This window comes from Burkholderia cepacia GG4, from assembly GCF_000292915.1.
Classification (GTDB): Bacteria; Pseudomonadota; Gammaproteobacteria; order Burkholderiales; family Burkholderiaceae; genus Burkholderia; species Burkholderia cepacia_D.
In genome coordinates this window covers 1,199,289-1,255,969 of the sequence record NC_018513.1, presented here as the reverse complement: position 1 = coordinate 1,255,969, position 56,681 = coordinate 1,199,289, and the positions used below count along the sequence as shown (strand labels likewise).

Annotated in this window: 56 protein-coding genes and 1 tRNA gene (1 of these 57 only partly in view); 29 read left to right on the top strand and 28 right to left on the bottom strand. The window is 68.2% G+C overall.

The window, feature by feature from the left end; all coding sequences use genetic code 11:
* Positions 1 to 162: 162 nt before the first annotated feature.
* The 5 genes from pssA to GEM_RS05685 all read right to left on the bottom strand — a co-directional run bounded on the left by pssA (position 163) and on the right by GEM_RS05685 (position 5,300).
* On the bottom strand, positions 163 to 1,035 hold the full coding sequence (gene pssA / locus GEM_RS05705) for a CDP-diacylglycerol--serine O-phosphatidyltransferase (RefSeq protein WP_014896492.1): 873 nt from the start codon (positions 1,033 to 1,035) through the stop codon (positions 163 to 165).
* Between the two features lie 15 nt (positions 1,036 to 1,050).
* Positions 1,051 to 1,695, bottom strand: coding sequence for a phosphatidylserine decarboxylase (locus tag GEM_RS05700; protein WP_014896491.1), 645 nt, complete (start codon positions 1,693 to 1,695; stop codon positions 1,051 to 1,053).
* A gap of 127 nt (positions 1,696 to 1,822) precedes the next feature.
* Complete coding sequence (gene ilvC, locus GEM_RS05695) at positions 1,823 to 2,839, bottom strand: ketol-acid reductoisomerase (RefSeq protein ID WP_014896490.1); 1,017 nt, start codon at positions 2,837 to 2,839, stop codon at positions 1,823 to 1,825.
* Between the two features lie 94 nt (positions 2,840 to 2,933).
* A complete protein-coding gene (gene ilvN / locus GEM_RS05690) occupies positions 2,934 to 3,425 on the bottom strand; it encodes an acetolactate synthase small subunit (RefSeq protein ID WP_006750445.1) in 492 nt (163 codons plus the stop codon).
* A gap of 111 nt (positions 3,426 to 3,536) precedes the next feature.
* Entirely contained in the window at positions 3,537 to 5,300 is a 1,764-nt protein-coding gene (locus GEM_RS05685) for an acetolactate synthase 3 catalytic subunit (protein ID WP_014896489.1), read from the bottom strand.
* A 354-nt stretch (positions 5,301 to 5,654) separates the two neighbouring features.
* Between GEM_RS05685 and GEM_RS05680 the strand changes: the two genes are divergently transcribed.
* The 11 genes from GEM_RS05680 (at position 5,655) to GEM_RS05630 (ending at position 15,170) form a co-directional block, all read left to right on the top strand.
* Positions 5,655 to 6,218 (top strand): RNA polymerase sigma factor, encoded by a 564-nt coding sequence (locus GEM_RS05680; RefSeq protein ID WP_014896488.1) that lies wholly within the window; start codon positions 5,655 to 5,657, stop codon positions 6,216 to 6,218.
* Entirely contained in the window at positions 6,215 to 6,640 is a 426-nt protein-coding gene (locus GEM_RS05675) for a DUF3619 family protein (protein ID WP_014896487.1), read from the top strand. The genes GEM_RS05680 and GEM_RS05675 overlap by 4 nt, the downstream gene beginning before the upstream one ends.
* 26 nt (positions 6,641 to 6,666) lie before the next feature.
* Positions 6,667 to 7,419 carry a DUF3106 domain-containing protein gene (locus GEM_RS05670; RefSeq protein ID WP_014896486.1) on the top strand — a complete coding sequence of 251 codons (753 nt, stop codon included), beginning with the start codon at positions 6,667 to 6,669 and terminating at the stop codon, positions 7,417 to 7,419.
* A gap of 6 nt (positions 7,420 to 7,425) precedes the next feature.
* Positions 7,426 to 7,935 (top strand): RDD family protein, encoded by a 510-nt coding sequence (locus tag GEM_RS05665; RefSeq protein WP_014896485.1) that lies wholly within the window; start codon positions 7,426 to 7,428, stop codon positions 7,933 to 7,935.
* A 256-nt stretch (positions 7,936 to 8,191) separates the two neighbouring features.
* Positions 8,192 to 9,130, top strand: a complete 939-nt coding sequence (locus GEM_RS05660; RefSeq protein ID WP_014896484.1) for a UDP-2,3-diacylglucosamine diphosphatase — start codon at positions 8,192 to 8,194, stop codon at positions 9,128 to 9,130.
* Between the two features lie 30 nt (positions 9,131 to 9,160).
* Entirely contained in the window at positions 9,161 to 10,195 is a 1,035-nt protein-coding gene (locus tag GEM_RS05655) for a glycosyltransferase family 4 protein (RefSeq protein ID WP_014896483.1), read from the top strand.
* Positions 10,192 to 10,728 (top strand): diacylglycerol kinase, encoded by a 537-nt coding sequence (locus tag GEM_RS05650; RefSeq protein ID WP_014896482.1) that lies wholly within the window; start codon positions 10,192 to 10,194, stop codon positions 10,726 to 10,728. The genes GEM_RS05655 and GEM_RS05650 overlap by 4 nt, the downstream gene beginning before the upstream one ends.
* Before the next feature lie 192 nt (positions 10,729 to 10,920).
* Positions 10,921 to 11,676, top strand: coding sequence for a TetR/AcrR family transcriptional regulator (locus tag GEM_RS05645; RefSeq protein ID WP_014896481.1), 756 nt, complete (start codon positions 10,921 to 10,923; stop codon positions 11,674 to 11,676).
* On the top strand, positions 11,673 to 12,254 hold the full coding sequence (locus GEM_RS05640; protein WP_014896480.1) for a TIGR00730 family Rossman fold protein: 582 nt from the start codon (positions 11,673 to 11,675) through the stop codon (positions 12,252 to 12,254). The genes GEM_RS05645 and GEM_RS05640 overlap by 4 nt, the downstream gene beginning before the upstream one ends.
* Positions 12,255 to 12,286: 32 nt before the next feature.
* Entirely contained in the window at positions 12,287 to 13,048 is a 762-nt protein-coding gene (locus GEM_RS05635; protein WP_014896479.1) for an SDR family oxidoreductase, read from the top strand.
* A gap of 226 nt (positions 13,049 to 13,274) precedes the next feature.
* Entirely contained in the window at positions 13,275 to 15,170 is a 1,896-nt protein-coding gene (locus GEM_RS05630) for an ArnT family glycosyltransferase (RefSeq protein ID WP_041490619.1), read from the top strand.
* 112 nt (positions 15,171 to 15,282) lie between these two features.
* On the opposite strand, the gene GEM_RS05625 is transcribed toward GEM_RS05630, so the two are convergent.
* The 16 genes from GEM_RS05625 to GEM_RS05545 form a co-directional block, all read right to left on the bottom strand.
* Entirely contained in the window at positions 15,283 to 15,900 is a 618-nt protein-coding gene (locus tag GEM_RS05625) for a DUF924 family protein (RefSeq protein WP_014896477.1), read from the bottom strand.
* Positions 15,897 to 16,628, bottom strand: coding sequence for an alanyl-tRNA editing protein (locus tag GEM_RS05620; RefSeq protein WP_014896476.1), 732 nt, complete (start codon positions 16,626 to 16,628; stop codon positions 15,897 to 15,899). Before GEM_RS05620 ends, GEM_RS05625 begins: the two co-directional genes overlap by 4 nt.
* A gap of 103 nt (positions 16,629 to 16,731) precedes the next feature.
* Positions 16,732 to 17,142, bottom strand: a complete 411-nt coding sequence (locus tag GEM_RS05615) for a group II truncated hemoglobin (protein WP_014896475.1) — start codon at positions 17,140 to 17,142, stop codon at positions 16,732 to 16,734.
* 42 nt (positions 17,143 to 17,184) lie between these two features.
* Positions 17,185 to 19,689: an ABC transporter permease gene (locus GEM_RS05610; RefSeq protein WP_014896474.1), complete on the bottom strand. Its 2,505-nt coding sequence runs from the start codon at positions 19,687 to 19,689 to the stop codon at positions 17,185 to 17,187.
* Positions 19,690 to 19,796: 107 nt separating this feature from the next.
* Positions 19,797 to 20,414 carry a DUF4126 domain-containing protein gene (locus GEM_RS05605; RefSeq protein ID WP_014896473.1) on the bottom strand — a complete coding sequence of 206 codons (618 nt, stop codon included), beginning with the start codon at positions 20,412 to 20,414 and terminating at the stop codon, positions 19,797 to 19,799.
* A gap of 222 nt (positions 20,415 to 20,636) precedes the next feature.
* On the bottom strand, positions 20,637 to 20,957 hold the full coding sequence (sugE, locus tag GEM_RS05600; protein ID WP_014896472.1) for a quaternary ammonium compound efflux SMR transporter SugE: 321 nt from the start codon (positions 20,955 to 20,957) through the stop codon (positions 20,637 to 20,639).
* Between the two features lie 167 nt (positions 20,958 to 21,124).
* Complete coding sequence (locus GEM_RS05595; protein ID WP_014896471.1) at positions 21,125 to 21,409, bottom strand: DUF333 domain-containing protein; 285 nt, start codon at positions 21,407 to 21,409, stop codon at positions 21,125 to 21,127.
* A 143-nt stretch (positions 21,410 to 21,552) separates the two neighbouring features.
* Positions 21,553 to 22,251, bottom strand: a complete 699-nt coding sequence (gene kdpE, locus GEM_RS05590; RefSeq protein ID WP_014896470.1) for a two-component system response regulator KdpE — start codon at positions 22,249 to 22,251, stop codon at positions 21,553 to 21,555.
* A complete protein-coding gene (locus tag GEM_RS05585; protein WP_014896469.1) occupies positions 22,244 to 25,093 on the bottom strand; it encodes a sensor histidine kinase in 2,850 nt (949 codons plus the stop codon). The genes kdpE and GEM_RS05585 overlap by 8 nt, the downstream gene beginning before the upstream one ends.
* 142 nt (positions 25,094 to 25,235) lie before the next feature.
* Entirely contained in the window at positions 25,236 to 25,817 is a 582-nt protein-coding gene (gene kdpC / locus GEM_RS05580; RefSeq protein WP_014896468.1) for a potassium-transporting ATPase subunit KdpC, read from the bottom strand.
* Between the two features lie 27 nt (positions 25,818 to 25,844).
* The gene (kdpB, locus tag GEM_RS05575; protein WP_041490457.1) at positions 25,845 to 27,929 is read right to left on the bottom strand and encodes a potassium-transporting ATPase subunit KdpB; all 2,085 of its coding nucleotides are present in this window, start codon (positions 27,927 to 27,929) and stop codon (positions 25,845 to 25,847) included.
* Positions 27,930 to 27,983: 54 nt separating this feature from the next.
* Positions 27,984 to 29,789, bottom strand: a complete 1,806-nt coding sequence (kdpA, locus tag GEM_RS05570; protein WP_014896466.1) for a potassium-transporting ATPase subunit KdpA — start codon at positions 29,787 to 29,789, stop codon at positions 27,984 to 27,986.
* The gene (gene kdpF / locus GEM_RS05565) at positions 29,786 to 29,878 is read right to left on the bottom strand and encodes a K(+)-transporting ATPase subunit F (RefSeq protein WP_006752209.1); all 93 of its coding nucleotides are present in this window, start codon (positions 29,876 to 29,878) and stop codon (positions 29,786 to 29,788) included. The genes kdpA and kdpF overlap by 4 nt, the downstream gene beginning before the upstream one ends.
* A gap of 321 nt (positions 29,879 to 30,199) precedes the next feature.
* Positions 30,200 to 31,174, bottom strand: coding sequence for a quinone oxidoreductase family protein (locus tag GEM_RS05555; RefSeq protein ID WP_014896464.1), 975 nt, complete (start codon positions 31,172 to 31,174; stop codon positions 30,200 to 30,202).
* 574 nt (positions 31,175 to 31,748) lie between these two features.
* Entirely contained in the window at positions 31,749 to 32,141 is a 393-nt protein-coding gene (locus GEM_RS05550) for a methylglyoxal synthase (protein ID WP_014896463.1), read from the bottom strand.
* Between the two features lie 55 nt (positions 32,142 to 32,196).
* The gene (locus GEM_RS05545; RefSeq protein ID WP_014896462.1) at positions 32,197 to 32,976 is read right to left on the bottom strand and encodes an SDR family oxidoreductase; all 780 of its coding nucleotides are present in this window, start codon (positions 32,974 to 32,976) and stop codon (positions 32,197 to 32,199) included.
* A gap of 210 nt (positions 32,977 to 33,186) precedes the next feature.
* On the opposite strand from GEM_RS05545, the gene upp reads away from it, so the two are divergent.
* The 10 genes from upp (at position 33,187) to GEM_RS05495 (ending at position 41,338) form a co-directional block, all read left to right on the top strand.
* The gene (gene upp, locus GEM_RS05540) at positions 33,187 to 33,837 is read left to right on the top strand and encodes a uracil phosphoribosyltransferase (RefSeq protein WP_006478229.1); all 651 of its coding nucleotides are present in this window, start codon (positions 33,187 to 33,189) and stop codon (positions 33,835 to 33,837) included.
* A gap of 220 nt (positions 33,838 to 34,057) precedes the next feature.
* Positions 34,058 to 34,786, top strand: coding sequence for a YebC/PmpR family DNA-binding transcriptional regulator (locus GEM_RS05535; RefSeq protein ID WP_014896461.1), 729 nt, complete (start codon positions 34,058 to 34,060; stop codon positions 34,784 to 34,786).
* A gap of 105 nt (positions 34,787 to 34,891) precedes the next feature.
* On the top strand, positions 34,892 to 36,172 hold the full coding sequence (gene purD / locus GEM_RS05530; RefSeq protein WP_014896460.1) for a phosphoribosylamine--glycine ligase: 1,281 nt from the start codon (positions 34,892 to 34,894) through the stop codon (positions 36,170 to 36,172).
* A gap of 118 nt (positions 36,173 to 36,290) precedes the next feature.
* A complete protein-coding gene (gene hemF, locus GEM_RS05525; protein ID WP_014896459.1) occupies positions 36,291 to 37,211 on the top strand; it encodes an oxygen-dependent coproporphyrinogen oxidase in 921 nt (306 codons plus the stop codon).
* 34 nt (positions 37,212 to 37,245) lie between these two features.
* A complete protein-coding gene (locus GEM_RS05520) occupies positions 37,246 to 37,959 on the top strand; it encodes a nicotinate-nucleotide adenylyltransferase (RefSeq protein WP_051137965.1) in 714 nt (237 codons plus the stop codon).
* 4 nt (positions 37,960 to 37,963) lie between these two features.
* A complete protein-coding gene (gene rsfS / locus GEM_RS05515; protein ID WP_014896457.1) occupies positions 37,964 to 38,410 on the top strand; it encodes a ribosome silencing factor in 447 nt (148 codons plus the stop codon).
* 19 nt (positions 38,411 to 38,429) lie between these two features.
* Positions 38,430 to 38,900 carry a 23S rRNA (pseudouridine(1915)-N(3))-methyltransferase RlmH gene (gene rlmH / locus GEM_RS05510; RefSeq protein ID WP_014896456.1) on the top strand — a complete coding sequence of 157 codons (471 nt, stop codon included), beginning with the start codon at positions 38,430 to 38,432 and terminating at the stop codon, positions 38,898 to 38,900.
* A 51-nt stretch (positions 38,901 to 38,951) separates the two neighbouring features.
* Positions 38,952 to 39,584, top strand: a complete 633-nt coding sequence (locus GEM_RS05505) for a Maf family protein (protein WP_014896455.1) — start codon at positions 38,952 to 38,954, stop codon at positions 39,582 to 39,584.
* Positions 39,585 to 39,592: 8 nt separating this feature from the next.
* Positions 39,593 to 41,062 (top strand): ribonuclease G, encoded by a 1,470-nt coding sequence (gene rng / locus GEM_RS05500; RefSeq protein WP_014896454.1) that lies wholly within the window; start codon positions 39,593 to 39,595, stop codon positions 41,060 to 41,062.
* A gap of 199 nt (positions 41,063 to 41,261) precedes the next feature.
* Positions 41,262 to 41,338 (top strand) — tRNA-Met (locus tag GEM_RS05495).
* 135 nt (positions 41,339 to 41,473) lie between these two features.
* Here the strand turns inward: GEM_RS05495 and GEM_RS05490 are convergent.
* Positions 41,474 to 41,782: a DUF1493 family protein gene (locus GEM_RS05490; RefSeq protein WP_014896453.1), complete on the bottom strand. Its 309-nt coding sequence runs from the start codon at positions 41,780 to 41,782 to the stop codon at positions 41,474 to 41,476.
* A gap of 2 nt (positions 41,783 to 41,784) precedes the next feature.
* Positions 41,785 to 42,240: an STM2901 family protein gene (locus GEM_RS05485; RefSeq protein ID WP_041490617.1), complete on the bottom strand. Its 456-nt coding sequence runs from the start codon at positions 42,238 to 42,240 to the stop codon at positions 41,785 to 41,787.
* Between the two features lie 273 nt (positions 42,241 to 42,513).
* Here GEM_RS05485 and GEM_RS05480 point away from each other — a divergent pair, with 273 nt between their 5' ends.
* From GEM_RS05480 to GEM_RS05460, 5 genes are all read left to right on the top strand, one after another.
* Positions 42,514 to 42,849 carry a YggL family protein gene (locus tag GEM_RS05480; protein ID WP_014896451.1) on the top strand — a complete coding sequence of 112 codons (336 nt, stop codon included), beginning with the start codon at positions 42,514 to 42,516 and terminating at the stop codon, positions 42,847 to 42,849.
* Between the two features lie 473 nt (positions 42,850 to 43,322).
* The gene (locus tag GEM_RS05475) at positions 43,323 to 44,465 is read left to right on the top strand and encodes a collagen-like triple helix repeat-containing protein (RefSeq protein ID WP_014896450.1); all 1,143 of its coding nucleotides are present in this window, start codon (positions 43,323 to 43,325) and stop codon (positions 44,463 to 44,465) included.
* Between the two features lie 256 nt (positions 44,466 to 44,721).
* Positions 44,722 to 45,690, top strand: coding sequence for a PRC-barrel domain-containing protein (locus tag GEM_RS05470; protein WP_014896449.1), 969 nt, complete (start codon positions 44,722 to 44,724; stop codon positions 45,688 to 45,690).
* A complete protein-coding gene (locus GEM_RS05465; protein ID WP_014896448.1) occupies positions 45,687 to 46,946 on the top strand; it encodes an MFS transporter in 1,260 nt (419 codons plus the stop codon). Before GEM_RS05470 ends, GEM_RS05465 begins: the two co-directional genes overlap by 4 nt.
* A gap of 34 nt (positions 46,947 to 46,980) precedes the next feature.
* On the top strand, positions 46,981 to 47,547 hold the full coding sequence (locus GEM_RS05460) for an FUSC family protein (RefSeq protein WP_014896447.1): 567 nt from the start codon (positions 46,981 to 46,983) through the stop codon (positions 47,545 to 47,547).
* A 57-nt stretch (positions 47,548 to 47,604) separates the two neighbouring features.
* Here GEM_RS05460 and GEM_RS05455 read toward each other — a convergent pair whose 3' ends face one another.
* Both GEM_RS05455 and msbA read right to left on the bottom strand, forming a co-directional pair.
* The gene (locus GEM_RS05455; RefSeq protein ID WP_014896446.1) at positions 47,605 to 48,006 is read right to left on the bottom strand and encodes an RcnB family protein; all 402 of its coding nucleotides are present in this window, start codon (positions 48,004 to 48,006) and stop codon (positions 47,605 to 47,607) included.
* 83 nt (positions 48,007 to 48,089) lie between these two features.
* Complete coding sequence (gene msbA / locus GEM_RS05450) at positions 48,090 to 49,841, bottom strand: lipid A export permease/ATP-binding protein MsbA (RefSeq protein WP_014896445.1); 1,752 nt, start codon at positions 49,839 to 49,841, stop codon at positions 48,090 to 48,092.
* 223 nt (positions 49,842 to 50,064) lie between these two features.
* Here msbA and GEM_RS05445 point away from each other — a divergent pair, with 223 nt between their 5' ends.
* From GEM_RS05445 to GEM_RS05435, 3 genes are all read left to right on the top strand, one after another.
* The gene (locus tag GEM_RS05445; RefSeq protein ID WP_014896444.1) at positions 50,065 to 50,817 is read left to right on the top strand and encodes a glycosyltransferase family 2 protein; all 753 of its coding nucleotides are present in this window, start codon (positions 50,065 to 50,067) and stop codon (positions 50,815 to 50,817) included.
* A 134-nt stretch (positions 50,818 to 50,951) separates the two neighbouring features.
* Positions 50,952 to 51,794 (top strand): glycosyltransferase family 2 protein, encoded by an 843-nt coding sequence (locus tag GEM_RS05440; RefSeq protein ID WP_014896443.1) that lies wholly within the window; start codon positions 50,952 to 50,954, stop codon positions 51,792 to 51,794.
* Positions 51,795 to 51,927: 133 nt separating this feature from the next.
* A complete protein-coding gene (locus GEM_RS05435; RefSeq protein ID WP_014896442.1) occupies positions 51,928 to 53,208 on the top strand; it encodes an O-antigen ligase family protein in 1,281 nt (426 codons plus the stop codon).
* A 187-nt stretch (positions 53,209 to 53,395) separates the two neighbouring features.
* On the opposite strand, the gene GEM_RS05430 is transcribed toward GEM_RS05435, so the two are convergent.
* The 3 genes from GEM_RS05430 to dnaE all read right to left on the bottom strand — a co-directional run.
* Positions 53,396 to 54,574 carry a glycosyltransferase family 9 protein gene (locus GEM_RS05430; RefSeq protein WP_014896441.1) on the bottom strand — a complete coding sequence of 393 codons (1,179 nt, stop codon included), beginning with the start codon at positions 54,572 to 54,574 and terminating at the stop codon, positions 53,396 to 53,398.
* 241 nt (positions 54,575 to 54,815) lie between these two features.
* Positions 54,816 to 55,904, bottom strand: a complete 1,089-nt coding sequence (locus GEM_RS05425) for a glycosyltransferase family 9 protein (protein WP_014896440.1) — start codon at positions 55,902 to 55,904, stop codon at positions 54,816 to 54,818.
* A gap of 324 nt (positions 55,905 to 56,228) precedes the next feature.
* Positions 56,229 to 56,681: the final stretch of a DNA polymerase III subunit alpha gene (gene dnaE / locus GEM_RS05420; RefSeq protein WP_014896439.1), read on the bottom strand. The gene runs 3,081 nt beyond the window's last position; only the last 453 of its 3,534 coding nucleotides appear in the window; its start codon lies off the right edge, out of view; the stop codon is at positions 56,229 to 56,231.

Below are 56,681 nucleotides of genomic sequence, written 5' to 3'. Positions count from 1 at the left end.
AGAAGGAGGGAGAGGCGGGAAAATGCGGTCATGCCGAAGACTATAGCGGCATTCCGCCGGGTGCGCAATCGGACGGCACCCGCGGTGCCGGGCCGCGCCGAGCGAAACAGGGGCAAATGAAAACGGCGGCCCCGAGGCCGCCGTTTCCGGACCGGTTGCGCGTCAGTGATCGCGCTGCGACGAGCGCGCGGGATTCGCGCGCCCCCGGACGGCCATATAGGCCCAGAACACGTAGCCCGACAGCCCGTACAGCACGAACAGGCAGAACAGCATCAGCGGCGGATCGGACGACACGAGCACGAACGCGACGACGACCAGCAGGATCGCCGCGAACGGCACGCGGTGGCGGACATCGAGCGCCTTGCCGCTGTAGAACGGCGCGTTCGACACCATCGTCACACCCGCGTAGATCGTCAGCGCGAACGCGACCCACGGCAGCCAGCCGAGCTTCATCGGCACGCGGTTGTCGGTCGCGAGCCAGACGAAGCCGGCGATCAGCGCGGCGGCGGCCGGGCTCGGCAACCCCTGGAAGAAACGCTTGTCGACGCTGCCGATGTTCGTATTGAAGCGCGCGAGTCGCAGCGCGGCGCCCGAGCAGTAGACGAACGCGGCGAGCCAGCCCCAGCGGCCGAGATCCTTCAGCACCCACTCGTACATCACGAGTGCGGGCGCGACGCCGAACGACACCATGTCCGACAGGCTGTCGAACTGTTCGCCGAACGCGCTTTGCGTATGCGTCATCCGCGCGACGCGCCCGTCCATCCCGTCGAGAACCATCGCGACGAAAATTGCGATCGCGGCGATCTCGAAGCGCACGTTCATCGCCTGCACGACCGCGAAGAAGCCGCAGAACAGCGCGGCGGTCGTGAATGCGTTCGGCAGCAGGTAGATGCCGCGCGTCTTCAGGAACCGCTGGCGCGCGGCGCGGCGGCTCTCGAGCGGCGTGGGATCGGGCGCCATCACCTTGTTGCGGCGGAACGGGCGTGGCGTCTGGCTGGAGCCGTTGCGCGGCCGGCGCGGTTTGAATGCGGCCATCGTGCGTCCCGCCGCTTACTGTTCGAGCTCGGCGAGGATCGTCGACGACGCGTAGACCTTCTCGCCGATCGACACCTTCGCGCGGCTGCCAAGCGGCAGGTACACGTCGACGCGCGAACCGAAGCGGATGAAACCGTAGCGCTGGCCGCGCGACAGCGGCTCGCCGGCGCGCACGTAGCAGAGGATCCGGCGCGCGACGAGGCCGGCGATCTGCACGGCGGTGACGGTCTTGCCGCTCGCCGTCTGGATCACGACCGCATTGCGCTCGTTCTCGGTCGACGCCTTGTCGATCGCCGCGTTCAGGAACGCGCCCGGGAAATACTCGACCTTGGAGATCGCGCCATCGACCGGCGAACGCTGCGAATGGACGTTGAAGACATTCATGAACACGCTGATCTTCAGCGCTTCGCGGTTCGCGTACGGATCCTGCGTGGTCTCGACCGCGACGATGCGGCCGTCCGCCGGGCACAGCACCGCGTTCGGCTGCGCCGGGATCGGGCGCTGCGGATCGCGGAAGAACTGGACGACGAAAACGAGCAGCAGCCAGAACGGCCACGCGAAGCCGAAGCCCCCGATGGCGTGGATCAACAACGCGATGACGGCTGCAATCGCGATGAACGGCCAGCCTTCGCGCGCGATGATCGGATGAGGATAGTTCATGGGTTCGTTCGGTGTTCGGTGAATTGCAAAGCCCGTAGGATAGCAAAAGCCGCCCGGGGCACTACTGCCTTCGGGCGGCTTTTTGATACCGACCCTCCACTCGAAGGGCCGGAACAGCACGCGGTGCTTAGTTCTTCGTCTGGTCGACGAGCTTGTTCTTCGCGATCCACGGCATCATCGCACGCAGCTTCGCGCCGACCTGCTCGATCTGGTGCTCGGCCGTCAGGCGGCGGCGCGACTGCAGCGTCGGAGCACCTGCCTTGTTCTCGAGAATGAAGCTCTTCGCGTACTCGCCCGTCTGGATGTCGGTCAGGCACTGCTTCATCGCCTTCTTCGTCTCTTCCGTGACGACACGCGGGCCCGTCACGTACTCGCCGTACTCGGCGTTGTTCGAGATCGAGTAGTTCATGTTCGCGATGCCGCCTTCGTAGATCAGGTCGACGATCAGCTTCAGCTCGTGCAGGCACTCGAAGTACGCCATTTCCGGCGCGTAGCCGGCTTCGACCAGCGTCTCGAAACCTGCCTTGATCAGCTCGACGGTACCGCCGCACAGCACGGCTTGCTCGCCGAACAGGTCGGTTTCGGTCTCTTCACGGAAGTTCGTCTCGATGATGCCGGCACGGCCGCCGCCGTTCGCTGCAGCGTACGACAGCGCGATGTCGCGTGCCGCGCCCGACTTGTTCTGCGCAACCGCGATCAGGTGCGGCACGCCGCCACCTTGCGAGTACGTGCCGCGCACGGTGTGGCCCGGTGCCTTCGGCGCGATCATGATCACGTCGAGGTCGGCGCGCGGGATCACCGCGCCGTAGTGGACGTTGAAGCCGTGTGCGAATGCCAGTGCGGCGCCCTGCTTGATGTTCTCGTGCACTTCCTTCGCGTACACGTCGGCGATCTGCTCGTCCGGCAGCAGCATCATGACGACGTCCGCGCCCTTCACCGCTTCCGCGACTTCCTTGACCGACAGGCCGGCGTTCTCGGCCTTGCTCCACGACGCGCCGCCCTTGCGAAGGCCGACCGTCACGTTCACGCCGCTGTCCTTCAGGTTCAGTGCGTGTGCATGGCCTTGCGAGCCGTAGCCGATGATCGTGACTTGCTTGCCCTTGATGAGGGAGAGGTCAGCGTCTTTGTCGTAGAAAACGTTCATGATGGTTCCTTCGCTAATTCAAAAATTCAACAATTCGTTCGGATTGGGTACTGCGGGCCGGGACATGACGGCGCACCCGGCGTGCCTCTTGGCATTACACCTTCAGGATGCGCTCGCCGCGTCCGATGCCGGAGCTGCCGGTACGCACGGTCTCTAGGATCGCGCTGGCGTCCAGCCCCTGGATGAATGCGTCGAGCTTGTCGCTCGCGCCCGTCAATTCGATCGTGTAGGTCTTTTCGGTCACGTCGATGATGCGGCCGCGGAAAATGTCCGACATCCGCTTCATTTCTTCGCGCTCCTTGCCCACTGCACGTACCTTGATCAGCATCAGCTCGCGTTCGATGTGTGCACCGTCGGTCAGGTCCACCACTTTCACCACCTCGATCAGGCGGTTCAGATGCTTCGTGATCTGTTCGATCACGTCGTCCGAGCCAATGGAAACGATGGTGAGCCGCGACAGCGATTGGTCTTCGGTCGGCGCCACCGTCAAGGTTTCGATGTTGTAGCCGCGTGCGGAAAACAGACCGACCACGCGCGACAGCGCGCCCGGTTCGTTTTCCAGCAGGACGGAAATGATGTGTCTCATGTTCACTTCTTCCAGAATGTGTCCGTGTCGATTCACACGCGCCGCGCGCCGCCTGGTGCCGCACCGCCCTTCGTGAAGGCGGCCGCTCCGGGCCTCGCGCGCGTCGCGCCGTTACAGATCTTCCGATCCGAGCAGCATCTCGGTGATGCCCTTGCCGGCCTGTACCATCGGCCAGACGTTTTCGGTCGGATCGGTCTGGAAGTCGAGAAACACGGTGCGGTCCTTCAGGCGCAGCGCTTCCTTCAGCGCCGGCTCCACATCCGAGGTCTTTTCGATCCGCATGCCGACATGGCCGTACGCTTCGGCGAGCTTCACGAAGTCAGGCAGCGCATCCATGTACGAATGCGAATAGCGCTTGCTGTATTCGATCTGCTGCCACTGGCGGACCATGCCGAGATAGCGGTTGTTCAGCGAAATGATCTTCACGGGCGTGTCGTACTGCAGGCAGGTCGACAGTTCCTGGATGCACATCTGGATCGAGCCTTCGCCCGTGATGCACAGCACGTCGTCGTCCGGGTGCGCCATCTTGACGCCCATCGCTGCCGGCAGGCCGAAGCCCATCGTGCCGAGGCCGCCGGAATTGATCCAGCGACGCGGCTTGTTGAAACGGTAGAACTGCGCGGCCCACATCTGGTGCTGGCCGACGTCCGAGCACACGAACGCATTGCCGTCCGTCAGTTCCCACGCCTTCTCGACAACGTACTGCGGCTTGATGATCTCGCTTTCGCGGTCGAACTTCAGGCAATCTTTCGAGCGCCAGCCCTCGATGTCCTTCCACCATTGCGCAAGCGCCTCGGTGTCGGGGCCATGCTCGGCCGTCTGCAACTGCTCGATCAGCTCCTTCAGCACTTCCTTCACGTCGCCGACGATCGGGATATCGACCTTCACGCGCTTCGAGATCGACGACGGGTCGATGTCGATGTGGATGATCTTGCGCGGACGCGACGCGAAGTGCGCCGGGTCGCCGATCACGCGGTCGTCGAAGCGGGCGCCGATCGCGATCAGCACGTCACAGTGCTGCATCGCCATGTTCGCTTCGTAGGTGCCATGCATGCCGAGCATGCCGAGGAACTTCCTGTCCGACGCGCGATAGCCGCCGAGGCCCATCAGCGTGTTCGTGACCGGGTAGCCGAGCAGGTCGGCGAACTGGTTCAGTTCGCGCGCCGCGTCGGCGAGGATGATGCCGCCGCCCGTGTAGATGTAAGGACGCTTCGCCGACAGCAGCAGCGACACGGCCTTGCGGATCTGGCCCGAATGGCCTTTCGTGACGGGGTTGTACGACCGCAGCGACACGCTCTTGACCGGCTCGTACTGGCACGGCGTCTTCGAGATGTCCTTCGGGATGTCGATCAGCACCGGGCCCGGACGGCCGGTACGGGCGATGTAGAACGCCTTCTTGACGGTTTCCGCGAGGTCGCGCACGTCCTTCACGAGGAAGTTGTGCTTCACGCACGGACGCGTGATGCCGACCGTATCGCATTCCTGGAATGCATCCTGGCCGATCGCGGCAGTCGGCACCTGGCCGCTGATCACGACCATCGGGATCGAATCCATGTAGGCCGTCGCGATGCCGGTCACCGCATTGGTGACACCGGGGCCGGACGTCACGAGACAGACGCCGACGTTGCCGGTAGAGCGCGCATACGCATCGGCTGCGTGCACGGCCGCCTGTTCGTGGCGCACCAGCACGTGCTGAATCTTGTCCTGCTTGTAAAGCTCGTCGTAGATGTAGAGTACCGAGCCGCCGGGGTAGCCCCAGATGAATTCGACGTTCTCGTCGGCCAGTGCCTTCATGAGCACGGTGGCGCCGATGGAGTCGCTATCGGGAGGGGAAAGGGGTTCCGACGTGGAGAATTCCGCGCTGGGCATGTTCATTTTGACCTTTCGAATTTTCGGCAAAAAATTGATCGGGTGCTCTCTGCCGGGCTTGTGGCTCGGGTTCAAGCGGCGCGTCCAGTTTGAAGGGCGGGCTTCTTGGGCCAGCCTCAAATGAGACCATCACTTCATGTTGCGAATCATTGACGATAGCGGGTCGTGATTGGGCCGTCAAGCAAAATATCCCGCAGCGCATCATGCCCCTCGCCCGGCCGGCCGCGGACGCGGCTCGCGCGCAACGTACCGCGCCGTCACCGGTGCCAAGTCGCGCGAAAATTTGTTAGCATCCGCGGGTTTTACGAAATTTTTCGACCTTTTTCACACGCCGCAGTCCGCAGCGCATACCTTTACGGAATGGCATCAGACAAGGAACTCGCCGACTTTCTGGCGGGCGTCGAGAGGCGCGCGTTCAAGCAGGCTGCATACGCCGTGCGTGACGACGACGCGTCGCTCGACATCGTGCAGGACGCGATGATCAAGCTGGCGGAGAAATACGGCGACCGGCCGGCGGCCGAACTGCCCCTGTTGTTCCAGCGGATCCTGCAGAACGCGATCCACGACTGGTTCCGCCGGCAGAAGGTCCGCAATACGTGGGTCACGCTCTTCTCGTCGCTCAACAACACGGACGACGACGACTTCGATCCGCTGGAAACGCTCGAATCCGCAGACGACAACGCGGGTGTCGAGAGCACCGAGCATCGCCTCGAGCGGGAGCAGGTTCTGGCCCTGATCGACGAAGAAATCCAGAAACTTCCGACGCGTCAACGGGAAGCGTTCCTGATGCGTTATTGGGAAGATATGGATGTCGCCGAGACTGCCGCCGCAATGGGGTGCTCCGAAGGCAGCGTCAAGACGCACTGCTCGCGAGCCACCCACACCCTGGCGCAAGCGCTCAAGGCCAAAGGAATCACGCTATGAGCTCCGCTCCCGTAAATCGAGAACACGAATTCGCGCTGAAGGTCCGCCGCGCGCTGGACGAACGTGCCGCGGCGCTGCCTGCCGCGACCACCGACCGTCTGGCCGTCGCGCGCCGGGCCGCGCTCGCGCGCAAGAAACCGGAAGCCGCGACCGCGCCGGTGTTCGTGCCGGCCTTCGCCGGCGCGGCCGGCGCATATGGGCCGACGCCCGTGAGCCGCCCGCCGGCGTCATTCGCGCGCCGCCTGCTGCGCGCGTGGCCGCTCGCGCTGCTGCTCGCGGGGCTCGTCGGCATCGCCTACTGGGAAGACATGCAGCGCACCGCCGAACTCGCCGACATCGACGCGGCGATGCTCAGCGACGACCTGCCGCTCAACGCGTATCTCGATCACGGGTTCAACGCGTATCTTTCGCACGCGCGCTAACAGACAATAACGAGGGGATCGTACGGGTGAGTCAGAAACGCGGCCTGGCCGTATTTTTCGGATGCGTGATCGCGATCGCCGTTTCCTACGTCGCCACCTATTCCCGATTCAACCCGCCCCCCGCGACGGTCTCCGCCGCGGCCAGCAGCGCGCCCGCGCCGAGCTCGGCCGCCGCCGGGCTGACCACCGAACTCGCCCCGCTGCCCCTGCCGGCCACCAACGGCCCGCTGTCGTGGGCGCGCCTGACGCCCGCGCAACGGGCGGCACTCGCGCCGTTCGCCGACCAGTGGGACGGCTTCAGCGACGCCCGCAAGCGCAAATGGCTGAAGATCGCATCGCGTTTCGCGAAATTGACGCCTGATGCGCAGAAGCAGCTGCAGGACAGGATGTCCGAATGGGCACGAATGACACCCGAGCAGCGCCGCGTCGCGCGCGAGAATTACCAGAGTGCGAAGGAGCTGTCGGCCCAGGCACGCGAACGCGCGTGGAAGGCCTACCAGCAACTGCCTGAAGAACAGAAGGAGCGCCTCGCCGCGACCGAGCGCCGCCGCCGGCCGAGCGTCGTCAGCGCGCCGCCGACCGGCGCCGACCGCGACGTGCGTCGCCTCGTCAATTCGCACGAGCATCCGGCGAGCAGCCCGGCACCGGTGCCCGCCTCGGCCAGCGCCGGCGCACCGCCTGCGGCCGCGGCGTCCACGCCCGGCACCGCGCCCGCCGCGCCGGCTACCGTCACCCCCGTGTCGCCGGCCGACGCGCCGTCGATGTTCAAGGGTTCCTGAGCGGCCGTGGCGAGCCCCCCCGCACGCCAGGCCCCGGCCGTCACCGCGCCATCCGTGCGGCGGCGCCTCGCCGCGATGCTGTACGAAGCCGTGTTGCTGTTCGGCGTCGTGTTCTTCGCGGGCCTCGCATTCAGCCTCGCGACGCAGCAGCGCAACGGCCTCGTCCATCACAACCTCCTCGCCGCGTGGATCGCACTCGTCGCAGGCGCGTACTTCGTGTGGTTCTGGACCCACGGCGGCCAGACGCTGCCGATGAAGACCTGGCGGCTGCGGCTCGAATCGTCGAGCGGCCGGCCGCTGAACGCCGGCCATGCGCTCGTCCGCTATGCGCTCGGCTGGCTGTGGTTCCTGCCACCGCTCTCGCTGCATCCGCTCCTCGGCCTGTCGGTGCCCGTCACGCTCGCGCTCGCCGCCGCATGGATCGTCGTGTGGGCCGGCGCCGCCCGGCTGCACGCCGATCGCCAGTTCCCGCACGACCGCATCGCACGCACACGCGTCGTCGCGATTCCGCGCTGACGCGCCGCTCCGCCCGCGCCAGCGCGGCTGCAGCACGTCGCATCCATCAGACGAAAAGCCGCGAAAACGCTCGCATGGCCGCCCCGCACGGCTTGCCCCATAGCCGGAACGCCGTCGGTTCGGCAGGTTACGCAACGCCGCCGCATTCACTGCTAAACACGCAGCAACGACAGTAATAAGAACGTCTCGTGACTGTCACGGCAAGGTCACGCCCGCATGGCGCAATGCCTGTACTGTCAACCGGCGCGAGTCATGCATGGGCCAGAAAACGTCCGCGACCTCCCTGTTTCGTCAACCGCTCGGCGCCCGCGCCGTCACCGCCTTCCTGTCCGGCTCGGCCGCAACCGATGCCCTTTCGTCGCACGAGCCGCCTGCCGCGCACACCACGCAGCATGACGACCCCGAACCGTCCGCCCATCGCTACCGCACGATCTGGCTGTCCGACATCCATCTCGGCTCGAGCGGCTGTCAGGCGCCGTACCTGCTCGACTTCCTGCGTCACAACGACTCGGAATACCTGTACCTCGTCGGCGACATCATCGACGGCTGGCAGCTGAAGAAAGGCTGGTACTGGCCGCAGGCGCACAACGACGTCGTGCAGAAGATCCTGCGCAAGGCGCGCAAGGGCACGCAGGTGGTCTACATCCCGGGCAACCATGACGAAGGCGCGCGGCAGTTCTGCGACCTCGCGTTCGGCGACATCCAGGTGCGCGGCGAGGCGTTCCACACGACGCTCGCGGGCAAACGTTTGTGGATCGTGCACGGCGACCTGTTCGACGGTGTGATCCAGCACGCGAAATGGCTCGCCTACCTCGGCGACACGCTCTACACGCTGATCCTCGTGCTGAACCGCTGGTTCAACCGGATCCGCAGCCGGCTCGGCTTCCAGTACTGGTCGCTGTCGCAGTACCTGAAGCACCAGGTGAAGAACGCCGTCAATTTCATCTCGCAGTTCGAGACCGTGATGACCGACGAAGCACGCCGCCGCGGCTGCGACGGCGTCGTGTGCGGGCACATCCACAAGGCGGAGATCCGCGACATCGACGGCGTGCTGTACTGCAACGACGGCGACTGGGTCGAAAGCCTGTCGGCGCTCGTCGAAACGATGGAAGGCGAACTGAAGATCATCTACTGGACGGCAATGCGCACCGCGCCGTCCGCTGCCCCGTCGCGCAAGGCCAAAGCCACCGCCTGACACAACTCCACTTACAGGACACATGCCGCGATGAAGATCATGATCGTCACCGACGCGTGGGAACCGCAGGTCAATGGCGTCGTGCGCACGCTGAAGAGCACGACGCGCGAACTCACCGCGCTCGGCCACCGCGTCGAAATGCTGACGCCGCTGGAATTCCGCACGGTGCCGTGCCCGACCTACCCCGAGATTCGCCTGTCGATCCTGCCGTACCGCAAGCTGCGCGCACGGATCGATGCGTTCGCACCCGATGCGCTGCACATCGCGACCGAAGGGCCGCTCGGCCTCGCCGCGCGACGCTATGCGCGCGCACGCAAGCTGCCGTACACGACCGCATATCACACGCGCTTTCCCGAATACGTACAGGCGCGCTTCGGCATTCCGCTGTCAGCGACCTACAAGTTCCTGCACTGGTTCCACGGACCGTCGCTCGCGGTGATGGCGCCGACGCCGGTCGTGAAGCAGGACCTCGAGAAGTTCGGCTTCACGAACGTCGTGCTGTGGACGCGCGGCGTCGACCTCGATATCTTCCGGCCGATGGAGTCGAAGGTGCTCAATACCGCGCGGCCGATCTTCCTGTACGTGGGCCGCGTCGCGATCGAGAAGAACGTCGAGGCGTTCCTGCGCCTCGACCTGCCCGGCTCGAAATGGGTCGCGGGCGAAGGTCCCGCGCTCGCGGAGCTGAAGTCGCGCTATCCGGAAGCGAACTATCTGGGCGTGCTGTCCCAAGCGGAGCTCGCGAAGGTGTATGCTGCGGCCGACGTGTTCGTGTTCCCGAGTCGCACCGACACGTTTGGCCTCGTGCTGCTCGAGGCGCTCGCCTGCGGCACGCCGGTCGCCGCGTATCCCGTCACGGGCCCGATCGACGTGCTCGGCGGGGGCCATGCCGGCGCGATGCACGAAGACCTGCAGGAAGCCTGCCTCGAGGCACTGAAGATCGAACGCGATACCGCGCGCGCGTGGGCCGAACGCTTCTCGTGGCGCGCGGCATCCGAGCAGTTCGCGTCGCATCTGAAGCCGCTGCCGAAGACTGCGTACTCGCCCGCCGAAGGTGCCGCCGTTTGAAACGAGACCTGAACGACAAGACCCCGCCCCCTGCCGCGACCACGCCACGGCATCGTCCGTTCGACGAGGAAGAACCGCACACCGACGCGGACGTGCACGCGCACGAGCCGCTCGGCCCCGACGATGGTCTCGCGCCGCTGGCGCCGAACCCGTACAAGCGCCACCGCGGCATCACGCGCGCGTGGTACGCGCTCAAGCATTCGCTGAACGGCTTTCGCGTCGCGATCCGCGAGGAAAGCGCGTTTCGCCAGGAACTGACGCTCGCCGCGCTGATGCTGCCGATCGGTGCGTTCGCACCGGTGCCGGCCGCATCGCGCGCGCTGCTGATCGGCTCGGTGCTGCTGGTGCTGATCGTCGAGTTGCTGAACTCGAGCGTCGAGGCCGCGATCGACCGCATCTCGCTCGAGCGCCATGAATTGTCGAAGCGTGCGAAGGACCTCGGCAGCGCGGCCGTGACCGTCGCGCTGTTCGCGTGCGTGACGACGTGGGGCTTCGTGCTGGGCCCCGTCGTCGCGCGCTGGCTCGGGTTCTAGCGGCGCATGCGGCAGCGTCCGCGTGCGGCGGCGCACCATGCGCCGGATGCATCGCAATCACGAAATGCGCCCGAAGCGGCGAAACCGCGGTTTATAATCGTCCGCTAGACTTAGAACAGCAACCCGCGCCGGACGAATCTCGCAGCATCGATTGCAGCGCCCGCCAGTCCGGCACACACAGGGCCGGACGACATGGAAGCGAAACCTCCCCGCCGCACCCGCGAACGGATTCTCGAGTTGTCGTTGAAACTCTTCAACGAGATCGGCGAGCCGAACGTCACGACCACGACGATCGCCGAGGAAATGGAAATCAGTCCAGGCAACCTGTACTACCATTTCCGCAACAAGGACGACATCATCAACAGCATCTTCGCGCAGTTCGAGCAGCAGATCGAACGGCGGCTGCGCTTCCCCGAAGATCACCGTCCGACGATCGACGAGACCTGGTCGTACCTGCAGTACATGGCCGACTTCATGTGGACCTACCGGTTCCTGTATCGCGACCTCAACGACCTGCTCGCGCGCAATCGCACGCTCGAGACGCACTTCAAGCAGATCATCAGCCACAAGGTGCGCTTCGCGCACGACATGTGCGAACTGCTCGTGTCGGACGCCGAAATGGTCGCGACGCCCGCCGAGATCGAAGTCATTGCAACCAACATGGCCGTGATCTCGACGTACTGGCTGTCGTATCAGTACGTGATGCACCCGCGCAAGTACAACGACCAGGATGCGATCCGCGAAGAACTGCACCAGGTGAGCATGCACGTGATCTCGATCATGGCGCCCTACCTGCGCGGCCGTTCGCGCCAGCTGTTCGACGATCTCGTCTCCGGCAAGCTGCCCAAGCGCGAGTTCACCGACTACCTGCCGCCGCGCGACGGTTCGCCCCGCCCCGCGGGCAGCCCGGTCACCGCCAAGCCCGCCGCCAGGGACCCCAAGCAATGAAGGCAGTCTGCGTTTACTGCGGCTCGTCGCCCGGCGTGCGGCCCGTCTATGCGGACGCCGCGCGCGCGTTCGGCCGCGCCCTCGTCGATGCGGGCCTCACGCTCGTCTACGGCGGCGGCCGCGTCGGACTGATGGGCGTGATCGCCGATGAAGTCATGGCGGCCGGCGGCCGTGCGGTCGGCGTGATCCCCGAACTGCTCGTCGACAAGGAAGTCGGCCATGCCGGGCTGTCGGAACTGCACGTCGTGCCCGACATGCACCATCGCAAGAAGATGATGGCCGACCTCGCCGACGCATTCGTCGCGATGCCCGGCGGCGCCGGCACGCTCGAGGAACTGTTCGAGGTCTATACGTGGGCGCAGCTCGGCTATCACCGCAAGCCGGTCGCGCTGTACAACATCGATTCGTTCTACGATCCGCTGATCGCGCTGCTGCGCCATACGGTCGACGAAGGCTTCATGCGCCCGGCCTATTTCGACGCGCTGTGCATCGACTCCGAGCCCGTCGGGCTGATCGACCAGCTGCGCCGCTACCAGCCGCCCGCCCGCGACAAGTGGGCGCCCGATGCGGCCAAGTAACGCCGAGTAATCGTCACCGGGAGCCGCACGCGATGCCTGCACCGACCGAGCGCAAGGCTGTCCTCATCACGGGCGCGAGCCGCGGCATCGGCCGCGCGACCGCCTTGCTCGCGGCCGAGCGCGGCTGGGACGTCGGCATCAACTACGCGCGCGACGCGGCGGCAGCCGAACTGACCGCGCAAGCCGTGCGCGACGCCGGCGCACGCGCGTGCATCGTCGCCGGCGATGTCGCGGACGAAGCGGACGTCATCGCGATGTTCGACACCGTCGTGGCAGCGTTCGGTCGTCTCGACGCGCTCGTCAACAATGCGGGGATCGTCGCGCCGTCGATGCCGCTCGCCGACATGCCGGCCGACCGGCTGCGGCGGATGTTCGACACCAATGTGCTCGGCGCGTACCTGTGTGCGCGCGAAGCCGCGCGCCGGCTGTCCACCGACCGCGGCGGCCGCGGCGGCGCGATCGTCAACGTGTCGTCGATCGCATCCCGGCTCGGTTCGCCGAACGAATACGTCGACTACGCGGGCTCAAAGGGCGCGATCGATTCGCTGACGATCGGCCTCGCGAAGGAACTCGGCCCGCGCGGCGTGCGCGTCAACGCGGTCCGCCCCGGCCTGATCGAGACCGATATCCATGCGAGCGGCGGCCAGCCGGGCCGTGCGGCGCGCCTCGGCGCCCAGACGCCGCTCGGCCGGGCGGGCGAAGCGCAGGAAATCGCCGAAGCGATCGTCTGGCTGCTCGGCGACGCGGCGTCCTATACGACAGGCGCCCTGCTCGACGTCGGCGGCGGCCGATAATCGCGCCCCAAAAGGCCCAAAACGGACCGACTGAAGCGTTTCGTGGTCACGACACCACAAATCTCCACAATATCCTGACGGTTTCAGTAAACATCCGTAAGAAATCCGTGGTCTACTAGCGCCACGCCAAACAGTCGGTCATCCGGCTGTCATCTCGCCTTGATGCGACCCTTATCGGTTCCGGCCCATGTCGCCGGACCGGCTTGACCCGACCGAGATCTTTTCCATGCCAGGAACCGCAGCGCCCGGCCGGCGACGCACGGCCGTGCCCGCTTCGGCCCAGCACACCCGAACAGCCGCCGACACCGACCTCAGCGCGACGCTCAATGCCGCCGGCACGCCCGCCGTGGCCGGCGCCAGCGCGACGAATACCGCCCGCGGTCACGTCATCCGGCTCGGCTGGCAGGCATGGCTGCTGGTCGCCGCGCTGGTCTGCGCATACGTGCTGCCGGGCGTGCTCGGCCACGACCCGTGGAAGCAGGACGAAACCTATACGTTCGGCATCATCCAGCACATGCTCGAGACCGGCGACTTCGTCGTGCCGACCAACGCTGGCCTGCCGTTCATGGAAAAACCGCCGCTCTACGCGTGGGTCGCGACGAGCCTCGCGTGGCTGCTGCAGCGCGTGATGCCGCTGCACGACGCGGCGCGGCTCGCGAGCGCGCTGTTCGCGGCGCTCGCGTTCGGCTTCATCGCGCGCGCGGCGCGCAGCGCCAGCCGGGCCGACAGCTGGCTCGACCTGCGCGTGATCGGGCCGGTCGTGCTGAGCGCGGGCACGCTCGTCGTCATCAAGCACGTGCACGACATGATGACGGACGTCGCGCTGTTCGCCGGCACCGCCATGGGCTTCTGCGGGCTGCTCGAACTCGTGATGCAGCACGTCGCGCGCGCGCGGCAATTGCGGCACGGGCTGCCGGTGCGGCCGTCGGGCCGCTGGGCCGCGCCGATCTTCGGCGCGGGCGTCGGCATTGCGCTGATGGCGAAGGGACTGTTCGTGCCGCTCGTGTTCGCGGCCACGCTCATGGGCGCGCTGGTGCTCTACCCCGCCTGCCGTACGCGCTCGTTCGCGCGGGCGCTCGGCGTTGCCGCGCTGGTGTTCGCGCCGTTCGCGCTGATCTGGCCGACCGCGCTGTTCCTGCGCTCCGAGACGCTGTTCATGACGTGGTTCTGGGACAACAACGTCGGCCGCTTCTTCGGCTTCTCGGTGCCCGAGCTCGGCGCGGAGAACGACAAGCCGTTCTTCATCCTGCGCGCGTTCCTGCTGCTCGGCTTCCCCGTGGCGCCGCTCGCGATCGCCGCGCTGGCGCGCGGGGCATGGCGCGACTGGCGCACGCCGCGTATCGCGCTGCCCGTGCTGTTCGCGGGCATCGGCCTCGCGGTATTGCAAGTGTCCGCGACCTCGCGCCAGCTCTACATCCTGCCGTTCTTCGCGCCGCTCGCGCTGGTCGCCGCGCAGGCGATCGAGCGTCTGCCGCGCGGGCTGCATCTCGCATGGGATTACCTGAGCCGCCTGCTGTTCGGCAGCGCCGTCGCGCTCGCATGGGCGATCTGGGCGGTGATGGCCGATCCGAGTGCATCGCATGCGAGCCTCGCGCCGCTCGGCCGCTGGCTGCCGCTCGACTGGACCATGCCGATCGTGCCCGGGTTCGTGATCGGCGCGCTCGTGCTGACGGTCGGCTGGCTGTGGCTGCTGCCGAAACTGCGTATGACCGGCCGGTGGCGCGGCGCGCTGTCGTGGGGGGCCGGCGCGCTGGTCGCGTGGGGGCTCGTCTATACGCTGCTGCTGCCGTGGCTCGACATCGCGAAGAGCTACCGGTCGGTGTTCGACGACCTGAACACGCATCTCGCGCTCGAATGGAACGAAGGCGACTGCATGGCGAGCCTGCATGGGCTCGGCGAATCGGAAGCGCCGATGCTGTACTACTTCTCCGGCATCCTGCACACGCCGATCAACGACGCGAAAACGACGCGCTGTACATGGATGATCGTGCAAGGCGTGCGGGCCGTGGACCCCGCGCCGGGCAGCGAATGGAAACTGTTCTGGACCGGCGCGCGCCCGGGCGACGACGAGGAACTGCTGCGCGTCTACGTGCGCACGCCCGAACAGCACAACGCGCAGTGATACAGGACGGCGCCGCACGCCGGCGCCGTCGTCAGGTCCGGCCTACGCGCCCCCTCTCCCCGCCCGAACGGCGCGCGAACGCGGCTTCACGCCCGCCCCGCCGCCCCGCACGTCAGAACGACGAACCGGGCTCGCGCAGGAACGCTTGCTCCTCGTCGGTCGACGCACGGCCGAGAATCGCGTTCCGGTGCGGGAAGCGACCGAAGCGCTCGACCACGGCCGCATGCCGCAACGCGAACTCGTAGTAGCTCGCGCACCCCGCCTCTTCGCGGATGCCCGCGCACAGACGCACGGCCTCGCGCTGGCTCTCGTCAGACTCGTCATGTTCGAACGGCAGGTACGCGAACGCACGGTGATGGCCGCTCGGTAGCTGCGCGTCCCAGCCGGCCGCGACGACGCGGCGCGCGAGCGCCAGCGCCTTCGGATCGGCGACGAACGCGCGCGGCGTGCCGCGGTGAATGTTGCGCGAGAACTGGTCGAGTACGACGATCAGCGCAAGCGCGCCCGGCGGCGTATCGGCCCAGCGATCGCAGGCGCCGTCACACGCGGCGTCGAGCAACGCGCCGTAACGCGTGCGCAGCACGTCGTCGAACGCCGCGCCGCCGTTGAACCATACCTTGCGCGTCCGGCCGAACCCGGCCGAATCCGGCTCGCCGAACCAGAAATCGAGAATCTCGCGCGCTTGCGGATCGAGCGTCGTGGCGCTGTCCGTCAGGCTATCAATCGTCATGCAAACTCCAGTACGAGGCGCCGGGTCCGGGCGCTCTTCTTTTCAAGTCTGGCGACCCGCAGGTCGCCGATTTCCGACGTATTGCGCACGTGCGTGCCGCCGCACGGCTGCAAGTCCACGCCCTCGATGCGCAACAAGCGCACGCGGCCGAGACCCAGCGGCGGCTTCACGCTCATCGTGCGCACCAGGTCGGGCCGCTCGACCATCTCCGCGTCGGTGATCCATTCGGTCGTGACCGGATGCGCGCCGTGGACCAGCCCCGCGAGGCGGCGCTCGACGTCGACGCGATCGATTGCGTCCGACGTCGCGAAATCGAGCCGCACATAGTCGGCCGTCACGCTGCAGCCGTCGACCGGATACGGCAGCACCGCGCACATCAGGTGCGCGGCCGTGTGCAGCCGCATGTGGCGGTAGCGGCGCAGCCAGTCGATGTCGGCCACCACGCGCGCACCGGGCGCGAGCGCCGCAATGCGCGCGTCCTGCCCGGCGGCGGGCACGTGCACGACGTCGTCGGGCGTGGCGCCGTCGAACTTCGCCTTGCGCGTGTCGGCGACCGCGATCGTGCTGCCGTCGGGCAGCGTCAGCGTGCCGCTGTCGCCGGCCTGCCCGCCACCGAGCGGATAGAACACGGTGCGATCGAGCCGGATGCCGTCATCGCCGACCGCCGCGACGACGGCGTCACATTGCGTCAGGTACGCATCGTCGCGAAACAGTGCCTGGGTTGTCATCGGGCGAACCTCGTATCCGTGGGAAAACGGTCAGTGTCGCGCCGCACGGCAGATGCACCCAGACGCAGATCGTCCTGCGCCCGGGCAGCGGCGTACCGGTCGATCAACCGGGCCGGTTGCGCATCCAGTCGGCCGTATCGTAGAACGAATGCATGAGCCGCTCGCGCAGCGGCTCGGGCAACCCGACGTCCTCCATCGCCCACGCCATGCAGCGCAGCCACTGGTCGCGCCCGACCGACGCGATCGGGAACGGCAGGTGCCGCGCGCGCAGCCGCGGGTGGCCGAACCGGCTGATGTAGTGGTCGGGGCCGCCGAGCCAGCCGCACAGGAACCAGAACAGCTTGTCGCGGGAGCCGTCGAGCGACGCCGGGTGCAGCGCGCGAATCTCCGCGAACTCGGGCTCGAGGTCCATCAGGTCGTAGAAGCGGTCCACCATCTCGCGCACGCGGGTTTCGCCGCCTACGAGCTCGAACGCCGTCGGCTGCGACGGTGCATCATCATTCACATCGGTCATACGGATAATCGGAAACGGGATATTCGGGGCCGCCGGCGACGCTCATGCGTCGCGCAGCGACTGCAGCGCGGGGCGCAGCAACACATTATGCAGGCTCAGCCAGCCGGCCGCACCGGCGCACGCGACGCCGGCCGCGATGCCGGCCGGCACGAGCCAGGGATCGACGGCGAGCTGGAAGTCGAACACGCGCGACGCAAGCACCCAGCCGACCGCGATCGCGCCCGCCGACGCCAGCGCGCCGGCCAGCGCGCCGACCACGATGAATTCCGCGCGCTGCACCGCATTGACCTGCGCGCGCGACGCGCCGAGCGCGCGCAGCAGCGCGGCCTCCCGCACACGCTCGTCGCGCGAGCCGGCGAGCGCCGTGTACAGCACGAGCAAGCCGGCCGCGAGCGTGAACGCAAACAGGAACTGCACCGCGCCGACCACCTGCAGCATCATCCGCTGCAGTTGCGCGAGGATCGGTGCGACGTCGATCGCGGTGAGGTTCGGGTAGCGCGCGATCAGCGGATCGAGCAGTGCGGCGTCCGATGCCGGCAAATGAAAGCTTGTCAGGTAGACGGCCGGGAAGTCCTTCAGCACCGGCGGCGGCATCAGCACGAAGAAGTTGACGCGGAACGAGCCCCAGTCGAGCTTGCGCACGCTGGTGATCGGCGCGTCGACCGTCAGCCCGGTCACGTCGAAGCGCAGCGTGTCGCCCGGCTTCACGTTCAGCATCTTCGCGAGACCATCCTCGATCGAGATCTGCGGCACGGCCGCGGTACCGAACCAGTCGCCTGCGACGATCCGGTTGTCGGACGGCAACTCGGTCGTATACGACAGGTTGAACTCGCGGTCGACGAGCCGGCGCGCCTCGTCGGACGGATACGCGTCGGGGTTCACCGGCTTGCCGTTGATCGAGACGAGCCGGCCGCGCACCATCGGCGCGGGCACCGCGTCGCGCACGCCGTGTGCGGACAGATAGGCCGCGACGGCGTCGCGCTGGTCGGGCTGGATATCGATCAGGAACTGGTTCGGCGCATCGGGTGGCGTCGACTGTTGCCAGCCGGCGACGAGATCGTTACGCGTGATCGCGATCAGCAGCAGGCACATCAGCCCCAGCGCGAGCGCGGTGATCTGCAGCGCACTGGCCGTGCCGCGACGGTGCAGCGACGCGAGCGCGTAGCGCCAGCCGATGCCCGCGGCCACGCGCGCGTTGCGTACCGCGCGCGCCGCCGCGTACAGCACGAGCCGGGCGATCAGCGCGAAGCCGACCAGTGCGCCGGCGAACCCGCCCGTGACGATCAGCCCGAGCTTCAGGTTGCCCGCGGCGACGATCAGCAGCCCCGCGAACAGCACGACGCCGAGCGCATACGCGGCCCACGCGGTGCGCGACGCGTCGCCCCAGTCACGCCGCAGCACGCGCACCGGCGGCACGCGCGTGAGCGGCGCGAGCGGCGGCAGCGCGAAGCCGAGCAGCAGCACGAGCGCGGCGCCGACCCCGACGAGCGCCGGCCACAGCGTCGGCGGCGGCAGCACCACGTCGATCAGGCCGCCGAGCGCCGCCAGGAGCGCCCAATGGCCGCCGTAGCCGAGCAGCGCGCCCGCAACGCCCGACACGACGCCGATGCCGACGAATTCGAGCGCGAACAGCGCGCCGAGCGTGCGGCGGCTCACGCCGAGGCAGCGCATCGTCGCGCAGCCGTCGAGATGGCGCCGCATGTAGCGCTGCGCGGCCATCGCGATTGCGACCGCCGCGAGCAGCGCGGTCAGGAGCGCGACGAGGGTCAGGAAATGGCGCGCGCGATCGAGCGTCTGCCGCACCTGCGGCTGGCCTTCCTGCAACGATTCGAGGCCGACGCCGCGCAGCTTCCCGCCGTCGACGCGCCCGTGCGCATAGGTTTCGAAGCGCGCGACGGCCGGCTGCTCGCCGGCTACGAGCAGCCGGTACGTGACGCGGCTGCCGTAGCCGGTGAGCCCCGTCGCCGCAAGTTCGTCCGCGCGCATCATCAGCCGCGGCGAGAAATTGACGAACGAGAAGCCGCGATCGAGTTCGCGGGAAATCGACGCAGCGACCGTGAACGTGCGCAGCCCGACGCGCACGGTGGCACCCGCCTTCAGATGCAATGCATCGAGCAGCGCGGGATCGGCCCACACGGTGCCGGGCGCCGGAATCGCGGTCGCCTTGTGCGCCGCGGCGGCGCCGGCCGGCACGATTTCGACCGCGCCGCGCAGCGGATACCCGGGCGACACGGCCTTTACGGCCGCGAGGCGCGCAGGCGCCGCGTCGCTCGCGGCCCCGCCCGTGACGGACGCGATCATGCTCGGGAAGATTGCAGTCGTCGCGGTGCGCAGGCCGAGTGCGCGCGCCTCACGATCGAACGACGGATCGACGGGATGGTCGGCGCGCACCACGAAGTCGGCGCCGAGCATCTGGCGCGCGTCGCGCTCGAGCCCCTGGCGCAGCCGGTCGGCGAGAAAGCCGACGCTCGTCAGCGCCGCGACCGCGAGCACCAGCGCCAGCACGAGCAGCGTCAACTCGCCGGCACGCCAGTCGCGCGCGGTCATTCGCGCAGCCTGCCGGATCAGGTCGTGCCAGCCGAAGCGGCCGGCATGGCGGGGCCGCCCGGCCGGGGACGGGTCGGCATGCTGCCGCTCGACGGGTGGCCGCGCCTTCAATCGCGCTTGCCCCCGATCGAGTTGAGCCGCGTCACCATGTGGTTCGCCATGCCGCGGAAACCGCCTGACACGCCGCGCCACAGGCGCGGCAACGCCCAGGCCGACGCCGCGATGAACGCCGCGAGCAGCACGAGGAACGCAAGCGGGACGAAGAATGCGAGCGCAAGGCCGCCGAACACGAGCCCGTCCTCGGTGGACGACGCGACCCAGTTCGAAATCGGTTCGGGAGACAAGTTGATCAGCGCGCGGGTGCCAGCCTTCGCGACGTGCGCGGCACCGGCGAGCGAACCGCCGGCCAGCCCGGCGACCGCAAGCACGGTCGGATCGGCATGGCCGAGCGCACCGGCGGCAAGCACCGCGCCGGCCGGAATGCGGATAAAGGTGTGTACGGCATCCCACAGCGAATCGAACGCGGGAATCTTGTCGGCAAGGAATTCGGTGACGGCGAGCACCGCCGCGGCGCCGATGACCCACGGCGACATCAGGACCGCAAGCGTATCGGGCAGATGAAGCCAGCCGACCCGCGCGAGCACGCCGGCGATCAGCACCGTCAGGTAAAGGCGCAGCCCGCTCGCCCACGCGAGCCCCGCGCCGAGCGAAATGGCTTCGATCATGGCCCTCTCCTTGCACTTTGCGTGCGCTTTGCCGATTGATCGGATCGAGTCGGTATGACCGGCCGCGCGGCGCGTGGCGACCGGCGCCGCCTGCCGCGAACGGCGCGACGGCAATCAGGCCCGAATGCGTTCCATTATAGACAGGCAATCAGGCGGGCCGGCGCAATTCCGCGCCGCACCAGGGCCGGGCACGGGCACCGGGCCGCGCCCGGCAGGTCGGCTTCAGGCGGCCGACGACAGCTTCAGGCCAATCAGCCCGAACACGATCAGCGACGCGCTCGCGACCCGGGCGACGGTCAGCGCCTCGCCCATCATCACGATGCCGAACACGAACGCGCCGACCGCGCCGATGCCCGTCCACACCGCATACGCCGTGCCGAGCGGCAACTGGCGCATCGCGACCGCGAGCAGCCCGAAGCTGGCCAGCGCCGTCACGATCGTAAACACCGACGGTCCGAGTTTCGTGAAACCCTCGGACGATTTCATGCCGGCCGCCCAGGCCACTTCCAGCAAACCGGCGATCAACAACAATACCCACGCCATCTCGACGTACTCCGTATCGGATGGGGCCGTCCCCGTTGAAGCGAATGACCCGGGGTCGTCCCCGGGCGGCGCCGAGTATAACAAGAGGCTTACGGGGATGCCGGATGCGGTAGCCCGCGGCCAATGCGGAATCCGGCTCGGGTACGGCCCGGCCGCGTCCGCCCCGCTCAGTTCGACACGCGCTTGGCGTCGCCACCGCCGACGCAGCGGTCGTCGCGGTACAGCGCCCATTCGTCGCACACGCGGCCGTCCTGGAAGACGCACATCCCGACCTGCCCGCGCGGCAGGTTGCGGATCACGTGGCGGCCGCCGAGCTTCACGCAATTGGCCGATGCGGGATTGGCGAGCGCCGCCTGCGGCGCCGAAGGCTGCTGCCCGGGCGGCAGCGGCTGAGCGAACGCGCCGGGCGCAGTCAGCGCCAGCGCACAGATGACGACCAGACGGACGGACATTGCACGCTCCTCGATTTCGTTCGCGGAACGGTCAGCATAACGGGGAATGGGTGGCCAGTGTGCACGGCCGGCACACGCGGCGGCGATGTCGCGCCGATGCAACTTCGCCGGTGGGCGACCTTGCATTCCGGCGGAAACACGCGTCACGCGGCGCCGACGAGCCGATAGCCGACACCGGTTTCGGTCACGATGTGCTCGGGCTGCGCGGGATCGCGCTCGAGTTTCTGGCGCAGATGCGCCATGTAGATGCGCAGATAGTGATGGCTCTCGACATGCGACGGCCCCCACACGTCGCGCAGCAGCTGGCGGTGCGTGAGCACGCGCCCCGCGTGCCGCACGAGCGTCGCGAGCAGCCGGTACTCGAGCGGCGTCAGGTGCACGATCTCGCCGTCGCGCCACACCTGGCGCAGCGCAAGATCGACGGTCACGCTGCCGAAGCTGACCTTCGGCGACTCGTTCGCGCCGCCCTGGTTGCGCCGGCGCAGTTGCGCGCGGATGCGCGCGCGCAGCTCGGACACGCCGAACGGCTTGGTCAGGTAGTCGTCGGCGCCCGCGTCGAGCGCGGCGACCTTCTCCTCTTCCTGCGTGCGCGCCGACAGCACGATCACCGGCACCTCGGACCAGCCGCGCAGTTCGCGGATCACGTCGAGCCCGTCGGTATCGGGCAGGCCGAGATCGACGATCACGAGATCGGGCTTGCGCGTCGCCGCGTCGATCAGCCCCTGCTTGCCCGTCTCCGCCTCGAACACGGCGATGTCCTCCTCTTCGAGCGCGGCGCGCACAAAGCGGCGGATCTGTTTTTCGTCCTCGATCAGGACGACGGTCAGGCTCGGTTCACTCATGGTCTGGCAATGGCTCGGATGGGGACGCTCCGCCGGGCGCGTCGAGGTCTTCGTCGGGTACGGCTGGCACGGCCGGCGGCGTCTCCACCGGCAGCGTGAACCAGAAACGCGCGCCCGTCACGCGGCCGTCGGGCGCGGTACGGTTGAGCGCGCCGATTCTACCGCCGTGCGCGTCGACGATCGCGCGGCAGATGGCAAGGCCGAGCCCGATGCCCGGTGTCGCCGATTCCTTCTCGCCGCGCGTGAACTTGTCGAAGATGCGCGTTTCCATCCCGGCCGGCAGGCCCGGGCCGTGATCGTCGACGTGCACGCGCACGAACGGTTGCCCGTCGTCGGTCACGCGTTCCGCGCCGACGTCGATCGGCGCATCGGCCGGCGTGTACTTCGCCGCGTTCTCGAACAGGTTGGTGAACAGCCGCTCCATCAGCACCGCGTCCATCTGCAATAGCGGCAGGTCGGCCGGCAGCGACACGCGTGCAGGATGGTGCGCGAGCACGCGCTTGCAGGCGGCGAGCGCGGCGCCGACGGTCTCCTCGAGCAGCGACCACTGGCGCTTGAGCTGCAGGCTGCCGGCCTGCAGCCGCGCCATGTCGAGCAGGTTCGTGACGATCCCCGTCATCCGCAGCGCCTCGTCGTGGATCGCGTCGACGAGCTCGCCTTCGCGCTGCGCGGAACGCTCGGCCGCCGTATCGCCGGCCGGCGTGTGCGGCGCGGCCGCGCGAGCGTTCGCGAGCATCGACGAGAAGCCGACGATCGTCGTGAGCGGCGTGCGCAGGTCGTGCGAGATGGCCGACAACAGCGAGTTGCGCAGCCGCTCGGATTCCATGTTGACGAGCGCGTCGCGCGCGATCTCGACGTAGTGCACGCGCTCGAGCGCGAGCGCGATCTGCGCGGCAAACGCATCGAGCATCCGCAGCTGCTCGGGCACCTCGAGTTCGCGCGGCTCGCGCGACGCGACCGCGAGCACGCCGCGCGTGCGCATCGGCGCCTTCAGCGGCAGGTACAGCGCGGCGGTCGCGGGCAGCGTGTCGGTGCCACGGCCGGCCGGCTTCTGCTGGTCGTACACCCACTGGCCGACGTCGCAGTCGAGATCCGCGCCCGTCAGCGTGACGGCCGCGTCGGGTTCCTCGATCTTCTGCCGCACCTGGTCCGCACTGTCGGGCAGCAGGAACGCGACGCGCGCGCGGAACACCTCGCCCACATGGCGGCTGCCGATCTCGACGATCTGCTCGGTCGTCAGCGCCGCGCCGAGCTCGCGCGCCATCGCATAGATCGCGCCGGTGCGGCGCTCGCGGCGCTGCGCAATGCTCGCCTGGCGCGTCAGCGTCGACGTCAGGTGGCTGATCACGAGCGAGGTCAGCAGCATCCCGAAGAAAGTCAGCAGGTATTGCGTGTCGCTGACCGAGAACGACATGCGGGGCGGCACGAAGAAGTAATCGAACGCGGCGACCGACAGGAACGACTGCAGCACGCCCGGGCCGCGCCCGAGCCGCACGGCCGAGAACACGACGCCGAGCAGGTACAGCATCACGAGGTTCGTGAGGTCGAGCCGCTGCGCCACGATGCTCGCGACACCCGTGATCGCCGCGCAGATCGCGGCCGCGTACAGGTAGTGACGCGGCGGCGAACGCCGCAAGCCGAATTGCGCGAACGCATCGCGCCAGTCGCGTGCGCGCGCGTCGAGCGGCGCCGCGCGCACTTCGTCACTCGCTGACGCGCGGATCAGCATCAGGTCGACGTCGCCCGCGCGTTCGGCCAGCTTCTCGCCGAACGGCCGCGCGAAGCGGCGTGCGAGTCCGACCTTCGGCGAGCCGCCCGCGACGATCTTCGACACGTTGCGTACCTTCGCATAGCCGATCAGCGCAGCGACCGCATCGTCGCCGGCGAGCGTGGCCGTCTCCGCGCCGAGCTCGACCGCGAGCTTCAGCGCATCGAGCGTACGCTGCCGCCGCGCGTCGGGCAGCCGCTGCAGCCGCGGCGTCTCGACGTACACGGCGATCCAGTCGGCCTTCACGCTCGCGGCGAGCCGCGCGGCCGCGCGCACGAGCGTCGGCGCTTCGGGGCCGGGCCCGACGCAGACGAGCAGCCGCTCGCGCGCCTGCCAGATCCGCTGGATCGAACGGTCGGCCCGGTATTCGCGCATCTGCGCGTCGACGCGGTCGGCCGTGCGGCGCAGCGCCAGCTCGCGCAGCGCGATCAGGTTGCCCTTGCGGAAGAAGTTGCGCACCGCGCGCTCGGCCTGCTGCGCGAGATACACCTTGCCGTCGTGCATCCGCTCGAGCAGTTCCTCGGCCGGCAGGTCGACCAGCGTGACCTCGTCGGCCGCGTCGAACACGCGGTCGGGCACGGTCTCCCACACGCGGATGCCGGTAATCGCGCCGACCACGTCGTTCAGGCTTTCCAGATGCTGGACGTTGACGGTCGTGTACACGTCGATGCCCGCGTCGAGCAGTTCGTAGACGTCCTGCCAGCGCTTCAGGTGGCGTGCGCCCTGCACGTTCGAATGCGCGAGCTCGTCGACGAGGATCAGCTGCGGTGCGCGCGCGAGCGCGCCGTCGAGATCGAATTCGGCGAGCGTGCGGCCGCGATAGTCGATGCGTGCGAGCGGCAGCACGTCGAGACCGTTGAGCAGCGCGGCGGTTTCGCCGCGGCCGTGGGTCTCGACGATGCCGACGACGACGTCGACGCCGTCCTGCAGGCGCTGGCGCGCGGCCTGCAGCATCGCGTAGGTCTTGCCGACGCCGGCGGACGCGCCGAAGAAGATCTTGAGCTGTCCGCGCCGCTGCTTTTCTTCGTCTCGCTGCAGCTTGTCGAGGAGTTGGTCGGGATCGGGGCGGTTCATGCGTAGGGAAGGCGGAGCGCCGGATTGCGCGCGAGTACAGGCATTGTTGTTCCAAATCGCCGCAAAAGGCAAAGACGGCGCATGCGCCGTCGTGACAGGCCGGTCCAGCGCGACACAAGCCGCGCCGGGCGCCCGGATGCGTTCAGTGCGCGGCCTGCGCCGCGTCGAGCGCGAGGTTCAGCTTCAGCACGTTCACGCGCGGCTCGCCGAGCACGCCGAACTGGCGGCCCGCCGTGTTCGCGGCGACGAGCTGCGCGACCGCGTCGGGCGCCAGGTGGCGCGCCTTCGCGACGCGCGCGACCTGGTACGCGGCGGCGGCCGGCGTGATCTCCGGATCGAGGCCGCTCGCCGACGCCGTCACGAGGTCGACCGGCACGGGCTGCGACATGTCGGCACCCGCATCGTGCAGCGCGGCGATGCGCGCCTTCACCTGGTCGGCGAGCGACGGGTTCAGCGGGCCGAGGTTCGAGCCGCCGGAGCCGGTCGCGTTGTACGGCATCGGCGACGTGGCCGACAGCCGGCCCCAGAAGTACTTCGGCGCGTCGAACTGCTGGCCGATCAGCGCGGAGCCAACCGCCTTGCCGTCCTTCTCGATCAGGCTGCCGTTCGCCTGCGACGGGAACACGGCCTGGCCAAACACGGTCATCACGGCCGGGTAAGCGAGCCCCGTCACGACGGTCAGCACGACAAAGATCACGACGAGCGGGCGAATCAACGTTTTCATGATGGTTCTTCCTTCAAATGCGGCGCATCAGGCCCAGCCGAGCACGGCGAGCGTCATGTCGATCAGCTTGATGAACGGGAACGGCAGCAGCACGCCGCCGAGGCCGTACACCAGCAGGTTGCGGCGCAGCAGCGACGCGGCGCCGAGCGGCCGGTAGGTGACGCCCTTCAGCGCGAGCGGGATCAGCGCGACGATGATCAGCGCGTTGAAGATCACCGCCGACAGGATCGCCGATGCCGGCGACGTCAAATGCATGATGTCGAGCACGCGCAGTTGCGGGTAGGTCGTCACGAACGCGGCCGGGATGATCGCGAAGTACTTCGCAATGTCGTTCGCGATCGAGAAGGTCGTCAGCGAGCCGCGCGTCATCAGCATCTGCTTGCCGATCTCGACGATCTCGATCAGCTTGGTCGGGTTCGAGTCGAGGTCGACCATGTTGCCGGCCTCCTTCGCCGCCTGCGTGCCGGTGTTCATCGCCACCGCCACGTCGGCCTGCGCCAGCGCCGGCGCGTCGTTGGTGCCGTCGCCCGTCATCGCGACAAGCCGCCCGGCCGCCTGGTGCTCGCGGATCGTCGCGAGCTTGGTTTCCGGCGTCGCTTCCGCGAGGAAATCGTCGACCCCTGCTTCCGCCGCGATCGCCGCGGCCGTCAGCCGGTTGTCGCCCGTCACCATCACGGTCTTGATGCCCATCTTGCGCAGTTCCGCGAAGCGCTCCCTGATGCCGCCTTTCACGATGTCCTTCAGCTCGATCACGCCGAGCACGCGCGCCACGCCGTCATGCAGGTCGGCCACGACGAGCGGCGTGCTGCCGCGGCGCGCGACGTCGTCGACTGCGCGGCGCACTTCTTCGGGGAAACGGCTGCCGTGAGTCTCGACATAGCGGCGAATCGCATCGGCCGCGCCCTTGCGGATCTCGCGCCCGGGCAAGTCGACGCCGCTCATCCTCGTCTGCGCGGAAAAGCCGAGGAACGTCGCATGCAGTTGCGCCATGTCGCGCTGGCGGATGTTGAAGCGTTCCTTCGCGAGCACGACGATGCTGCGGCCTTCCGGCGTTTCGTCGGCGAGCGACGACAGCTGCGCGGCGTCGGCCAGCGCCTCCTCGGTCACGCCCGGCGCGGGCACGAACATCGACGCCTGGCGGTTGCCGAGCGTGATCGTGCCGGTCTTGTCGAGCAGCAGCACGTCGACGTCACCGGCCGCTTCCACCGCGCGGCCCGACGTCGCGATCACGTTCGCCTGCATCATCCGGCTCATCCCGGCCACGCCGATCGCGGACAGCAAACCGCCGATCGTGGTCGGGATCAGGCACACCAGCAGCGCGACGAGCGCGGTGATCGTCACCACGTGGCCGGCCTTCATGGCTTCGACCGAGAACATCGAGAACGGCAGCAGCGTCGCGGTCGCGAGCAGCATCACGATCGTCAGCGCGACGAGCAGGATCGTCAGCGCGACCTCGTTCGGCGTCTTCTTGCGCTTTGCGCCTTCGACCATCGCGATCATCCGGTCGAGGAACGCCTCGCCGGGGTTCGCGGTGACCTTCACGACGATCCAGTCGGACAGCACGCGCGTGCCGCCCGTCACCGACGAGAAGTCGCCGCCCGATTCGCGGATCACCGGCGCGGATTCGCCGGTGATCGCCGATTCGTCGACCGATGCGACGCCGTCGATCACCTCGCCGTCGGCCGGGATCACGTCGCCGGCCTCGACCAGCACGACGTCGCCCTTGCGCAGATCGGACGCGGTCGTGATGCGGATCGGCGACTTCGGGTGCGGCTCGTTGAGCTTCTTCGCCATCACGTCACGCTTCGCGCTGCGCAGCGACGCGGCCTGCGCCTTCGAGCGCCCTTCGGCAAGCGCTTCGGCGAAGTTCGCGAACAGCACCGTGAACCACAGCCACAGCGCGATCGCGAGGATGAAGCCCGCGGGCGCCTCGGCCTGGCCGGAGAGTGCCGCGATCCACAGAACCGTGGTGAGGATGCTGCCGACATACACGCAGAACATCACCGGGTTGCGGAACTGCGTGCGCGGCGTGAGTTTCTTGAACGAGTCCACGATCGCCGGACGCACCAGCGCCGGATCGAACATGGACCGTGTTGCGGAATGTTGAGTCATTGCGATCTCTTCAAGCTCTTCAGTCTTTTCAATGTGTCGCCATGCGCTCGCGCGTCACGCGCCCAGCCACATCATCAGGTGCTCGACGCCGGGGCCGAGCGCGAGCGCCGGCACGTAGGTCAGCGCGCCCACCAGCATCACGGTGCCGAGCAGCAGCACGACGAACAGCGGACCGTGCGTCGGCAGCGTGCCGCTCGTCACCGCGATGCGCTTCTTCGCGGCGAGCGAGCCGGCGATCGCCAGCACCGGCACGATCGTGCCGAAGCGGCCGAACCACATCGCGATCGCGGTCATCCAGTTGTAGAACGGCGTGCCGACCGTCAGGCCCGCGAATGCGCTGCCGTTGTTGTTCGCGGCCGAGCTGAACGCGTACAGGATCTCCGAGAAGCCGTGCGGGCCAGGGTTCGCGATGCCGGCCTTGCCCGCATCAGCCAGCACGGCGATCGACGTGCCGACCAGCACGAGCAGCGGCGTGAGCAGCACGACGATCGACACCATCTTCATCTCGTACGATTCGATCTTCTTGCCGACGTATTCGGGCGTGCGGCCGATCATCAGGCCGGCGACGAACACCGCGAGCAGCGCGAACACGAGCATCCCGTAGAGGCCGGAGCCGACACCGCCGTAGATCACCTCGCCGAGCTGCATCAGCAGCATCGGTACGAGACCGCCGAGCGGCGTCAGCGAATCGTGCATGGTGTCGACCGCGCCGCACGACGCGGCCGTCGTCGCGACCGTGAAGATGCCGGTCTGCGCAATCCCGAAGCGCGTTTCCTTGCCTTCCATGTTGCCGCCCGGCTGCAGCGCGCTCGCCGACTGGTCGACGTGCAACGCGGCCAGCGTCGGGTTGCCGGCCTGCTCGGCGCTCACCTCGACGCCGATCGCGACCGCGAACGCCACCGTCATCGCCGCGAGCACCGCGATGCCCTGCCGGCGGTCACCGATCATGCGGCCGAACACCAGGCACAGCGCGGCCGGGATGATCAGGATCGCGAAGATCTGGATGAAGTTCGCGAACGGCGTCGGATTCTCGTACGGGTGCGCGGAGTTCGCGTTGAAGAAACCGCCACCGTTGGTGCCGAGCATCTTGATCGCTTCCTGCGACGCGACCGGGCCCATCGCGAGCGTCTGCTTCGTCAGCTGCGTCGGCACGGTGACCGCGTTACCCTTGTCGTCCTTCACCGGATTGCCCTGCGCGTCGAGCTTCGGCGCAGCATAGGTGCTCGTCTGCAGCACCGGCACGTCCTGGTACGCCTTCATGTTCTGGATCACGCCCTGGCTCATCAGCAGCGCGGCGATCACCACCGACATCGGCACGAGCACGTACATCGTCACGCGCGTCAGGTCGACCCAGAAGTTGCCGATCGTCTGCGCGGTGTGGCGCGCGAAGCCGCGGATCAGCGCGATCACGACGACGATGCCGGTCGCCGCCGACAGGAAGTTCTGCACGGTCAGGCCGATCATCTGCGTCAGGTAGCTGACGGTCTGCTCGGGCGTGTAGTCCTGCCAGTTGGTGTTGGTGACGAAGCTGACGGCCGTGTTGAATGCGCCGTCGGCCGTCATCGCGCCGAATTGCTGCGGGTTGCCGGGCAGGAAGCCCTGCAGGCGCAGCAGACCGTACAGGAACAGCGCGCCGAGCGCGTTGAACGCGATCGTGGCGATCGCATACTGCTTCCAGTTCATTTCGGTGCCGGCGTCGACGCCGGCCATGCGGTACAGCGCGCGCTCGAGCGGCCCGAACACGCGCACGACGCGCGAACTGCCGTCCATCACGTTCGTCAGGTAACGCGCGCACGGCACGGCCGCCGCAAGCAGCACGACGATGAACAGCAGCGTCTGCAACAGATTGTTCGCGTTCATTCGATGTCCTCCGCGCGCAGCAGCGCAAAGACGAGATACGCGAACAGCAGGGCCGTCGAGGCGCCCGCCAGCCAAAGCATCCAGGTCATGCGCGCCCCCCGCGGCCGTATTGCGCGAGCTTCTCGCAACCGGCAAGCAAACCGAGGATCAGCGCGGTGAACAGCACCAGTGCGCCGATGAAAACCCCATCCATTTTTGTGTTCTCCGTCGTCGAAATCAGACAACTAGAACCTTATGGGAACGCACGTAAAGGACGGGTCAAAGATAATCGGGCCGGTATAAAAAACGCGTAAACGCGCGCGGCGGGGAACGGCGGGGGGAAAGTTCAGAGCGACGGGAAACAGGACGGGCGGCGGCCGGTGCCGCCCGCGAGGGTGCGTGCCGGCGCGGTGCCGGCACGAAGGGATGCGTCAGGGAACGAGGATCGTCGAGCCGGTCGTCTTGCGCGACTCGAGGTCGGCATGCGCGCGGCCGACTTCCGCGAGCGGATAGCGCTGGTTGATGCTCGTCTTCACCTTGCCCGACAGGATCACGTCGAACAGCTCGGCGGCCGCGGCTTCGAGATCGGCGCGCTTCGCGATGTACGAGAACAGCGTCGGCCGCGTGAAGAACAGCGAGCCGCGCGACGAGAACTCCTTCGAGTCGATCGCCGGCAGCGGGCCCGATGCATTGCCGAAGCTGACGAACAGCCCAAGCGGCGCGAGGCAGTCGAGCGAACCGATGTAGGTGTCCTTGCCGATCGAATCGTAGACGACCGGCACGAGCGCATCGTTCGTGATCGCCCTCACGCGCTGCGTGAAGTTCTCGCGCGTGTAGACGATCGGGTGGTCGCAGCCGTGCGCTTTCGCGAGTTCGGCCTTCTCGTCGGAGCCGACCGTGCCGATCACCGTTGCGCCGAGCGCCTTCGCCCACTGGCAGACCAGCAGGCCGACGCCGCCCGCCGCGGCATGGATCAGGATCGTGTCGCCGGCCTTGACCGGATACGTGCGGCGCAGCAGGTAGTGCGCGGTCAGGCCCTGCAGCATCACCGACGCCGCTTCGTCGTAGCTGATGCCGTCCGGCAGCTTGACGAGGCGATCGGCGGGCAGCACGCGCTCCTGCGCGTACGCGCCGGGCGACGACCACACATAGGCGACGCGGTCGCCGGGCTTGAACGCGGTCACGTCATCGCCGACCGCCGTCACCTCGCCGGCCGCCTCCATCCCGAGCCCGGCGGGCAACGGCTGCGGATAGAGGCCGGTGCGGAAATACACGTCGATATAGTTGAGCCCGACCGCATGCTGCTTGACGCGGACCTGGCCCGCCTGCGGCTCGCTGACCTCGACGTCGACCCACTTCATCACCTCCGGTCCGCCCGCCTGGTCGTATCGGATTGCTTTCGGCATCGTTTCGCTCCTCGTTTGTCTGGAAATTCCGTTCGGCAAATGCGTCGCTGCCCGCGAACGGCGAGGCATGCGGACGTGGGACACTGCGCGTGATTTTCGCGCGTCGCACGCGGTCACGCTGGGCGTCGCCGCAATCCCTTCACGGTCGTAGGGTTTTCGCGAAAAACGGCCGGCACGCGACGTGCATTCCGGCGGATGGTGCGACATCCGATCCGTCGCGGTCATGCGTTCGTCTCGCGTGCGGCACCTATGAGCTGAAGCGTTCCGGCGAGACGACGCGACGACCGGCATTGCCGGCAGAAAGTGCGTGGTGACGTTCTGGAACATCCCCGGCTACATGAACGGCCGTGGCGGACACATCGACCTGATCGACGGCGCTCGCGCCCTCTGCAGTTCGGATTGCTACCGGGCCGCATCCACCGTGTGGTTCTGGCCGTTACGATGACCGGCCGGCCGCGATCTCGGGCATCGCATGTTGCGCCTATGTCGGCACCGTCAACGTTCTGCGCCATCTGTCACATGTCGTCCACACGACAGATGGCGGCGAGCGTGCGCACTCATGTGTGGCGGCCGCCTAGCAAACGTCCTGCATGTTCCGCGCCAGATCGTCGAGCAGCATCCGCGCGGTCGCGACGTTGGTCGCAACCGGCACGTCGTGCACGTCGCACGCGCGCACCAGCGCGGTGATGTCCGGATCGTGCGGCTGCGCGGTCATCGGGTCGCGCAGGAACACGACGATGTCGACACGGCCGTCGACCAGTTCCGCACCGATCTGCAGGTCGCCGCCGCACGGCCCCGACAGCTTGCGCTCGACCTCGAGCCCGTGCGCGGCGGCGATGCGGCCGCCCGTCGTGCCCGTCGCGACCAGCCGGCATTGCGCCAGCGTCTCGCGGTACCGGCCCGCGAGCGCGACGATCTCGTCCTTCTTCGCGTCGTGCGCAATCAATGCAATGCGGGGTTTGCTCATCTCCGTTTCCTTCGTGGTTCGATTGTTGTCGTATGGGTGAATGGCGCTGCGCGCGTCAGAACGTGCCCGGGTACGCGCCGCCGTCGAGCAGCCAGTTCTGCCCGGTGATATAGCCGGCGTGCACGCTGCAGAGGAACGCGCACGCCGCGCCGAATTCGGCGCGCGTGCCGAGACGCCCGGCCGGGATGTCCTTCGTGCGCCGCGCGCGCATCTCGTCGACCGTCACGCCCTGCGCCTGCGCCGACGCCGCGAGCGTCGTCGCGATCCGGTCGGTGTCGAACAGCCCCGGCAGCAGGTTGTTGATCGTCACGCCCTGCCCCGCGACCTTGCGCGACAGCCCCGCGACGAAGCCGGTCAGCCCCGAGCGCGCGCCATTCGACAGCCCGAGCACGTCGATCGGCGCCTTCACGGCCGAACTCGTGATGTTGACGATCCGGCCGAAGCCGCGCCCGATCATCCCGTCGATCGTCGCGCGGATCAGCTCGATCGGCGTCAGCATGTTCGACTCGAGTGCGCGGATCCAGTCGTCATGCGAGAAATCGCGGAAGTCGCCGGGCGGCGGGCCGCCGGCATTGTTCACCAGAATGTCCGGCTGCGGACACGCAGCGAGCGCGGTCGCGCGCCCGTCCGGCGTCGTGATGTCGCAGGCGACCGCAGTGATCGACACGTTCGACGCCGCGCGGATCTCTTCCGCGGTTTCCTCCAGCGTGTCGCGCGTGCGCGCGACGATCACGAGGTTCACGCCCTCGGCGGCCAGCGCTTCCGCGCAGCCGCGCCCGAGCCCCTTGCTCGCCGCGCACACGAGCGCGGTCTTTCCTGCGATGCCGAGATCCATCGTCGATTCCTTTATGGCGACGCGCGCCGGCGCGGCCCGGCCGCGCCGCCGACCAGGCGAACGGGCGTGCGCGACGCGCGGATTGTCGTGAGACGTCGATAATATCCGGATCGCGCGGCGCGCCTTGGTAAAATTGCGGCCATAAGCGGCAGCCGGCCTGGCGCCCGCCGCCGCCCCCCGATCCCCTTTTGCCGCCAAGGCACCCCCGTCATGAAACAGGACAGCCGTTTCCCGAATCTCTTCATCACCGATCACCCGCTGATCCAGCACAAGCTCACGCACATGCGCGACAAGGACACGTCGACGCGCACATTCCGCGAACTGCTGCGCGAGATCACGCTGCTGATGGGTTACGAGATCACCCGCAACCTGCCGATCACGACCAAGCGGGTCGAAACCCCGCTGGTGGCGGTCGACGCGCCGGTGATCGCGGGCAAGAAGCTCGCGATCGTGCCCGTGCTGCGCGCCGGCATCGGGATGTCGGACGGCCTGCTCGACCTGGTGCCGTCCGCGCGCGTCGGCCATATCGGCGTGTACCGCGCCGAAGATCACCGCCCGGTCGAATACCTGGTGCGCCTGCCCGATCTCGAGGATCGCATCTTCATCCTGTGCGACCCGATGGTCGCGACCGGCTACTCGGCCGTGCACGCGGTCGACGTGCTCAAGCGCCGCAACGTGCCGGCCGCGAACATCATGTTCGTCGCGCTGGTCGCCGCGCCCGAGGGCGTGCAGGTGTTCCAGGACGCGCACCCGGACGTGAAGCTGTTCGTCGCGTCGCTCGACTCGCACCTGAACGAGCACGCATACATCGTGCCGGGCCTCGGCGACGCGGGCGACCGCCTGTTCGGCACCAAGAACTGACGCACCGGCGCCGCCGGGCCCGCGCGGCCGGGCGCGCCGCGACGGCTCGCCCAGGCGTTCGGCCATGCGCGGCGGCCCCGAAACGACGGTCGCCGCGTGATAAAATCACGTTCCACTCGACACGCGCGGCCCCGCGGCATCACGCCCGCCGAAACGGCCGCCGATTCAACGACACATTGGCATAATCGCCCGCGCAGCGCGCCCGGGCACGGAGAAAGGTATGGCTGGTCATTCGAAATGGGCCAACATCAAGCATAAGAAGGCAGCGGCCGACGCGAAGCGCGGCAAGATCTGGACTCGCCTGATCAAGGAAATCCAGGTCGCGGCCCGCCTCGGCGGCGGCGACGCGAACTCGAACCCGCGCCTGCGTCTTGCGGTCGACAAGGCGGCCGACGCGAACATGCCGAAGGACAACGTCAAGCGCGCGATCGATCGCGGCGTCGGCGGCGCGGACGGCGCGAACTACGAAGAAATCCGTTACGAAGGCTACGGCATCAGCGGCGCGGCGATCATCGTCGACACGCTGACCGACAACCGCACCCGCACGGTCGCGGAAGTGCGCCACGCGTTCTCGAAGTTCGGCGGCAACATGGGCACCGACGGTTCGGTCGCGTTCATGTTCGATCACGTCGGCCAGTTCCTGTTCGCGCCCGGCACGTCGGAAGACGCGCTGATGGAAGCGGCGCTCGAGGCCGGCGCGGACGACGTCAGCACGAACGACGACGGCTCGATCGAGGTGCTGTGCGACTGGCAGGTCTTCTCGGCGGTGAAGGACGCGCTCGAAGCCGCAGGCTTCAAGGCCGAACTCGCCGAAGTGACGATGAAGCCGCAAAACGAAGTCGAATTCACCGGCGACGACGCGGCAAAGATGCAGAAGCTCCTGGACGCGCTCGAAAACCTCGACGACGTGCAGGAGGTGTATACGAACGCCGTCATCGTCGAGGAATGAGATGCCGGCCGCCGTTCGCGTTGTCGCGGCGGCGGCCCGACCGATTTCGCGGCCGGCGCGCCTGAGCGTGCCGGCCGCCCTGTTTTCTAGTCTGCGGGGAATCCCATGAAACTACTCGTCGTCGGTTCCGGCGGCCGCGAACATGCGCTGGCGTGGAAGCTCGCGCAGTCGCCGCGCGTCCAGATGGTCTACGTCGCGCCCGGCAATGGCGGCACGGCGCAGGACGAGCGTCTGAAGAACATCGACATCACGTCGCTCGACGCGCTTGCCGATTTCGCGGAAAGCGAAGGCGTCGCGTTCACGCTCGTCGGGCCGGAAGCGCCGCTCGCGGCCGGCATCGTCAACCTGTTCCGCGCACGCGGCCTGAAGGTGTTCGGCCCGACCCGCGAAGCCGCGCAGCTCGAAAGCTCGAAGGATTTCGCGAAGGCGTTCATGAAGCGCCACGGCATCCCGACCGCCGACTACGAAACCTTCGCCGATGCCGCCGCCGCGCACGCGTACATCGACGCGAAGGGTGCGCCGATCGTCGTGAAGGCCGACGGCCTCGCGGCCGGCAAGGGCGTCGTCGTCGCGATGACGCTGGAAGAAGCGCATGACGCAGTCGACATGATGCTGTCGGGCAACAAGCTCGGCGATGCCGGCGCGCGCGTCGTGATCGAGGAATTCCTCGACGGCGAGGAAGCGAGCTTCATCGTGATGGTCGACGGCAAGCACGCGCTGGCACTGGCTTCGAGCCAGGACCACAAGCGCCTGCTCGACGAAGACCGCGGCCCGAACACGGGCGGCATGGGTGCCTATTCGCCCGCGCCGATCGTCACGCCGCAGATGCACGCACGCGTGATGCGCGAAATCATCATGCCGACGGTACGCGGGATGGAGAAGGACGGCATCCGCTTCACGGGCTTCCTGTATGCGGGCCTGATGATCGACAAGGAAGGCAATCCGCGCACGCTCGAGTTCAACTGCCGGATGGGCGACCCCGAGACGCAGCCGATCATGGCGCGCCTGAAGAGCGATTTCTCGAAGGTCGTCGAGCAGGCGATCGCGGGCACGCTCGACACGGTCGAGCTCGACTGGGACCGCCGCACCGCGCTCGGCGTCGTGCTGGCCGCGCACGGCTATCCGGAGACGCCGCGCAAGGGCGACCGCATCAACGGGATCCCGGCCGAGACCGAACAGGCGGTGACGTTCCATGCGGGCACGACGCTCACCGACGGCGACAAGCTCGTCACGTCGGGCGGCCGCGTGCTGTGCGTGGTCGGCCTCGCCGATTCGGTGCGCGAAGCGCAGCAGCATGCGTACGAAACGATCAATCAGATCAATTTCGAAGGCATGCAGTACCGCCGCGACATCGGCTTCCGCGCGCTGAATCGCAAGAGCGCTTGACGCCGCAACCGCCGCCCGGCCCTCGCCGGCGGCGGCCTCCTCTGCCGGGGTTCGTTAGAATGCCCGGCAGATGCTTTTTTTAAGGCCCCCGCTTCCGGCGGGGGCGCCCAGTCCAGACATGACCGATTCGACCTACGACGTGGCGCGCGTGCGCACGTACCTCCAGGGCCTGCAAACACGCATCGCCGACGCACTCGGCGCGCTCGACGGCACGCCGCTCGCGACCGACGCGTGGCAACGCGGCCCTGAAGAGCGCCTGCGCGGCGGCGGCTGCACTCGGATTCTCGAAGGCGGCCGCGTGTTCGAACGCGCGGGGATCGGCTTTTCCGACGTCGCGGGCGACGCGCTGCCGCCGTCGGCGAGCGCGGCGCGCCCGCAGCTCGCGGGCCGCGGCTTCGAGGCGCTCGGCGTGTCGCTCGTGCTGCACCCGCGCAACCCGTACTGCCCGACCGTGCACATGAACGTGCGGATGCTGATCGCGACGAAGCCGGGCGAAGCGCCCATCTTCTGGTTCGGCGGCGGCATGGATCTGACACCGGTTTATGGGTTCGAGGACGACGCGCGGCATTTCCACCAGACCTGCAAGGACGCGCTCGACCCGTTCGGCGCCGAGCTCTATCCGCGTTTCAAGACGTGGTGCGACGAGTATTTCTTCCTGAAGCACCGCAACGAGACGCGCGGCATCGGCGGGGTCTTCTTCGACGATTTCTCCGAACCTGGATTCGAACGATCGTTTGAAATGATGCAAAGCGTCGGCGATGCGTTCCTGAACGCCTACCTGCCGATCGTCGAGCGCCGTGTCGAGCTGCCGTACGGCGAGCGCGAGCGCGACTTCCAGGCTTACCGGCGCGGCCGCTACGTCGAATTCAACCTCGTGTTCGACCGGGGCACGCTGTTCGGCCTGCAAAGCGGCGGCCGGACCGAGTCGATCCTGATGTCGATGCCGCCGGTCGCGAACTGGCGCTATAACTGGCAGCCCGAGCCGGGCTCGCCGGAAGCGCGCCTGAGCGAGTTCCTCGTGCCGCGCGACTGGGTCTGAGCCCGCCGCCGCCCCAACAACAGGACACGTTTTTCTGGACACCACCGCCCGCCCCGCCCCGCAGCCGCGCCCGCCGTTACGTCGCATCGGCTTGCTGGGCGGCACGTTCGACCCGATCCACGACGGCCACCTCGCGCTCGCGCGCCGTTTCGCCGACGTGCTCGGCCTGACCGAGCTCGCGCTGCTGCCCGCGGGGCAGCCGTACCAGAAGCGCGACGTATCGGCCGCCGAGCATCGGCTTGCGATGACGCGCGCCGCCGCCGGCTCGCTGGCCCTGCCGGGCGTGACGGTCACCGTCGCGACCGACGAGATCGAGCACGAAGGGCCGACGTATACGGTCGAGACGCTCGCGCGCTGGCGCGAGCGGATCGGCCCCGACGCTTCGCTGTCGCTGTTGATCGGCGCCGACCAGCTGGTGCGGCTCGACACCTGGCGCGACTGGCGCAAGCTGTTCGACTACGCGCACGTCTGCGCGTCGACGCGCCCGGGTTTCGACCTCGGCGCGGCGCCGCCGGACGTCGCGCAGGAAATCGCGCGGCGGCAGGCCGGCGCCGACGTGCTGAAAGCCACGCCGGCCGGCCACCTGCTGATCGACACGACACTGGCGTTCGATATCGCCGCAACCGACATCCGTGCGCATCTGCGCGAATGCATCGCGCGTCATGCGCAAATGCCCGATGCGTCGGCCGAGCATGTGCCGGCCGCCGTCTGGGCCTATATTCTTCAACATCGTCTCTACCATTCCTGATTCCATGGATATCCGCAAATTGCAGCGCGTGATCGTCGACGCACTCGAAGACATCAAGGCGCAAGACATCAAGGTGTTCAACACCAGCCACCTGACCGAACTGTTCGACCGCGTGATCGTCGCTTCGGGCACCTCGAACCGCCAGACCAAGGCGCTCGCGTCGAGCGTGCGCGACAAGGTCAAGGAAGCCGGCGGCGACATCGTCAGCTCCGAGGGCGAAGACACCGGCGAATGGGTGCTGGTCGACTGCGGCGACGCGGTCGTGCACATCCTGCAGCCGGCCCTGCGCCAGTACTACAACCTCGAGGAAATCTGGGGCGACAAGCCCGTGCGGATGAAGCTCGGCGGCGGCAAGGGCGCGAACGGCTTCGCGACCGCCAGCGAAGAAGAGGACGACGAGGAAGAAGCGCCAGCCCGCCCGGCGCGCAAGACGGCGGCCCGCCGCCGCTGAGTCGTCGCGAGTCGTCCCGATGAAGCTTTTCATCCTCGCGGTCGGCCACAAGATGCCCGGCTGGATCGCGTCCGGTTTCGAGGAATATACGAAGCGGATGCCGCCCGAGCTGCGCATCGAGCTGCGCGAGATCAAGCCCGAACTGCGTTCGGGCGGCCGCAGCGCGGAAAGCGTGATGGCGGCCGAGCGGCAGAAGATCGAGGCCGCGCTGCCGAAGGGCGCGCGCATCGTCGCGCTCGACGAGCGCGGCCGCGACTGGACCACGATGCAGCTCGCGCAGGCGCTGCCCGGCTGGCAGCAGGACGGCCGTGACGTCGCGTTCGTGATCGGCGGCGCCGACGGGCTCGATCCGGAACTGAAAGCGCGCGCCGACGTGCTGCTGCGCATCTCGAGCATGACGCTGCCGCACGGGATGGTGCGCGTGCTGCTCGCCGAACAGCTTTACCGGGCGTGGAGCATCACGCAGAATCACCCCTACCACCGCGCATGACGCGTCGTCCTCGGGACGCGCGCCGCGCGCGCTCAACGAGATAACGACACCATGCCGTCCAGCACGCCCCCCGCGCTTTTCCCGACCCTTTACCTCGCTTCGCAAAGCCCGCGCCGCCAGGAGCTGCTGCAGCAGATCGGCGTGCGCTTCGAATTGCTGCTGCCGCGCCCCGACGAGGACGCAGAGGCGCTCGAGGCCGAACTGCCCGGCGAAGCCGCCGATGCGTACGTGCAGCGCGTGACCGTCGCGAAAGCCGAGGCCGCGCGTGCGCGCCTCGTCGCGAGCGGCAAGCCGGCCGCGCCGGTGCTCGTTGCCGATACCACCGTGACGATCGACGGCGCGATCCTCGGCAAGCCGGCCGATGCCGACGACGCGCTCGCGATGCTGACCCGCCTCGCAGGCCGCGAGCACGAAGTGCTGACCGCGGTCGCCGTGATCGGCGCCGACGGCGCCCTGCTGCCGCCCGCGCTGTCGCGCTCGTCGGTGCGCTTCTCGGCCGCGCCGCGCGACGCGTTCGAGCGCTACGTCGACACCCGCGAACCGTTCGGCAAGGCCGGCGCGTACGCGATCCAGGGGCGCGCGGCCGAATTCATCGAGCGAATCGACGGCTCCCATTCGGGTATCATGGGTCTGCCCCTTTTTGAGACTGCCGCGCTGCTGCGCACCGCGCGCGTCGCCTTCTGAATCTCACCATGAACGAAGAAATCCTGATCAACCTCACGCCGCAGGAAACGCGGGTCGCACTCGTCCAGCAAGGCGCGGTGCAGGAGCTTCACGTCGAGCGCACGCTGTCGCGCGGGCGGGTCGGCAACATCTACCTCGGCAAGGTCGTGCGCGTGCTGCCCGGCATGCAGTCGGCGTTCATCGACATCGGGCTCGAGCGTGCGGCGTTCCTGCACGTCGCGGACATCTGGCATCCGCGCCTCGCAGGCGAGCCGCAGTCGGGCGCGCCGCACCAGCCGATCGAGAAGACCGTATTCGAAGGCCAGACGCTGATGGTCCAGGTGATCAAGGACCCGATCGGTACGAAAGGCGCGCGACTGTCGACGCAGGTCAGCATCGCGGGCCGCACGCTCGTCTATCTGCCGCAGGAGCCGCACATCGGCATCTCGCAGAAGATCGAGAGCGAGGCCGAGCGCGAGGCCGTGCGCGCGCGCCTGACGGCGGTGATCCCGGCGGAAGAGAAAGGCGGCTACATCGTGCGCACGATCGCCGAGGACGCGACCTCCGACGAACTGGCCGGCGACGTCACCTACCTGCGCAAGACCTGGGCGACCATCGTCGCGCAGGCGCAGCGGCTGCCGGCGACGAGCCTGCTGTATCAGGATCTCGACCTCGCGCAGCGCGTGCTGCGCGATTTCGCGAACGACGACACGACGCGCATCCAGGTCGATTCGCGCGAGACGTACCAGCGCCTCGCGGAATTCGCGGGCGAGTTCACGCCGGCGGTGAGCCCGAAGCTGCATCACTACACCGGCGAGCGGCCGCTGTTCGACCTGTACAACATCGAGACGGAGATCCAGCGCGCGCTGTCGCGCCGCGTCGACCTGAAGTCCGGCGGCTACCTGATGATCGACCAGACCGAGGCGATGACGACGATCGACGTGAACACCGGCGGCTACGTCGGTGCGCGCAACTTCGACGACACGATCTTCAAGACCAACCTCGAGGCCGCGCATACGATCGCGCGGCAGCTGCGGCTGCGCAACCTCGGCGGGATCATCATCATCGACTTCATCGACATGGAGAACGCCGATCATCGCGACTCGGTGCTGTCCGAGCTGAAGAAGGCGCTGTCGCGCGACCGCACGCGCGTGACGGTCAATGGCTTCTCGCAGCTCGGGCTCGTCGAGATGACGCGCAAGCGCACGCGTGAATCGCTCGCGCACGTGCTGTGCGAACCGTGTCCGACCTGCCAGGGCAAGGGCCAGGTGAAGACGTCTCGTACCGTGTGCTACGACATCCTGCGCGAGATCCTGCGCGAATCGCGCCAGTTCAACCCGCGCGAATTCCGCGTGATCGCCGCGCAGCAGGTGATCGACCTGTTCCTCGACGAGGAGTCGCAGCATCTCGCGATGCTGATCGACTTCATCGGCAAGCCGGTGTCGCTGCAGGTCGAGTCGAACCTGAGCCAGGAACAGTACGACATCGTGCTGATGTAGGGTCATCCACGGCGATCTCCGAACAGGCAGATCGCCCCCCAACCCTTGCCGCGGGCAGCGAACAAAATATCAGTTGGCACGCCGAGCTTCGAGGGCTCGCGCAACGTAAGCGCCCTTGGCGAGCGAAGCACGGCCGCTTGAGTTCAACTTTTGTCACTGAGCGTTTGACGCACCGCAGCAGTGCCACTATAATTCGTGTCGCGGGGTGGAGCAGTCTGGCAGCTCGTCGGGCTCATAACCCGAAGGTCATAGGTTCAAATCCTATCCCCGCAACCAAACATCGAAGCCCGCTTTGCGACAGCAAGCGGGCTTTTTACATTTCGCCGATTCGGCTGTTCATTTCCCACGGGCGACCTGGTCTCGTGCAACGCTCTCGATCGCGTCCGTATCCCATCGGCCGATGCGCATTGCTTATTCCAGCATGCCGAGGGTAAGGGGCACACGCGGTCGCTTCCGGTCACGCTCGGAAAACAGCGCGAGAAACGTCGTCGCCATCTCCTGCCCTTCAGGGCCGAAGTAGCGGTCGTAAGGGAATTCGGCAGCATTCACACCGAACGTTTCGGCCCATTTGTCGATGAATTCGATTGCATCGATTCCCGTCACGCGCAGATCCTCCTCGAGACGTGACGACGGTTCGATTCGCAATTGGCCGCCGAACAACGGGCGACCGAGCTCTTCGCGCGCAAATGCGGCCAGCGTTTCCCACCTAGCGGCGGACACGATCAGAACGCCCTGTTTTCAAGTTTGACGACGGCGTTGTAGCGACGCACCGTGTTGAACATGATTACGGCCGCGTCGGCGGCCAAGAACATCTGCCCGACCACGGGGGTGGTTCGGCCGACCGATACACCGAGATTCCGCGTGGACGCGATACGTACGCCCTGAGCGCCCACCGACATGATCATTGGCAATCGCATTCTCATCTGAATCGGCAACAGCTTGAACGCAGCAATTGATGCGACCGATGTGCCCTTGGTCGCCGCAGCGAATTTTCCTGATGCCGGCACATCGGCTTGACCCAGCAACATGGCCGAAGCAGCTGCAAGGTCATCGAGCCCGACGCGCCGCTGGATCTCATCGACCGCGATCCAGAAAAACAGATCCCCCGGCTTGAGATCGACATGACCATTGTACGAATTGCGATGCGTCCGACATACGGCCCTCGTTGTTGTTCGAATAGCCGCCGACCTTGGCAAAGCCGAAGCGGCTCGCCATCCCTGTATCATTCGGGTCATACGCGCGATGACCCGCCGGGCTAAGCCACGCCGAGAAAACCCGGTCGATCGATTGTTTAACAATGGTTTCATGATCAACCGCGCGACAAACCGATATCGCGACGGCGCAACGCTCGGCCCACTCGCTGCGTGCTCAGGCTGCGCGGCACGTCGACATCGTGCCAGCACCGGCCGCCGCGCTATCCTTTCCCACCTAACATTCACTCATCGCACACCATGAGCCAACGCCACAACCGCCGCCAGCGCAAGAAACTCCACATCGCCGAGTTCCAGGAACTCGCGTTCAACGCGACCGCGCAATACCGCAACGAGCTGACCGACCTCGAGCGCGGCCAGCTGATCGACGCGTTCATCGATTTCGTCGAAGCAAACGGGCTGCTGACCGTCGCGTCCGCTGACGAAGGGATCGGCGCATACGTGATCTCCGGCGCACCGCGCGGCACGACGACCGACGCCGACCGCGAAAGCGTGCGCGGATGGCTGGCCGCACGGCCGGAGCTGACGGACGTCCGGGTCAGCGAATTCACCGACGCGTGGTATCCGGACGCCTGACGCGCCGGTTGCTCCGTACCCCGGGCAAGCCGCCCGCGCCGGCCCGCCAACATGGCGGGCCAGGCCGGCACCGGCTGCCCCGCCTGCACGTCCCTTCCCTCCCCCTTCCCCACGCCCGCACATCCCGCGCCAATCACGTGCCTCGCCACGCGTCCACCGTGATTACCCCGATTCCGGCAGTGAATCGGACGCTTACTTCAATTTAACGATCATTAAAAGACGGCTCGCGCCGGCGGACCTACTCTGATCACACGAATCCGGTGATTTCCGGCACGATCGGCAAGCCAGACGAAAGAATGCAAATCGTTCGTCCTGCAAGCGCTCCGGGTTCCGGTACAGGCGAACACGCGACGCGGCGACAGGTCAATCAGGGAGACAACAGCGATCCGCCCGCCGCCTCTCTTCCGCGGCGACGAGCCATCGGCGCACTCGAAGGCCGCCTGACCCATTTCCATAATCGAGACGAGGACGACATGAACAAGCCAACCATCCATCAGGCAGGACTCCGAATGATCATGATCGCGGCCGGCGTCGCGACACTGGTGTCGCTGGCCGCGTGCAGCGGCTCCGGCACGCTGAGCCAGGGCACCGGCGGCTCCGGATCGGGGTCCGGCGCCACGACGGCGTCGAGCGGCGGCACGGGCAACGGCTCCGGCGGCACCTCGGCCAATGGCGTCGGCCAGACGAGCGCGGCGTCGAGCAACATCGTGACGGCCGCCGGCGGCGCCGTATCGGGCGTTGGCACGACGATCGCGGCGCAATCGCTGCCCGGCACGAACGCGGCGACGACGCAGGGACTCGGCACGGTCGTGCAGGACGTCGGCGCAGCGGTCACGACGCTCGGCACCGGCCTCGGCTCGGGGCTCGGCCAGCTCGGCGCGTCGTCGAATCCGGTCGGCACGACGGTCGCGAGCACCGGCGGCGTGGTCACGAACCTCGGCCAGGCAGTCGCCGCGACCGGCGGCGTCGTGTCGAGCCTCGGCGCGAGCGGTTCGGCGCTGGCGCCGCTCGCGCCCGTCACGTCACCGGTCGGCGGCGCGGTGACGACGCTCGGCAACACGATCGCGGGCGGCGGCGCGACGCTCGGCACCCAACTGTCGAGCGGCCCGGTCGCGCAGGTGACGGGCGCAGCCAGCTCGGCAATCACGCCGATCACGTCGACGGTCGGCTCGGTCACGCAGACGGTCGCGGCGAGCACGCCGCTCGGCGCGCCGCTGACGAACCTCGTGACGACGGTCGGCAACGGCGTCGCGAACGCCGGCACGACGCTCGCGAAGACCGGCAACAATCCGGTCACGGCCGGTGTCGGCAACGTCGTGACCGCGACCGGCAATACGGTCGCGACCGCGGGCACGGCGCTGCTCGGCGGCGGCGCCGCCGCGACGAATCCGCTCGCTCCGGTGACAGGGCTGCTTTCGACCGGCGCACTCGGCGGCACGACCGGCGGCAGCAACCCGGCCGGCGCGCTCACGTCGGCGGTCGGCGCCGTGACGGGAACGGCCGGCAGCGCACCGGTCGGCGGCCTGACGGGCGGCACCGGCAGCGGCACGCTGTCGAAGACCGGCGGCGGCCTGCTCGCACCGGTGACGACGACGCTCGGCGCGCTGGTCAAGTAACGCAACGCGGCCCGTGCGGCGCCCGCCCCGTCGTCGACGGTCGGGCGCCGCGGCCGTTGGTGCGCCCCCATTCCGCCCGCCGCCCTGATCGATCCGCGCCCTTTTCCCGCTGTCACGCCCCCCGATCCGTCGCAGAAATCGGTCCTGAAAGGAAGACACGTTAAACTCTCACCTCGCGTGGTGCGCCGCCCGCACCCGCCATCCATCGCCAGCCGCGAGCCTCCGGGCCCGCCCCCGACCCATGGAGTGAGTGTCAATGAGCGGCGGACTTCCGTTTCCCGCATCCCGCATGTCGTTTCCGTCGTCGACGGTCTTCCTGATTCTCGCCGCCTGCGCGCTGCTGTCCGGCTGCGGACTGCTGCCGACCCAGAATCCGCCCGCACCGATCAGCGAGGCACTCGTCGAGCCGGTCGAGGAAACCGCCGGCGAACCGCTGACGATGCCGCCCATGCCGCCGCTCGTGCAACCGGAAGAACCGGAAGCGCCGAAAAAGCCGCACCGCGAGGTGACGCGGCCGAAGCCCGTGCAGCGTCCCGAAACGCCGACGCCGCCGCCTCCGCCGCCCGCCCCGCTCGTCGCGACACGCCCGCTCGACCGCACCCAGATCCATGCGCTGCTCGACAGCGAAGTAGCGCGCCGCAACGGCAAGGTGATCGGCCGCGCGGTCGACATGGTGGCCGATGCGAGCGGCAAGCCGCGCGAGATGATCGTCAACCTGCAGGGCTTCATGGGCGTCGGCGACCGCAAGGTCATCTTCCCGTGGAATGTGTTCCGCTTCACGCCGGGCGGAAAACAGGAGCCGATCGTGCTCGACGTGCCGTCGGGCGACCTGCCCCCGGCCGCGCGGCCCAAGGCCGTGCCGCTGTCGGGTTCGGCCGCGGCGTCGCCCGAGACGCGTCTGCCGATGCTCGACAGCGATGTCGAGCGCCCGAACGGCACGAAGATCGGCCGCATCGTCGACGTGCTGATCGACCGCGCCGCGCAGCCGCAGGCTGTCGTGCTCGACCTCGGCGGGCTCGTCAATACCGACCGCCGTTCGATCGCCGCGAGCTGGGGCGCGCTGCGCTTCGTCACGCGCGACAAGGCGCTGCATCCGCAGCTCGACCTGAACGATGCACAGATCAAGGCGTCGCCGCCCTACGCGGCCGACAAGCCGATCGTCGTGGTCTACCCGCCCGTTGCCCCTGCACCGGCGCCGGCTTCGTCTGCGAGTGCGACCCGATGACGATCAAGCATTCCGTCAGCGTACGCAGTCTCCGGTCCCTCGACTGGCTCAACTTCTTCGTTGCAAACGTTCAAACAGGGTTCGGTCCGTTCATCGCGTCCTACCTCGCGTCGCACAAGTGGACACAGGGCGAGATCGGCATGGTGCTGTCGATCGGCACGATCAGCGCGATGGTCAGCCAGGTACCGGGCGGCGCGGCCGTCGATGCGCTGAAGAACAAGAAAGGCGCGGCCGCGTGGGCGATCGCGGCCATCATCCTGTCCGCGGTACTGCTCGCGTCGAGCCCGACGATCGTGCCGGTGATCGCGGCCGAGGTATTCCACGGCTTCGCAAGCTGCATGCTCGTGCCAGCCATGGCGGCGATCTCGTTCTCGCTGGTCGGCCGCGCCGACCTCGGCGACCGGCTCGGCCGCAACGCGCGCTGGGCGTCGATCGGCAGCGCGGTCGCGGCGGGCCTGATGGGGCTGACCGGCGAGTATTTCTCCGCGCGCGCGGTGTTCTGGCTGACCGCCGTGCTGGCCTTGCCGGCACTGTTCGCGCTCGCGATGATCCAGCCGACGCACGAAGTGATCCCGCAGTCGTCCACCCCCGACGATCACGACGAAGGCGAGCACCGCGAGACGCTGCTCGAGCTGCTGCGCGATCGCCGGATGCTGATCTTCGCGGCATGCGTGGTGCTGTTCCACCTGTCGAACGCGGCGATGCTCAACCTCGCGGCCGGCGAAGTGACGGCCGGGATGGGCGAGAACGTGCAGCTCGTGATCGCCGCGTGCATCATCGTGCCGCAGGCGATCGTCGCGATGCTGTCGCCGTGGGTCGGCCGCTCCGCGCAACGCTGGGGCCGCCGGCCGATCCTGCTGCTCGGCTTCTCGGCGCTGCCAGTGCGCGCGCTGTTGTTCGCGGGCGTGAGCAGCCCGTACCTGCTCGTACCGGTACAGATGCTCGACGGCATCAGCGCGGCCGTGTTCGGCGTGATGCTGCCGCTGATCGCGGCCGACGTCGCGGGCGGCAAGGGCCGCTACAACCTGTGCATCGGGCTGTTCGGTCTCGCGGCCGGGATCGGCGCGACGCTCAGCACGGCCGCGGCCGGCTATGTCGCCGATCACTTCGGCAACGCGATCAGCTTCTTCGGGCTCGCCGGCGCGGGCGCGCTCGCCGTGCTGCTGGTGTGGCTCGTGATGCCCGAAACGCGTGTCGAGAACGGCGACGCGGCCCCCGCCGAGCCTGCCGCCGCATCACCCGAGCAGGCACGCTGACCGCCACACCGCACCGCCTCCAGGCCCATTCACGATGAATACGATCCGGACACTCAACGAAGCCCGCCAGCAGATTCAGCAGTCGATCTTCGATCTGTTCAAGGGACTGACCTTCGCCGAACGGCTCACGCAAGGCGCACTGATGGCGCTGCAGGCCGTCTGCGGCGCGTGCCTCGCGTATGCGATCGGCCGCGCGCTGCATACCGAGCAGGCGGTGTGGGCGGCGATCACCGCGATCGCCGTCACGCAGCACAACTACTCGGACACGATGTCGCTGTCGCGCGACCAGTTCGTCGGCGCGATGATCGGCGGCCTGGTCGGCTTTGCCGGTGCGGCGCTCGGCGGCGACCGCCTGGTCGCGTATGCGATCACGGTCGCGGTCGTGATCGTCAGCTGCTGGTGCCTGAACGTCGGCAGCGCGGCACGGCTCGGCGGCGTGACCGCGACGATCGTGCTGCTGTTTCCGGGCAATGGCCCGCTATGGGACGTTCCGCTGATGCGGCTGGGGGAAGTTGCACTCGGCACCGTATGCGCGCTGGCCGTGTGCTGGGCGATGGCGCGGATCGAGCGACGCTGGTTCCGCCGGGCGGCGGACAAGTGACGCGGCCGCCGGGACGCACGCCCGGCAGCCGGATGAATCGATGATCGACGGCAAGCGTTACGGGCCGACCCGCAGCACGATGCCCGAACCGATCTGCACGAGCAGGTAGTCGCCGCCGACGCCGACCCATTGATAGCCGCGCGGCGGCGCGCTCAGATGGTAGCCGCGCCAGTCTTCGACCACGTACTGGCGATCGCGGAATTCGTTCGGGAGCCGGTCGCCCCGGTGCCAGTCGCGGCGCGGCTGGTCGGCCCAGCGCTGCGGCACGTCGTCGTCGCGATGCATCGCCTGGCCGGGCGGCATGTGCTTCGGGCCGTGCCCGCGCTGCATGCCGGGGCCGCCGTGCTCGCCGTGGTCCCCGCGGTCGTCGTAGTTGCCGTGATCCTGCGCCATGACGACCGGCGCCGCGAAACCCGCCGCGATCAGCGCGGCCAGCATCATCCCGTGCATCTTCCTCATTGTCCTTCCCTCCGTGTTGTCACGTCGAACCGGAAACAACTGGACCTGCGCGGTCAAGACTAGCACGCCGGCATGACCCGGCGTCACGCCGCCTGCTGCTGGTACTGGATCCGGTGAAGGTGCGCGTACAGCCCGCCGTGGCGCAGCAGTTCGTCGTGGCTGCCTTCTTCGACGATCTTGCCGGCCTCCAGCACGAGGATCCGGTCCGCGCGCTCGATGGTCGACAGCCGGTGTGCGATCACGAGCGTGGTGCGCCCTTCCATCAGCCGCTCGAGCGCGGCCTGCACGTGGCGCTCGGATTCCGAATCGAGCGCGGAGGTCGCCTCGTCCAGGATCAGGATCGGTGCGTCCTTGTAGATCGCGCGCGCGATCGCGAGCCGCTGCCGCTGGCCGCCCGACAGACGCATCCCGTTGCCGCCGACCAGCGTGTCGAGCCCGTCGGGCATCGCGGCGACCGCGTCGGCGAGGTTCGCGGCCTCGAGCGCCGCCTGCACGCGTGAGCGGTCGGGCGTCTGCCCGTACGCGACGTTCGCGGCGATCGTGTCGTTGAACAGCACGACGTCCTGGCTGACCATCGCCATCTGGCCGCGCAGCGCGTGGAGGTCGTAGTCGGCAACCGGCACACCATCGACCAGGATCGCACCGTCGGTCGGGTCGAAGAAGCGCGGCAGCAGGTTCACGAGCGTCGTCTTGCCGCTGCCGGACGGGCCCGCGAGGGCAATCATTTCACCGGGTGCGACCTTGAACGAGATACGGTCGAGCGTCGGCCGCTCGGCCGCGCCGTAGTCGAACGACACGTTGCGGAATTCGATCTCGCCGCGCGCATGCGGCAGCGGCCGGCCGCCGCCCTGCGGCTCGGCCGGTTCGTCGATCAGCCCGAAGATCAGCTCGGCGGCCGTCATCCCGCGCTGCAGCGGCTGGTTGACGTCGATCAGGTGCTTGAGCGGCGAGATCACCAGCAGCATCGACGTGACGAACGCGACGAAGCCGCCGACCGTCGTCTGGTCGTTCGACGACTGCATGACCGCGATCGTGATCACGACCGCGAGCGCGATCGACGCGAGGAACTGCGTCAGCGGCTGCGCGAGCCCGCCCGAGATCGTCATGCGCATCGCGTAGCCGCGCAGGCGCTTGCTCATCTGCGTGAAGCGGTCCATCTCGTAGGCTTCGCCGTTGTGCACCTTGACGACCTTGTAGCCGCCGACCGTCTCCTCGACGATGTACGACAGCTCGTTGGTGAGCGTCTGGTGTTCGCGGTTCAGGCGGCGCAGGCGGCGGTTGATCTTGCTGACGAGCCAGCCGATGCCGGGCAGGATCACCGCGACGATCAGCGTGAGCCGCCAGTTCAGGTAGAACAGGTAGCCGAGCAGGAACATCACGGTCAGCGAGTCGCGCACGAGCGTGACCATCACGCCGGTCAGCACCGACAGGATCTGGTTGACCTCGAACACGATCGCGTTGATCACGGTGCTCGCGGTCTCGCGCTGGAAGAACGACGCGCCCGTGTGGAGCATCCGCTGGAACATCTCGAGCCGCAACTGCAGCAGGATGCGGTTCGAGACGTAGTTGAGCAGGTAGTTCGATGCGTACTGCGATACGCCGCGCACGAGCGCGAGGCCGATCACCGCGATCGGCACGTACCATTTCGCACGGTCGCTGCCGTGCGAGCCAAAGCCGTGATCGAGCAGCGGCTTGAGCAGCGCCGGAATCCCGGCTTCCGTGGCCGCGACGACGCCCATCGTCATCACGGCGAGCAGCACGATGCCGATCAGCGGCCGGATGTACGGCCACAGGCGCTTGAGGACCGTGACCGGCGACGTACCGGTGCCGTCCATCGGTTTGCGAAGAGTGTTCTGGGTTTCCAAGGCAATCCTTCTTGAGCCGCGACACGGCGCCCTGAGCGTGACTGCCCGGGATTCGCCGCCGTCCGGCGGGTGCCGAAAAAGGCCCAACATTATAGCTGCACCGCCCCGCGGGCACGGCCGTTGCCGCAGCGGCCGCCGGCCAGCGCGCGGGTATACTGCCGCTCACCGTTTTCTCCGCCTTTTCGACGATTTCATGGCAGAACCCACCCTCGGCGTCGCCCTCATCGCCCTCAACGCGGCCGCGCGGCTCGCGCAGTGCCTCGACGCGCTGGCCTTCGCCGACGACGTCGTCGTGATCGACGGCGGCAGCACCGACGATACGGTCGAGATCGCCCGCGCACATGGCGCCCGCGTGATCGTCGAGCGCGACTGGCCGGGCTTCGGCCCGCAGAAGAACCGCGCGCTCGACGCGCTCGACACCGACTGGATCCTGTCGCTCGACACCGACGAGGTGGTCAGCCCGGAACTCGCGCAGTCGATCAGCGCCGCGATCCGCGCGCCGGCCGCGCAGGTCTACGCGCTCGACCGGTTGTCGAGCTTCTGCGGCCAGTGGATCCGCCACAGCGGCTGGTATCCGGACTGGGTCCCGCGCCTGTTCCGGCGCGGCACCGCGCGCTTCTCCGACGACCTGGTGCACGAACGGCTCGTGTTCGACACCCCCGCGCAGCGGCTGCCGGGCAAGCTGATGCACTATTCATACGAGGACTTCGAAACCGTCGTGCGCAAGCTCGACGCGTATTCGACGGCCGGCGCGCGCCAGCGCCGCGCGGCCGGCCAGCGCGGCGGCTTCGGTAAGGCGCTCGCGCGCGGCGCCTGGGCGTTCGTGCGGACCTACCTGCTGCGGCGCGGGTTTCTCGACGGCCGCGCGGGCTTCATGATCGCCGTATTCAACGCGGAGACGGTCTACTACCGGTTCCTGAAGCTCGGCCACGAACCGGCCCGCTGAGCACGCCCCACCCTCACGCCGCCGGCACGCGGCCGCCCCGGCGTTACAATGCCGGGCTGCCCGCGCGCCGTACGCGCCCGAGCACGGCGCCGCGCCACGCGCCGCCGACACGACGACCACCGAATCCGACCGCCATGTTCTCCATCATCATCCCGACCTGGAACAACCTGCCGTACCTCAAGCTCGTCGTCGACAGCCTGCGCCGCCATTCCGCCTACGACCACCAGATCATCGTGCACGTGAACGACGGCTCGGACGGCACGCTCGACTGGGTGCGCAGCGAAGGCATCGAGCACACCGCGTCGCCGGCCAACATCGGCATCTGCCATGCGGTGAACCTGGCCGCCGCGCGCGCGACGCGCGACTACGTCGTCTACATGAACGACGACATGTACTGCTGCCCCGGCTGGGACGCGGCGCTCGTGCGACGCATCGAGCAGATGCCGACCGACCTCTTCATGCTGTCCGGCACGATGGTCGAGCCGGTCGACACGCGCAACCCGTGCGTCGTCGTCAGCAACTTCGGCCGCGATGCCGATCAGTTCGACGCGGCCGGCCTCGTCGCGGCCACGCCGCGGCTCGCGCGCGCGGACTGGCTCGGCTCGACCTGGCCGCCGACGCTCGTACACCGCGACTGGTGGAACCGCATCGGCGGCTACAGCAGCGAACTGTCGCCCGGGATGAGCAGCGACAACGACTTCTCGATGAAATTCTGGGACGCCGGCTGCCGGATCTTCCTCGGCGTCGGCGACAGCCTCGTCTATCACTTCCAGCAGAAGAGCACCGGCAAGATCGTCAAGAACGACGGCCGCCGCCAGTTCCTCAACAAATGGGGCATGACCCAGGCCACGTTCGACCGCTATTACCTGCATCGCGGCGAGCCGGCCGGCTCGCGCCTCGCGCTCGACACGCCGGCCGTCGAAGGACGGCTCAAGCGCGCGCTGCTGCGCTCGCGGATCAAGCGCGCATTCAGCTGATCGGACCCCGGAAACGTCACGGAAACGCCCGTGGCTTCGCGTATACTGCGCGCTTCGCCCCGGGCACTCCCGCCGGGCGCGCGGCGCGCAGCACGGTGCCCGCATGCCGCATTCGTCCATTCGACAGGTTCCGATGCTTTCGTTTTCCGCTTCCGCCACGCGACGCCTGACGGCGGCCCGCGCATTCGCCGTCATCGCGCTTTGCATGGTGCCCGTCTCGACCGCGCTGACCAACGTCTTCTGCGGGCTGTTCGCGGCCGCGCTCATGATCTCCCCCGAATTCTGGCGTGACCTGCGCTCGTTCGTCACCGAACCGGCATCGCTCGCGGCGCTCCTGATCCTCGCGGCGCTGACCGCGAGCGTCACGTATACGGTCGCGCCGCACCCGAAGGCGTGGAACTGGGTCGCCAAGTACGACAAGCTGCTGCTGCTGCCGTTTGCCCTGCTCGCGTTCCGCCATTCGAACTGGGCGCCGATCGTGCGGCGCTGCTGGTTCGGCACGCTGTGCGTGATCCTGCTGCTGTCGACGACCAACTACCTCGGGCTGACCGCGATCGGGCCCGCGTACCCGACCGAGCTGCCGCTGTCGCGCGCGTGGGTGTTCAAGAACCATATCGCGGCCGGCATGTTCGGCGCGCTGCTGTTCTACCAGGCAGCCGACCTCGCGCTGTCGGCGCGCACCGCGCTGTCGCGCGCCGCGTATGCCGCTGTCGCCGCGTGGTCGCTGATCAACGTGTTCGTGATGCTGCAGGGTCGGACCGGGCAGGTCATCGCGCTGCTGCTGATCCTCGTCGTCGCGGTGCGTTTCGTGCTGCTGCTGCGCCGCCAGTCGGCCCTGCGCGCGGGCCTCGCCGCCGGCGCGCTGGTGCTGACCGGCGCCGCGCTCGTCGTGGCCGCGTGCACGGTGCACAACGGCCGGCTCGTGAAGGTCGTGTCGGAAGTGCAGCAGTACCGGCAGACCGATGCGATCACATCGACCGGGCTGCGTCTCGAGTGGTACAAGAAGGGGCTCGAGCTATATCGCCAGCGCCCCGTGCTCGGCTACGGCTCGGGCGGCCTCGAGTTCGAATTCCAGAAGCTCACGGCCGGCAAGACGGCCGCCGAAGGCCAGCTCACGTCGAATCCGCATAACGAATACCTGCTGATGGCCGTGCAGCTCGGCACGCTCGGCTTCGTGCTGTTCGTGAACCTGATCGTGCAGATCGCGCGCGGCAGCCGCGACCTCGATCCGCGCTCGCGGAATCTGCTGCTCGCGTGGCTCGCGATCTTCGCGATCGGCAGTCTCGCGAATTCGCTGCTGCTCGATTTCGCCGAAGGGCACCTGCTGGTGCTGCTCGCGGGCATCCTGCTCGGCTGCAGCGAGCGCGGCGAAGCGCTGCCGCGCGAGACGTCGGCGATCCGGCGCAGCGCGTAACACGCCACGGACAGACCGGCGGACGGCGCGCGGTACGCGCGGCCGCCTGCCGCCGGATCGCCCCCGGCGGCGGCGCACACGCGCTGCGGCCGGACTCCGACTCCGACGAGCGGCCGCGCGCGTGCGCCGCGTCGCGGCGCAACCGCCATCTTTTCAGTTCAGATCAGGAACCCGCGCGTTGCGCGCGTCAGTCCGGTCGCGTGCGATGCAGCCGCGACGTGTCGATGATCGCGTCCGCCGCCCCCGGCGGATTCAGCCCGAGCATTTCAGCCGCCGCCGCTTTCACACGCTGCGCGCCGAGATTGACGAGGCAGTCGCTATGGCTGTCGACATGGCGCTCGCAGCCCTCGTGCCGGCACGGCACGCAATCGCCCTCTCCCTGCAGCAGCCACACATTGCCGTGCCGCGCGGAGCCGCGCAGCGCCCACGGGTTTTCGGTCGCGGGCCAGTGCTGCGGCCACGGCCCCCAGCGCACCGGATCGGACGGACCGAACAGCGCGATCGTGTCGGTGCCCGTCGCGGCCGCGACATGCGTCGCGCCCGTGTCGGGCCCGATGAACAGCCGCGCGCGCCGCACGAGCTCCGCGCTTTCGCCGAACGTGAGGCGGCCGACCAGGTTCAGCACGTCGCCGCCGGCCCCGGCCGCGACCTGCTCCGCGTACTCGCGCTCGCGATCGGCGGGACCGCCCGACAGCGCGATCGCGAACCCCTGCGCGCGCAGCCATTCGATCATCTCGACCCAGCCGTCGAGCCGCCATTGCTTGTAGCGGAACATCGGATACGGATGCAGCACCACAAGCGGCTTGCCGTCGCGGATCGCCGGCGACTCCGCGAGCCACGCGTCGAAGCGCGCGCGCCGCGCGGGATCGTCGCCGATGCCGGGCGCGACGACCTCGGACACCGGCTCGATGCCGATCACCGGCGCGAGCGCCAGCGTGCTGACGACCGTATGCGCGGACTCGTGGTGATTGATCGCGATCCCGTTCAGCATCATCCGCGTGAGCCACGTGACGCGATTCGGATCGACGAGGCCGACCCGCTTGCGGCCGGCGAACCAGCTGTAGAAGCGCGGCCGGTCGGAACTCAGTGCCGCGCACGCGAGATCGTAGCGGCGCCACATCGACAGCGCGTCGCGCAGCCGCTCGCGGAACCCCGCGCGCTGCGCGACGACGATCACCTGCCGCACGTCGGGGTTGTGCTCGAGCACGCCCTCGGTGCCGCGAAACACCAGCATGTCGATCTGCGCGTCGGGCCAGCGTGCCTTCAGCGAGCGCACGAGCGGCGTCGTCAGCAGCACGTCGCCGATACGGCGCGGCGCGGCGACGAGGATGGTTCTGGGCGGGCGGGCGGAAGAAAACAGGGCCACGGCAATCGGTCCGTCTAGGTGGCTGAACAAGGCTCGCAATGTACAGGATTTTGCCGCAGCCGGCGTGGCGTCCGGCCGCAGGCACGGGCGGCACACGTCGCGGCGGCGGCCGGTAGCCGGCGTCGCGGGTCCCGCAACGCGGCAACGATGCGATACCACGCAACGCGCACGGCGGAGCGTGCGGCCGCCGCTCGCGCGTGCCCGTCCTGTCGCCCTGCCGGCGCGGCCGGCATTCCGGCGGCTACGAAACGACCGAGCCGATCCCGCATGCAGCGGCCGGCACGACCGGGAGCGGCATCGCACCCTCAATCGTCTGGTCCCGCTGCCGGGCCTCCGCCAGCAGATGCAGCACCGCACGCTCGAGCGCGTCGACGCCGATCGCGTCGACCATCGCGCCGGCGCGCAGGATCATGTGGGGCACGCCGAGCGGATGCCAGCGCAGGTATTTCTCGGGACGGTCCTCGAACAGCGCGGCGACCGGCACGCCGAGCGCCGATGCGAGGTGCACCGGTGCGCTGTCGGCCGACACGATCGCGTCGAGCAGGCTGGCGGCAGCCGTCAGGTCGGCGACCGACGACGGCGTCACGTGCCGTGCGTTCACGTCTCGCCACGCGTCGCCGTCGGCCTCGGCCGAGACCGCAGGATCGCGAAACACGATCACGTCCGCGAACGGTGCGAGCCGCCGGCCGAGGTCGCGCCATCGATCGGCGGGCCAGCGCCGCTCGGCCGCCTTGTTCGAGACGAACAGCCCGACCCGCGGCTTCGTGCGCGGGCCGAGCAGCCGATACCAGGCGTCCTGCAGCGAGCGGTCCGGATGGACGGACAGCACGAGACCGTCGAGCCCGGTGCAGCCGAGTTCGGGCACGAGCCGGAATCCCGACAACGCCTCGTGGCATAGCGGCCGCATTGCGACGTGCTCGGGCTTGCGATCGTCGAATTCGGAATCGGCATCGTGCCAGCGGCAATCCTTCACGCCGAGCTGCCGCGCGAACCGGATGCTGCTGCGATGCATGCCGCCGTTCGGCACGACCACGAGATCGAACCGCAGGCGGCGCAGCCGGCGCACGAGCCGCAGCCGGTCGAACAACGCGCGCAGCCGCCCGGGACGGTCGTTGCGCTCGCACTGACGGCTGTACACGTACTTATGGACCGTGTGCACGTCCGGGTTGCCGGCCAGCGCGGCCGCGTTGTAGCGGTTCGCGACGACGTGCAGTTCCGCGCCGGGCCAGCGCTGCTTCAGCGCACCGAGAAAAGCGGTCGTGCACAGCATGTCGCCCAGAAAATCAATCCGGATCACGAGGATCCGCCCCGTCGGTTTCCCGTTGGTCATTGTTAGCGTGTAGCCGTCGTTTTTTTTATCGTCACGTAGCGACCGACATGCTGGTGCCCTGCTGCCTGCCGGCCTCGTTACGCGGTTGCCCGCGGCCCGCGCCGCATCGCGTGCCGCGCGGAACCGTCACCGTTTTCACGCGCGCGGTGTCGGCACCGGCCGGCGGACGAACCGCGGCCGGCGCACACATGCACGTCGTGTGCGCCGGATTGTATAGCGCCCGGATGACAGACCCAAGCACCCGCAAATGAAAACGGCCCGCCGCACCGCACGATGGCGATGCGACGGGCCGCGTGGTGCGACAGCCGTCCGGCGGGGACGCAATCAGTATGTGATTTCGACGATGCTGCCGCCGAACGTCGCACGCAGCTCCGCGAGCAGCGTGTCGCTCGGCTTCACGCGCCACGCGTCGCCGAGACGCATTTCGCCCTGCGCGCGGGCGTTGCTGTAGTGGACCTGGACCGCGAGCCCGTTCGGCAGCGGCGCCTGCGGGCGACGACCGCCGTCGCGCCCGCCGCCACGCGGTGCGGGTGCCTCGACCGCTTGCGCGGCCGCCGGATCGTCCTTCGACACGTGCGGCTCGAGCACGCGGCGCAGCACCGCCGCATCGGCATTGCCGTTCATCGTCAGCCGCACCGCCTGCGCGTAGCGGCTGCGCGCGCGTTCGAGATCCATCACCGTGTCGGCCGTGAAACGGATGCCGCCGGTGAACGCATCGTTGCGCGCCTGCCCCTGCACGATCAGCAGTTCGTCTTCCTTGAACAGCGCCTTGTTCGC

Coding starts and splice junctions, on each gene's coding strand:
- ilvC (WP_014896490.1), bottom strand. CDS start 2,839: ATGAACGTTTTCTACGACAAAGACGCTGACCTCTCCCTCATCAAGGGC.
- sugE (WP_014896472.1), bottom strand. CDS start 20,957: ATGGCGTGGGTATTGTTGTTGATCGCCGGTTTGCTGGAAGTGGCCTGG.
- GEM_RS05700 (WP_014896491.1), bottom strand. CDS start 1,695: ATGAACTATCCTCATCCGATCATCGCGCGCGAAGGCTGGCCGTTCATC.
- hemF (WP_014896459.1), top strand. CDS start 36,291: ATGACCGATTCGACCTACGACGTGGCGCGCGTGCGCACGTACCTCCAG.
- GEM_RS05555 (WP_014896464.1), bottom strand. CDS start 31,174: ATGCCGAAAGCAATCCGATACGACCAGGCGGGCGGACCGGAGGTGATG.
- GEM_RS05655 (WP_014896483.1), top strand. CDS start 9,161: ATGAAGATCATGATCGTCACCGACGCGTGGGAACCGCAGGTCAATGGC.
- GEM_RS05470 (WP_014896449.1), top strand. CDS start 44,722: ATGAGCGGCGGACTTCCGTTTCCCGCATCCCGCATGTCGTTTCCGTCG.
- GEM_RS05685 (WP_014896489.1), bottom strand. CDS start 5,300: ATGAACATGCCCAGCGCGGAATTCTCCACGTCGGAACCCCTTTCCCCT.
- GEM_RS05625 (WP_014896477.1), bottom strand. CDS start 15,900: ATGACGATTGATAGCCTGACGGACAGCGCCACGACGCTCGATCCGCAA.
- GEM_RS05505 (WP_014896455.1), top strand. CDS start 38,952: ATGCCGTCCAGCACGCCCCCCGCGCTTTTCCCGACCCTTTACCTCGCT.
- GEM_RS05615 (WP_014896475.1), bottom strand. CDS start 17,142: ATGACCGATGTGAATGATGATGCACCGTCGCAGCCGACGGCGTTCGAG.
- GEM_RS05480 (WP_014896451.1), top strand. CDS start 42,514: ATGAGCCAACGCCACAACCGCCGCCAGCGCAAGAAACTCCACATCGCC.
- GEM_RS05595 (WP_014896471.1), bottom strand. CDS start 21,409: ATGTCCGTCCGTCTGGTCGTCATCTGTGCGCTGGCGCTGACTGCGCCC.
- GEM_RS05435 (WP_014896442.1), top strand. CDS start 51,928: ATGCTTTCGTTTTCCGCTTCCGCCACGCGACGCCTGACGGCGGCCCGC.
- upp (WP_006478229.1), top strand. CDS start 33,187: ATGAAACAGGACAGCCGTTTCCCGAATCTCTTCATCACCGATCACCCG.
- GEM_RS05550 (WP_014896463.1), bottom strand. CDS start 32,141: ATGAGCAAACCCCGCATTGCATTGATTGCGCACGACGCGAAGAAGGAC.
- rlmH (WP_014896456.1), top strand. CDS start 38,430: ATGAAGCTTTTCATCCTCGCGGTCGGCCACAAGATGCCCGGCTGGATC.
- kdpF (WP_006752209.1), bottom strand. CDS start 29,878: ATGACCTGGATGCTTTGGCTGGCGGGCGCCTCGACGGCCCTGCTGTTC.
- kdpA (WP_014896466.1), bottom strand. CDS start 29,789: ATGAACGCGAACAATCTGTTGCAGACGCTGCTGTTCATCGTCGTGCTG.
- GEM_RS05465 (WP_014896448.1), top strand. CDS start 45,687: ATGACGATCAAGCATTCCGTCAGCGTACGCAGTCTCCGGTCCCTCGAC.
- GEM_RS05545 (WP_014896462.1), bottom strand. CDS start 32,976: ATGGATCTCGGCATCGCAGGAAAGACCGCGCTCGTGTGCGCGGCGAGC.
- ilvN (WP_006750445.1), bottom strand. CDS start 3,425: ATGAGACACATCATTTCCGTCCTGCTGGAAAACGAACCGGGCGCGCTG.
- GEM_RS05640 (WP_014896480.1), top strand. CDS start 11,673: ATGAAGGCAGTCTGCGTTTACTGCGGCTCGTCGCCCGGCGTGCGGCCC.
- GEM_RS05680 (WP_014896488.1), top strand. CDS start 5,655: ATGGCATCAGACAAGGAACTCGCCGACTTTCTGGCGGGCGTCGAGAGG.
- rsfS (WP_014896457.1), top strand. CDS start 37,964: ATGGATATCCGCAAATTGCAGCGCGTGATCGTCGACGCACTCGAAGAC.
- kdpB (WP_041490457.1), bottom strand. CDS start 27,929: ATGACTCAACATTCCGCAACACGGTCCATGTTCGATCCGGCGCTGGTG.
- GEM_RS05645 (WP_014896481.1), top strand. CDS start 10,921: ATGGAAGCGAAACCTCCCCGCCGCACCCGCGAACGGATTCTCGAGTTG.
- purD (WP_014896460.1), top strand. CDS start 34,892: ATGAAACTACTCGTCGTCGGTTCCGGCGGCCGCGAACATGCGCTGGCG.
- GEM_RS05630 (WP_041490619.1), top strand. CDS start 13,275: ATGCCAGGAACCGCAGCGCCCGGCCGGCGACGCACGGCCGTGCCCGCT.
- kdpC (WP_014896468.1), bottom strand. CDS start 25,817: ATGAAAACGTTGATTCGCCCGCTCGTCGTGATCTTTGTCGTGCTGACC.
- GEM_RS05440 (WP_014896443.1), top strand. CDS start 50,952: ATGTTCTCCATCATCATCCCGACCTGGAACAACCTGCCGTACCTCAAG.
- GEM_RS05535 (WP_014896461.1), top strand. CDS start 34,058: ATGGCTGGTCATTCGAAATGGGCCAACATCAAGCATAAGAAGGCAGCG.
- GEM_RS05460 (WP_014896447.1), top strand. CDS start 46,981: ATGAATACGATCCGGACACTCAACGAAGCCCGCCAGCAGATTCAGCAG.
- rng (WP_014896454.1), top strand. CDS start 39,593: ATGAACGAAGAAATCCTGATCAACCTCACGCCGCAGGAAACGCGGGTC.
- GEM_RS05620 (WP_014896476.1), bottom strand. CDS start 16,628: ATGACAACCCAGGCACTGTTTCGCGACGATGCGTACCTGACGCAATGT.
- GEM_RS05475 (WP_014896450.1), top strand. CDS start 43,323: ATGAACAAGCCAACCATCCATCAGGCAGGACTCCGAATGATCATGATC.
- kdpE (WP_014896470.1), bottom strand. CDS start 22,251: ATGAGTGAACCGAGCCTGACCGTCGTCCTGATCGAGGACGAAAAACAG.
- pssA (WP_014896492.1), bottom strand. CDS start 1,035: ATGGCCGCATTCAAACCGCGCCGGCCGCGCAACGGCTCCAGCCAGACG.
- GEM_RS05675 (WP_014896487.1), top strand. CDS start 6,215: ATGAGCTCCGCTCCCGTAAATCGAGAACACGAATTCGCGCTGAAGGTC.
- msbA (WP_014896445.1), bottom strand. CDS start 49,841: ATGGACGGCACCGGTACGTCGCCGGTCACGGTCCTCAAGCGCCTGTGG.
- GEM_RS05425 (WP_014896440.1), bottom strand. CDS start 55,904: ATGACCAACGGGAAACCGACGGGGCGGATCCTCGTGATCCGGATTGAT.
- GEM_RS05605 (WP_014896473.1), bottom strand. CDS start 20,414: ATGATCGAAGCCATTTCGCTCGGCGCGGGGCTCGCGTGGGCGAGCGGG.
- GEM_RS05585 (WP_014896469.1), bottom strand. CDS start 25,093: ATGAACCGCCCCGATCCCGACCAACTCCTCGACAAGCTGCAGCGAGAC.
- GEM_RS05455 (WP_014896446.1), bottom strand. CDS start 48,006: ATGAGGAAGATGCACGGGATGATGCTGGCCGCGCTGATCGCGGCGGGT.
- GEM_RS05610 (WP_014896474.1), bottom strand. CDS start 19,689: ATGACCGCGCGCGACTGGCGTGCCGGCGAGTTGACGCTGCTCGTGCTG.
- GEM_RS05660 (WP_014896484.1), top strand. CDS start 8,192: ATGGGCCAGAAAACGTCCGCGACCTCCCTGTTTCGTCAACCGCTCGGC.
- GEM_RS05445 (WP_014896444.1), top strand. CDS start 50,065: ATGGCAGAACCCACCCTCGGCGTCGCCCTCATCGCCCTCAACGCGGCC.
- GEM_RS05635 (WP_014896479.1), top strand. CDS start 12,287: ATGCCTGCACCGACCGAGCGCAAGGCTGTCCTCATCACGGGCGCGAGC.